Genomic DNA, 57,671 nt, shown 5'->3' on the forward strand with positions numbered 1-57,671 from the left:
GGTAGCGTCCCGCGGTTTGGTGTAGTTGTCCGAGCTTGAAGCGTTGCTCCGGTGACGTGAAGAGCCATCGTGCGAAGGTCAGTGAGTACGACCAAGTAACTCACGAGAGGACACTACGCACGATGGCCTTCAACCAGTCTGCCCTGCTTGACCTGCTGGGGGAACTCCAGCTAACCGACGTCTCGGACCGGATCCGCACCGCTACCGAGCGGCTCTACCAAGAACTCGTCGAGGCCGAGGCCACCGCGGTCATCGGCGCCGAACCGTTCCAGCGCAGCGATACCCGCTCTGCCCAGCGCAACGGCTCACGGCCCAAGACAATCACCACCACCGCCGGTGACCTGGCGCTGCGGATCCCGAAGCTACGACAGGGCTCGTTCTTCCCCTCCCTACTCGAGCGCCGCCGGCGGGTGGACCGAGCGCTGTTCGCCGTGGTCATGGAGGCCTACCTGCACGGGGTGTCGACGCGCAAGGTCGACGATCTGGTCAAGGCGCTCGGGGCTGAGACCGGCATCTCGAAGTCCGAGGTCTCACGCATCTGCAGCGAGCTCGACGCTGACATCGCGGTGTTCCGCGACCGGGCCCTGGACGCCACCGGCTACCCGTACGTGTTCCTGGACGCGACCTACTGCAAGGCCAGGGTCGGCGGGCGGGTTCTCTCCCAGGCGCTGGTGCTGGCCATCGGGGTGGCCGCCGACGGGCGGCGGGAGGTACTGGGCTTCGAGGTCGGTGACAGCGAGAACGAGGGGTTCTGGACGATGTTCCTCCGATCGCTGAAGACCCGAGGACTGGGCGGGGTGGCCCTGGTGATCTCCGATGCCCACGCCGGACTCAAGCGCGCCATCGGCACCGTCTTCCAGGGCGCGTGCTGGCAACGGTGCCGGGTGCACTTCATGCGCAACCTGCTGGCCGTGGTGCCCAAGGGCCAGCAGGAGATGGTGGCCTCCTTGGTGCGCACCGTTTTCGCCCAGCCCGACTCCGCCCACGTGGCCACCCAGTTCGCCGAGGTCACCCGGATGCTGGTCCGCTCCCATCCGCCGGCCGCAGCGCTGCTGGAAGACGCCCGCGAGGACGTACTGGCCTTCACTGCCTTCCCCGTCGCCCACTGGCGCAAGGTCTGGTCCACCAACCCGATCGAGCGGGTGAACAAGGAGATCAAGCGCCGTACCGACGTGGCCGGGATCTTCCCCAATTCCGCTGCCCTGTTGCGCCTGGCCGGGGCCGTGCTGATCGAGCAGCACGACGAATGGGAGGCCGGTGACCGGCGCTATCTCTCGCAGGCCTCCATGGCCGAGCTGACCATGATGACCGAGCAGATCCAGGAGGTGGGTGCCCCAGTCATCGACGCCGCTTAGACTACGACCAGCTGACCCGCACGGTGTCGAGAAACTCCACCAATCAGCGGGACGCTACCGTCGCCAAGGTATGAAGAGACCGAAGTCGTGAATCGCGGCGCGCATGGTTTCCGTGTCGGCCGTAGCCCGGTGGCAGGGCCCCCCGAGGCTGCCTCCGGCCCCTGAAGCATCAGCGCTGGGTGTCCAGCACCGAGTGCGCGATGAGCATGTCCAGGCGCCGGACGTCGACCTTCTTGCCGACCCGGATCTTGATCTGCCCCGCGCGGGTCCACAGCTCCAGCTCGCCGTCGAGGTCGAAGGTGCCGGCGTTCTCGGACGACCACATGTTGATCGCCGAGTACGGCAGGGAGTACACCTCGACCTTCCGGCCGGTCATGCCCTGGGCATCGCGGACGATCAGCCGCTTGGTCGTGAAGACCGCGCTGTCGCGGAAGGTCTTGTAGGCGGCCACGGGCCGTTCTCCCGGGACCATGAGTCCGGCGACGTCGTTCGGGAGAGGGCACTCGGCCACGAACATCCACTGGGTCACTGCTGCTGCTTCCACGGGAACTCCTGGGGTTGGGTGGGCGTTTGATCGGACGGGGCGAGGACGGGTCAGCGGTCGAAGCGAGCGCCGCCCGGCTTCGGGGACAGCACCAGGAGTACGAGCAGGATGAAGCCACCGACGAACGGGATGAGACCGAGCAGGTAGAACCAGCCGGAGAGGTCGACGTCGTGCAGGCGACGGACGGTCACGGCGAGGCCGGGAACGAGATTCACGAGACCGAAGGCGAACGCCACCAGGGCGAAGACGAGGCCCAGGGCGGCCGGCTCGCCACCGGGGGAGGTGCCGACGGCGGAGGTGAGGACGCTGAGGGTCAGGCCGACGCCGAGCTGGTAGAGCATGACCCACCAGTACTCGGAGCGGCTCGCCCGGCCCGAGAACTGGGCGTACTGGGCGTAGAAGCGCCGGACAGCCTCGGCGAATCCGACGGGCACTCCCGGCTGGGATCCGAAGCGCTGAGGGGCGCGATGGTAGGCGCCCGGGTAACCGTATCCGCCGCCGCGGCCGTGCGAACTCGGCCCGGGACCGAAGCCCTGCGAGTAGTCGTAGCCGACGGCGGACGTCGGGACCCTGCGCGGGTCACGTGTGCTCATGGTCTCTCCTCGCGAGAAGTGTTTGCTGAAGCACAGAGTAGGTGTCGGAGTGTTCGCCGCAGGCCGTTCGGCGGGTGTCCGCAGGAATCGGAGCGAAATTATCGCATTGTGGCGGAATGCGGTTGCGGCCGACCGTCGTCTCGCAGGTGCCTGGGGCTCGGAGGTCCCGGCTACGCCGGACCTCCGGAGCCGGGCGTCGGAGTATCGCGACCCTGGCAGATTCTCGAGGTGCGCGCGGCCGTTGGTGCGGGCGTTCTCCTCGGTCGTTCACAAATCCTGCGTGATGGCGACGAAGCATCCGTGGCTGGTTGGTGGCTGTGGTGTCCTGTCCGGACCGTGGAACGGACACCGGGATCCGGCCTCGCCCATGGCGCTGACGCCGGACACGAACCAGCCGCGTTCCGCGGGACCGGCCGTCTGCTCTCAGGAGGGGTGGGCGCTCACTGCAGGTCCCACGTGCCGCAGCGCTTGGTCTCGAAGTCCTGTCCCTCGGCCAGTGTCACGGTCGGCCGGCCGCCGCCGGGGATGTCGTTGGCGATGATGTCGTCCCCGTTGGTGCCGGAGGTCAGAATGGCCCAGTAGCAGCTCGAACCCACGTCGTCCGTTGAGCGGTACGTTCCGGGAGCGATGTCCACGCCGACGGTCCACGTGCCCTCGCGGATGGTGTTCTCCGCCTTTTTCTGCTCCGTTCCGGAGACTGCGTCCTCACGCTCCTTGACGGCGCCCTCCGCCTCCTCGACATCGCCCTCGCGCTCCTCGAGGGCCTTCTCGGCAGCAGCGACTTCGTCCTCGCGCTTCTGGAGCTCTGTGTGCCGGTCCTGGAGGCCGGACGACATCGTGTCGTAGTCCCCCTGGAGCGACTCGTAGTCCTCCTCGACGTCCGCCTTGGCGGAGGCCAGGGCGACGTACTCGTCGCTCGAGGTGGGGTCCGAAGCCACAGCGCTCCCGATGCCGAGGCCACCAGCGAAGAGTGCGACGCCGGCCACCGTCATGACGATCGGCTTGGCCTTGCTCTTCTGCTGCTCGTGGTCGTACGACTCGGCTCCGGATTGGGACCGGTCGCGCCGGAACGACGACGTGGCCTGCGTCCAGGCGCCGGCGAGCGCCGACCCGGAGCGACGAGAGGCGGAACGGTCCGTGCTGCCCACCTCCTGGTCGGCTCCCGGACCACCGGCAGGCAGGGGCTGGGTCCTGGGGTCGCTCTCGTCGGCACCACCATCGGCATCGTCTACCCAGAACTGCCATCCGTCCGGCGCAGGACCCCACGCGGGGTCGGGTGACCACCCCGGGTGGGGAGTCCAGCCTTCCGGGGGCTGCGGCCAGGTGGGGGGAGCATTGAAGCGCATGGTGACATCCAGGGGGTCGAGCGGAGGTTGCGAGCACAAACGTATCGTGCGGAGGAACGGCTTTCTTACTGGGCAGTCACAAATCAGAAATCTGCGGTCCCGGAGCGCTGGTAGCGGAGGAAAGAGGCAGTGGGCGTATCCAGTGGCTTGCCGCAGAAAGACTTCTTCGTCCCTCCGGCGGTGGACTCTTCATCGACGACCTCTCACCCACCGGGTGACGGTCACGATCAGCCAGGCGACGAACACGAGCGGGGTGATCAACCAGGAGATTCCGACGACGGGGCCCCACACGGACTCCGGCGCTCCCGCCAGGTCGAGGAACAGTCCGACGAAGAGCATGCCCACGACCAGGAACAGCATGATCGACCACATCACGACGTGGAACATCCAGCGCCGTCTCGGCTTCGCCGGAGGCGCCGCCGCAGGAAGTGGAGGATCCCACAGCTGCCGCGGTCGTACGGACAGCGGGGGGTCCCAGGGCTGTCGGGGAGGCGCGGCGTACGGCGCCGAGGCGGGCTCCGCGGAATTCGTCCGCGGCAGTGCCGAGGGCGCAGCCTCCGACGTCGGCACCGCGTGGGTTTCGACGGTTCGGGTCTCAGTAGGTGATGGATCCTCCGAGGCCGATACGGACATGCTGGACTGCTCCGGGGCGGCGTCCGTTTCGCGGGCATGCGTGGTCGGTTCCGGGCGGCTGAGGCCGACAGGCATCGCGTCGTCGAGCACGGCGGGCGGGTCGACGTCGTCCTCGACAGGTACGCCCGTCTCCGCCCGCTCGAGGAGCTCTCGGAGCTCCGGCTCCCCGATCACGGCGATGCGCTGGCCCTCCTGGATGCGCTCCGCGGCCTTCTTCTCCTTGCCGGTGGCGCCGGTCAGCGGTGGATTCCGGACGTCGGCCCCGGCGCCGATCACCAGGCATGTGACCTTCTTCGTGAGGCTCTGCGCGACGATGGCGCCGGCCCGGCGCAGTCGCTCCTGGATGCCCTCACGAGTTCCGAAGGACAGATCCCCGGTGATCAGCACGACCTCGTCCACCAGGGTGGTCGGCGCGGGGACAGCGGGATCGGCGAGCGACGGGCCGGTGGTCGGCCGCTCCACGTGCGTGCGGAACACCGAGTCCGGGATGCGCCGAGAACTCGCCGGTCGAGCAGGCGACGAACCAGTGGCGGAACGCTGCGGCGCTCGCCGCCAGAGCTCGTCCACGGTGGACGCCCCGGTGCGGCGGGCCAGCTCGACGGTCACCTGTGCTGCGGCCAGGGCGTCGGCCTCGGCCTGGTGGTGCTGGAAGTCGTCCAGGCCGAGGTGGCGCACCACAGTGGGGAGCTTGTGGTCCACCAGATCGAGGTGGCCGCGCGAGAGCTGGAGCGTGCAGTGGAACCGCGGCAGGGGCGCCTCCACGCCGGAGGCCCGGTTGGCGGCTCGCCACACGGACTCGTCGAAGGACGCGTTGTGCGCGACGACGGGCAGATCGGCGCAGAGCCGGTTCAGGCGCTGTGCTGTCTCCGGCCAGGGGAGGCCGTCGGCCATGCACTGATCGCGGGTGATGCCGTGGATCGCGGTGTTCCTGCGCTCGAAGTGGTCCGCCGACGGTGGCGGCTTGACGAGCCAGGAGTCCGAGGACTGCACCTGCCCGTTGCGCACGACGGTCACGCCGACGGCGCACGCCGATTCCCTCTTGCCGTTGGCCGTCTCGAAGTCCACGGCCACGAAGTCCAGATCCGGCACGCTACTTCACCTCCTCGATCACAAGGTTGATGCCGTCGTCGGGGTGGTACCCCCAGGATGCCTCGAAGTCGTCCCAAGTGCCCGTCTGTCGCCCGTCGAGGGCTCGGGTGCTGTCCATGCGGGCGATGACGCTGTCCGAGGCGTCCAGTCCCTGCAGGACGCACGCCATTTCGAAGACTTCGGCACCGTAGGTGTTGTCCTCGCCGATGGTCTGTATTGAAAGGCTGTGTCCCTCGTCGCCGATCGTGATGCCGACGGCGTCCGTCAGCCCGCAGTCCTCGACGGCGGTCTCGATGTCAGTGGACCCGAAGCCCACGTCAGCACTGCTGGCGTCCGGCGCAATGTCGGAACCCGATGCGGCAGGCGTGGCCGGGGTTGAGGCGCCGGCGCCCACCACCACTCCCAGGAGCAACCCGGCGATCACACCCGTTCCGCCGAAGATCCAGTGCCGGCTGTCGGAGGAGAGTGCGGAGACCCAAATCTTCTTCAGCCGCGTCGGGAAGGACGATGTCTTCTTCTTTTTCTTCCTCGTGGCGGTCGGGGAGGAAGCGGGCTGCGCCTCCTCGACCCAGAACTGCCAGCCGTCGGGTGCAGGACCCCACGCCGGGTCGGGGAACCAGTTCGGCGGAGGTGTCCAGCCGGAGGGCGGCTGGGGCCAGTTGGGGGGTGCGTTGAACTTCATGGCGCCATTCACGGACGGGGGATGATTACCTGCGCAAACGTATCCCGGGGTTCGGACGTGGAAGAAAGTTGTCGCGTCACAGGGCGCCTCGGGGATCGATCACGGACGGGATCAGACCAGTGCCGACGTTCGAGTGCGATGCGGAGGCGCATGCGAGCGGTCCGCGGGTCACTCGCGCGGGGGACCGGGTCCTGGTCCAGGGCTCGAGCGCACCGTATGCGTTGTCGTCACAAGTGGTGATTCACGGATGCAAATGCATGTGCATATGATCCAGTCGTCGCCCTGAGCGCTTTGGAAGGAGCTCCTCGGCGGCGGCCGGCACGGCTCTTGGGTATACCGCACCGGTCCTCCGCTGCTGACCCCCTTCTCAGCCTGTCGCATCTATGTCTCACCACGTGTCCTTCACCGCAGGCACAGACCGACCAGAAGCAGGTTCCATGATCCGCCGTTCTGCCACCGAGGCTGCCACCGAGGCTGCCACGTCCTCTCGCCGGGGGCGTGACCTGCGCGCTCTGGCGCTGGCCGTCCCGCTCTTCCTGGCCGGGTGCACGAGCGTCGAGGTCGCCGTCGAGTCCCCGCCACAGGGCGCTCCTGCGGCGACGGCCTCCGCGGTGGCACAGGAGCCGTCCTCGAACGAGGTGGCTCCCCGGCCGGTGGTCGCGCCCGAGCCGGCGGTGGCGAGGACGTTCACCACCCCGGACGGCGCCTACAGTTTCCAGCACCCCGCCGAGTGGACCGTGACCGAGGACCCGTCCCAGGCCGGCGTGTATGCGGTTCGGCGCAGTGACGGCGCGCTGATGGCGGGACTCGCCACGGGCGGACCGGCCGACCCGGTCGCCAGCCCGGTCTACCCGACCACCTCGTACACCTCCGTGGAGGTGCCCGGCCTTGCCGGTCCGCTGGGGCGGACCATGTCCGCTGCAGTCGGTCTGTACCCCGGTCACAGCATCGGCAGCGAGGCGATCGCGTACGGGCTGGCTGACGGCGGAGATCCCACTGCCAACTACGGTCGGGTGAGGTCGGCGGACGCCTCCTTCGTCTATTTCGGCGGGACCAAAGAGATCGGCAACGGCTCGACGATGCTGTCGGAGGACGCGGTTCGCCGGGAGATGGCCGCGTACACGGCGTCGACCGAGGGCCGCACCGTGCTCGCGATGCTCTCCAGTCTCACGGTGGACCCCTCCGTCACAGGAAGGGCTTGCCGGGACGGCCACTACGTCTACACCGATCTCCAGGGCCTGGGGTGCGACGATGCTCAGGACATCGTGGACGAGCTCCGCTCCGCGGGGAGTGCCGAAGGCGAGAACTTCGTGGCCTCGGACCACTACTTCTGCGCCGGTGAGGACGTCGAACCCACGGTGTACCACGACCCGATGTACGCCTGTGGCGTCTACGGCGCCCAGGACGTCAGCTTCCTTCTCGACCCGGCCACCATCACGGCGGACCACCCGCTGCGCCACATCGAGACCGACTCCCCAGACAACTCCGCTGGAGAGATGGCCGCGGAGGTGGTCGAGGCCGCGGTCGACTGCACAGGCGTCAACTACGAGTTCACCGAGGTCGACGGTCTGACCTGCCCGGAGGCCAAGGGCATGCTCCAGCCGTTCCTCGAGGGCAGAGGAGCGCCGGCTGACAGCAATGCGCAGGTCGTCGACGACACCGAGTGCACCCGGGCGCCGGCCGAGCGCGGCGGGGCAACGGTGCCTTCCTGGGCGTGCTCCCGCACGCAGGGCGGGTCCTTCGTGGCCTATGCCCGCCACTAGCCAGCGACCGAAGGGGCCGTCGATGTCCATCCACTCCCGCTTCTCGAGAGAGCCTGCCGTGACCTCCCTCGAGCAGTCTGGCGAACCTGCTCCGCCAGAGGCCTCTGCTCCCATGCGCTCCTTGGGGTTCGCCGCCTTCCGGCTCCTCGGCCCGCCGGTGGGAGCCAGCGCACCGCAGCATTCGTGGTCCCTGGCGCACCGGGGCGCAGGTCACGAGGTGATCGCCGAGACGTTGCGGATCCAGGAAGAGCATCCGTCCCGCTCGTGGTGGGCTCGCCTGGTCGGGACCAGTCCGCTCAGCGCCCGGAGCCACTCGTGGTTCCGGGGTGCAGTGGGGGAGATCGCCGTCGGGAAGATCCTGGCCCGTCTGGGCCCGGAATGGACGGTGCTGCACGCCGTTCCGGTGGGGGCCGGAGCCTCGGACATCGACCATGTGCTGATCGGTCCGGCAGGGGTGTTCACGCTCAACACGAAGAACCACTCGAACACGGACGTCTGGGTCGGAGACCGCGCGATCCTGGTGGGCGGGCACCAACAGCACTACCTGCCCCACGCCCGTCACGAGTCGTCCCGAGCGGCGAAGCGGTTGAGCGCCGCCGTGGGAGAGTCGGTGCCGGTCACGCCGGTGCTGGTGCTGATCGAGCCGAAGCAGCTGACGGTCAGACAGCGCCCCGCCGACGTCAAGGTCATCACCGACCGTGAACTGCTGCGCTGGCTGCAACGCCATCGCCCCGTTCTGACGGACGAGCAGGTCGTCCGGATCGCGGCCGCGGCCGTGGTCCCGAGCACCTGGCACCACAACCCGGCGCCACCCGAGGACCCGGTCGCGCTGCAGGAGCGCTTCGCCGAGCTGCGGGGGTCGGTGCGGAGCGCACGACTCCGGCGCGAACTGTGGCGGCTCGGAGGGATGGTCGCCGTGCTGGGCCTGCTCGTCGGGGCGGAGCCGGTCCGTTCGGTGGTGGACGTCTTCTGACCTGGGCCCGTTCTCCGTCGCCTCTCTATGGTGGAGGGGTGATGTGTTTCGCCGCTGCGCGCACCCGCTCCTGAGCCTCCCGAGGCCCTCGTGCCTCGGACACGGGCCCTCTCCGCGACCTGCTTCCACGTCGCGGGCTGCTGCACGTTCCAGGAGACGGACCATGTTCCTTCGCACCTTCCGCACCGACGACTTCGAAGCCCTGGTCGACCTGACCGTCCGCGCCTTCGCACCCATCCAGAACGGGATCCGGCACCAGCTGGGTGACGAGCTGTTCGCCCGGCAGAACGGGCAGTGGCAACAGGACTACCGTGACACCCTGACAGAGTTCACCCACCTCGAGAACCGGCACCGGTTCCTCGTCGCCGATCTCGACGGCGCGCCGGCCGGCTACGCCGCCTGGACCGTCCATCCCGGACCGCTCGGGCCTCAGGGGGAGATCACGCTGCTCGCGGTCGATCCCGGAGACCAGGGGGCCGGTCTCGGCCGCGTCCTGATCGACGGGGTCTGCGAGGCGATGCGCGCGGCGGGTTGCGTCGTGGCCTGGGCGGGCACCGGTGGCGACGAGGCGCACAGTTCCGCCCGTGCCGCCTACGCCGCCGCAGGGTTCACCCCGCTGCCCACCGTCTTCTGCAGCCGCGTGCTCTGACGGCCGACCGAGCGCTGCCCGCGTCCGGCAGGCGCTGGACCTTCCTGCCGGACGCGGGCAGCTCTCATCCGGACCTCACGACCAGGTTCTTGTGCCGGACAGTGGCCCCTCGTTCCTCGGGCTGCTGCGAGCCTCGCCGGCGTGCCGGTCTGATGGGGCGACGACGTTCGACGGTCTCACCGGGTGTGGACGCCCACACGTGAAGCCCAGTCACCCAGGAAGGCGAGACTGCGCCGCAGCGTGTGCACCCAGCCGTCCCACCCGAGGTCGCGCCACGGCACCCGGTCCTCCGGGGGAATGGCCAGGCGGCCGATGACTGTGTACACCGACAGCACAGTGGCTGTGGCCAGCGCCAGGAACACGTACGAGATCATGGTGAGCTCCTTGCCTGTGGTGTGCCGGCCGATCCGGCCCACTCTCACGCTGACAAGCCTCGTCGGCTGGAACCTCGCGCACGAGTGGCAGAAATGACTACTCTCGCTAATTTTCTGCCATTTCTGCCAAAGCCCCGCCGCGGGGTCGGCATGGGGCATCTCATCGACGCCGACTGCGACCATGGTGGAGCACCTCGGCCGTGTCGCCGCGGCCGAGGTGGTGCTCACGGGGCAGAACTCACGCGGTGGTCGCGAAGCGGCGGCGGTACTGCTGCGGGCTGAGCCGGCGGATCCGGGTGAAGTGGTGGCGCAGCGTGGCCGCGTTGCCGAAGCCCACGTCCGCGGCGATGCGCTCGACGGGCAGGTCGGTCTCCTCCAGGAGCTGCTCGGCCCGGCGCAGGCGCCGGGCGGTGATCCAGGCGTGCGGCGTGGTGCCCGTCTCGTCACGGAACCGGCGGGCGAAGGTGCGCGGGGACATGGCGGCGCGCCGGGCCAGGGCGTCGACGTCGAGCGGCTCGTCGAGGTGCCCCACGATCCAGGTGAGCAGCGGGTCCAGCGTCTCGGCCCGCTGTTCGGGGACCGGGTCCTTGATGAACTGGGCCTGTCCGCCCTGGCGCTGCGGCGGCACGACCATGCGCCGTGCGACGGTGTTGGCGGCCACCGAGCCGAATTCCTGGCGCCACAGGTGCAGGCAGGCATCCAGGCCCGCCGCGGTGCCGGCGCTGGTGAGGATGGTGCCGTCCTCGACGTAGAGGACCTCGGGCACCACCTGTGCAGCGGGGAACCGCTCGGCCAGTTCTCCGGTGTGCATCCAGTGGGTGGTGCAGCGGCGGCCGTCGAGCAGCCCGGCAGCCCCCAGCACGAACGCGCCCGAGCAGATGGACAGGATCCGGGCGCCACGGTCGTGGGCCGTGCGCAGCGCGTGGATCACCTCTGCCGGGACCTCCTGTTCCCGGGACATCGCCGGGAGGACCACGAGGTCCGCCTCGGCCACCCGGTCGAGCCCGTGGTGGACGGCCACGTCGAAGCCGGCGATCGTGCGGACCGGTCGCCCGTCCGGACTGCACACGGCGAAGTCCATGACCGGCAGCCCGTCGGCGGAGCGGTCGATCGCCCAGGCCTCGCAGGCCACTCCGAGCTCGAAGGGGGAGACCTCGTCGAACACGATGACGGCCACGTTGCTGATCATGGGTTCATGCTCCCAGCCTCGTGGCAGCAAGTCGACGACCGTCAAGGAAATGACGCTCGCGAAAGGATCGGCCGGTGGGAAGAATCGAGGCCATCAGCATCGAGGTGCCGGCGAAGAGGAGGAGGACGGTCGACGACGGGAAGCACGGGCGAGGGCGAGCGCCGGACGGTGGCCGTTCTGGGGGCGACCGAGCAACTGGGCGCACGGGTGGTGCCGCATCTGCGCGAGCGAGGAGTCGACGTCGTCGAGGTCTCGCGCGGGCAGGGCGTCGACGTCTACTCCGGTCAGGGTCTGGTCGCTGCGTTCGACGGGGTCTCCACCGTGGTGGACTGCCTCCACCTGGCGACGCTGTCCCGCAATCGCGCCGTCTACTTATTCACCACCACCGCAGCCAATGCGCTGGCGGCGGCCCGGCGGAGCGGAGTGTCGCGGATGCGCATCGGTCCGCTCTCCGCAGCACCTCGTGAGGACAGACCCGTCACGAGACAGTCAAGGGTGCAGGGAGTCCATCTGGGATGGGGAGTGCGGTTCCCGCCGGGACGNGACGGCCAGGAACCGCACTCCCCGCTCACGTGCGTGGGGTCAGCGCACGCGGATGTAGACGGGACCGGAGCCGACGTTGACGGTCTGGATGACCGTCTGGTTGCCGTTCCAGCCGCCGTGGACGGCCTTGCCGCCGCCGATGTACACGGCGATGTGGGCGAAGCCCATGCCGCCGTTGGCGTAGTAGACCAAGTCGCCGGGCTGGGCCTGGGCGGCGGAGACCCGGGTGCCGAGGCCCAGGTAGGAAGCCGGCCACCCGTGGTGGTTGATCCCGGCCGCGCGCAGGGCCTTGGTGACCAGGGCGGTGCAATCCTGGCCCACGCCGAGCTGCCTCTTGGCGGCGGTGGCGATGGTCGCGGCCTTGCCGGACTGGGACTGGATGCTGACGAGCTGCTGGGGGGCAGCGGCGGGGGCGGCCTGGGCCGGGGCCACGCTGCTGAGCGCCAAGGCGCCGCCGGCGACCGCCAGGATCGCGGTGCGTCCGAGGCGGAGCGAGCGCTGGGCGCGGTGGTGGGGCGTGCGGGACTGGAAAATGGGCATGAGTGAGGTCCTCCCTCTTGCCTGCGAGGTGAGCTGTCGGATGCGGGTGGGAGACACCCGGTCGCAGGGTGGGGGCCCTGACGACTTAACCCCTAGGTCCCGGGGGAGGGACCGTTCATGGTTCCCCCGCTTCTGCCGAGCGATGTTTTCTGGGGGCCCCGGGCACCGGCAGAATTCGGCGATGTGCACGGGGATGCCGATCGGTGAGGCGATCGGCACGGAGAGAACACTAATCGAAATATAACGGAAAAGTCACGTTTGGATCACGGGCGTGTCTCGGCCTTTGTGTCGGCTCAGCAGTGCACCTCCGCACCCAGACAGGGTTGCTGGTTGAGGGGCGCCGATGGGGATCCCCCGGGAGGCTCATCTCGAGACGAAAGTAGCCTTGACCTGGGGTTCCATCCTGGTCATGCCGACGGGTAAGCATGCGCCTGCCCAGGAGCGGGGTGTCCAGTGGCGACGCAGGTGTCATGGCGCGACAGTTCGCCGGGAAAGCTCCACAAAACCTTATCCTCGACGCGTGGTCCTTTCCCTCCGGGGCGGCACGGACGATTTCTTTTGTGCGTTCCAGGGTCCAGTCAAGAATTCACAAAAAGAAAGTCTCTTGGATGTGATGATTGCCCGGCGTGAGCCGGTTTTCTTCGCGGACGCTTACGGGGTGCGCGCTCTGCATCGCGCGCCACGTTTGCATCGGGGCGGCGCTCGAAGAGCCTTCCCGCACGTGTGCCCACTCCTCACCCTGTCTGCGACAGCGGGGATCGTCCCGGGCCTGGTCGGCCGGCGAAGGCCTGGACGATGTCGAGCCAGGCGTCGGCGTCGGGGCCCTCCGCGACGAAGCTGCCATCCTGGCGGTGCTGCCGCCGGGTGGCGAGCAGGGCGAAGTCCAGGGCCGGGCCGTGGTCGCGCCGACCCGCTTCGGCCGGTCCCAGGTCCAGGTCTCGTCCTCGTGGGCGAGCTCGACGCGGAACGGCCCGGTCGGCGACTCCGGCCGGCGCTGCCGGGGGGCGGGGTCCTGGCTACCTCTCCGGCACATAGAGGTAGGCGCCGACCTGACCAGGGTCGATGGCGACGGAGCGGCGGCTGTATTTGTGACCCGGGGGCGCGTAGTAGGAATTGTTGTACTCGGAGATGATCACTCGGCCGTCCTCCGTGATCTCATCGACCCAGCCGACGTGACCGGCCGCGCCGACGCCGGCACCGCCGTTGGGCCCCCACCACGCCACGGAATCGACCTTGGGAACGGTGGAGACCGTCCAGCCCGATGCTTCCCACGCCGATTTCCATTCCCCGCCGTTGCCCTTCGTGTGACCACCGAAGTTGTTGTCGAAGATGATGTCGGTGGGACTGCCGCCCATGAGCTCGTTCACCTTCCAGGCGGCGTAGCTGGTGCATTCACCGTAGAAGAACCGGACCGGGTCCACGTTGTAGACTCCGGGCGCTGGAGTGACAGCGTCCCACGGATAGGTGTTCTTGCCGTCTGCTGTCCTGCCGGGCACCCCGGCTCGAGCACCGCCGTCGGACGAACACCCGTCGAGGTCGGCGACAGATCCTCGGGTACGGCCGGCAACCGCGGAGTCCCCCGGGGAGCGGGCTTCCGTTCTGCGCCACTCCTCTTGGTCCTCCTCGTCGGCCGAGCGGTTGACGTCGATGCCGGCCTCTCGGATGATCTTCTCTGCCGGGCCGTAGCTGTCGGCGTAGTGATTCGCGTTGGAGTTCCTCTGTACCCGGTGGATGACCTGGGTGATCTCGCCGGTCTCCCACCCGGAGACGGTGACAAGACCGCGGGAAGCGCCGTCGTGCCGGGGGCCGAGCAGGAAGCTCTTGGTCGCGTGCTCAGGATCGGTGACCTGCTCAACGGTGCCCCACCCCTGGCTCGTCTGCTGCTGGAAGAGCCCCTTGCTCGTGGTGGCAGAGCCGTCGGGGTTCGTCACCCCCTGGCCTTCGTCACCGAAGTCGATGTTGATCAGGCTGGATTCGCCCATCGCAGCGATGATGGCGATTCTCGATGCCTGGCCGGACAGGCCGAGGGCGGCTGCTGTCCTGTCTATGATCCTGGCGTTCCGGAGCTGCTCGTCGTGGAGTTCCTCGGGCACTCCGAGCCCGTCGTCAACGGCACCGATGGCCTGGTTGTCCGGTGATCCTGATTCGCAGCTCTGCGAATTGTTGTTGTACCCGATCGAGCTGACCACGAAGGTCACCACGACGATCAGGCTTCCGACGAAGAAGAAGCCGATGACGAGGATGGTGACCAGGGGCTTCCACAGCGACGTCCCCCTGTCGTGTGCTCGGGATGCTTCGGTGGTCATGGAGCGCTATTTCCCGATTCGGTGCCAGCTGTCGAGGGGGACGGCGTTGATCAGCCAGCCCTGGTCGGTGAGCTGCGAACGCACGCGGAACGACAGGACATACGTCCCGTTGTCCTGGGTCTCCACGGTGACGTCGGCATGGTGGGCCCAGCGCAGGGGCGTGTCAGGACCCCAGTCCTCGACGTTGCCCTTGATGACAACGGCGCTGACTGCGGTGGGGGCCTTGCCCTCCAGGGCTCCGTTGCTGACGCTGGGAAGCTGCTCGGCGAGGTCCGGGGTCAACCACGGCGGAACGGTCTCCTGCCAGCTCTTGTCCGTCTCGGCGCTGCGGGTGTTGTAGACCGTCAAGAATGCCTCGGCCACTGCGGCCGGGTCGTTCTCGTCCGGTTCCGGGACGGACGGGGGCGCGATGGTCTGCCGCTCGTACTGCCGGGGTCCTGCCGTTTCCGGCGCCTGCGCGTGGTCCGGGAAGGGCTGGGCGAAACCGTTGGACCTGTCCACCTCGGACCCCGCGGTGGGGTCGCCGGAGCCCGCAACGCCACTCTCCGGTCTCTGTGCGGTTTCCGACTGCTGCTGTTCCGCCGCAGCGTCCGGAGCCGGGAGCGGAGTCCTGAGGAAGTGCACGGCCACGATCAGGGCCGCGGCCACCAGGAACGCCGCCCATGCCGTCCGCTTCGCCGTCATCGGACGGCACCCCGTTCTGCTGCACGGTTGGCCCGTGAGCGGGCCTGCGCCTGGTACGTGGCCGAGTGCGTCGCGGCCTGACGGCGGCGGCGGCGGTTCTGTGCCGGGGTGGATTCTTCGATGTCCCAGACGCGGACGACCTTGGTTCCCTCGGGAACAGAGTTGACGAGTTGCCCGCTCAGCACGTTGTTGGTCGTGCCGTTGCGGTTCACGCGCACCGAGCCGTACTGGCCGGCCGGCATCGTCGAGCGCTTCCGTGTGGGCTCCGTGGCCGGGTGCTGAGCGGCCTCGGAGGAGAACGTGTCCGCCGTGGCGCTGGACCCGTCAGCAGGACGTGCACGAGCTGTCACCGGCACCCGGTCTCCGGCAGCGGGCTCCACCAGCTCGGGGGTGCGCAACGAACGCGCTTGGGCGACGCTGTGCTCCTGCTCTGCGGTCTGCGAGCTCGAGACGGCGTCCTGAGGAGCTCGGTGCCCCAGCGGGATCGCCCCGTTCTCATCGCGCACGCTCTGCCCGTGGCCGGTGGGGTCGGCCTCGAGCTCCCTGGGGGAACGCACCGGAGCCGTGTGGGTGCGCGGTGACGCCCCGGAACCGGGCCGGAGGGCGCCATTGGCGTGGGCGTTGTAGAGGCTGCCGGCGACGAACCACCCGGCAGCCGCCGCGCGCGCGGCGACGACGCTGGCCCCCCCGGTGGCTGGAGCCGCCGCTGAGGCGGCTACCGTCTGGAGTCCCTTGCCCATGTACCGGCGGCGCATCTGCTGGACTGCAGTCTTCCTGCCGGAGCTGGCAAGTTGTGTGGCACTCCGGGAGAACCCGGAGGGCTGGAGAGGAGCGGCGTGGTTGAGCGGAGAACTGCCCAGAGCACGGGCGATCCTCTCGGCAACCGACTTGCCCTGCCGCTTGAGGTTCCAGAACGTGAGGGCCATGGCGATGAGGACGAAACCGAAGATCAGGTTGCCGATCATCATCGCGGTTCCACCGAAGGACTCCGTGAACTTGCCGACCAGCCACAGGTAGAGGCTGATCAGGAAGATGTAGGCCCCGACCATGAACACGTTGACGAGCAGCTGCAGCGCGGCATTGATGAATGCTTGGCGCCCGCCGCCGGGGAACACCGCCAGGTGGGCCCGGAACACCGTGTTGATGAGTCCGAGTCCGGCCAGCACGACATCCTTGAGCAGGAAGACCAGGAAGACGACGATCAGGGCCATGAGCCCACCGGTCGATATCCAGAAGATCAACAGGAAGGCGAACACCACGAAGTTGTCGGTCTCGTTGGCCGCTTTCAACTTCTCGTTGCAGCCCACCACGGCTTTGCGCAGCTTCTCCGTGTCAGCGCCGGACGTGGCCTGGTCGTCCCAGATCCGGGCGCACTGGTCGCCTTCGAGGGTGGAGCCGAACGAGAGCACCAGGGCAGGGTTGCGCACCGTGAGGTCGATGATCGGGCCGGAGACCGGGCTGGTGGAGACCGGAGCCCCGTCCTCGGAGCCCTCCACGGTGGCCGTCCCGGCCTCGGTGCCGTACTCGGCGGAGGTGCTGATCCACGACTTGATGTGCTCGCTGGGGTTGGCAATGGGGGTGGAGACGAGCCCGGCGAACAGGGCGACGAGAGCGATCTCGGCGATGGCCGCGCCCATCTTGCCCCGGATGAGACCCCAGGCGATCACCACGGCGGCGATGAAGATTCCCAGACCCACGATCCCGGTCTGGGTCAACAGTCCTTGCACGGTGTTGGACAGGAGGACGAACGGGGAGAGGATCCAGTCCACCCACTCCAGCGAGAGGATGAAGTCGCACAGCGCGAGAATGCTGTAGACCACCAGCGTGTAGATCATCCAAGCCAGACGCATGAGGATCCCGCGGATCTGACGGGTGACGTAGATGGTCTGGCCGTAGTCGAGAGGCAGTTCGGTGTACGTGCCCACGGGCACGCCGTGGGTGTCGGTGACGCCGGCCAGGGGCAGCCAGTAGGTGTCGATGGAGGTCTGCGGAGCCGAATCGTCCTCAGCGGCGAGGGCCGGAGGGGTGTTGATCATCTGGCAGACGAGGCAGGTGAAGACCACGGCCAGCGCCGCCCGGGTCCTGCGGTGGATGTTCAGCCACACCCACAGGTGCAGCAGAGCATCCTCGGCGGGGGTGCTCGAGATCGTCTTCACGGCTGTGCCTCGATCCGTGCTCTGGGGGGACTGGTCAGTACCGTCCTGGCGCGGTTCTCGGCCTGGGGTATCAGGACCTTGATCTTGCCGATGCGATTGAGGTGGTCGCGGAACAGGCCCTCACCGCGGCGGTGCAGGGGCACCGTGCCGGAGGAATCCATCGGTGACAGGTCCCTCGTCACCAGGTCCACGTACTCCTCGATGGCATAGCTGGGGTCCAGCCACATGAGGTTCTGCTTGGCCATCTCGGTGTCACGGGTGCGGAAGACACCTCGCTGCGGAATCAGACCGCGCAGCTGCGGCGGGCCCAGTTCGGAGGCGGAGTGCGTGCCCAGCACCACGGCTCCCTTGTGCTTGCGCCCGGTCTTCAGCGCCTCGCTGATGGTGGCGGTGCCTTCGGGGGAGCCGGTCATGTGGTGGCACTCGTCCACGGCGAACAGGGTCTCCTGGGCATCGTCGGCGTACATGATGTTCCGCCCGACGCTGGCGAGGTAGGCGTAGGAGGACCGCCCCATCGTCTTGTCGATGCTCATCTCCTTGCGCGCCTGGGCGTTGTTCAGCTCGTCCGTGTTCGGCAACGCCATCCCGTGCGTGCAGAAGACCGTGGCCTGGGCGGAGAAATCCATCGGCGGCAGCGCGGGGTCGAAGAAGGTCGCGCCGAAGTCGATGTCGGCGAACACGTCCATCAGGCGTGCGATCCGGCGGGCCACGTGGCGATCGGCCTGGTCGACGGCACTGGAGCCGAGGTGGTGCCTGAGCTGACTCAGCGACCCGATCTCGAGATCCTTGTTCAGCAGCTTCTTCAGCTCGGCGTTGAGCACCACGCCCTCGTCGTCCTTGACCGAGACACCGAGCATCATGGTCAGAAGGTTCAGGGTCTCGCGCACCCGCAGTGTGGGGTGGTGGTAGATCCGCAGGGGGTCCAGCGACCAGTCGGGCCGCATGAAGTCGATGACGTTGGCGCGGGTCAGCGACCGGGCCAGTGCCGCCCACTCCTGGTTGTCGGAGTGGTCGACCGCGACCATCTGGGCGTTGCGGTCGATGCTGTGGCTGGCCACCGTCTTCATCGCCACGGACTTGCCGGACCCCAGCTCACCGAGGAACCCCATGCTGCCGGAGATGTCGTTCTCCGCCAGGCCGGCCAGATTGAGCAGCAGCGGAGAGAACCGCCCGGTGGTCACGTTGGTGGCGAACCGGAAACCGTGCGGCATGCCCAGCAGGTCGTTGGTCAACGGCACGCCCATGGAGAAGTTGCGGCCCGTGGTGATCTGCGCGAACTCGTTGGAGACGGAGGAGATCGTCGAGCCGGGCCAGAAATCCCAGAACAGCTTCTCCTGACCTCCCAGGGGAACGTCGAGGGTCCATTCGTCGGAGGTGTAGAGGTCGCGCAGGTCCTTCATCTCGTCCATGGCGATCTCCGCACTGGGGGCGGCGGAGGAGAAGATGATCGACGCGGCGACCTCGACCTCACGATCGGTGGCGCTCAGATCAGTGACGTACTCCTGGAGCGCCCGGGCCGACTTGTCGATCTCCCCGCTCCCGCCGACGATGGAGTCGCTTCCCGACTGGCGTTGCCGGTACTGGTCCTTGAGATTGTTCTCCGCCCTGCGGTTCTTGGCCTGGACCCTGTCGGCCGGCGTGATGACCAGTCGCAGGGCGAAGTCGATGTCGTGGGAGATCGAGGCGGCGAAGTTGATGAACTCGGCACCGGGAAAGACGAATCCTGCCTGGGGCGTGAGGCCCATGATGGAGAACTGTTGGTAGGAGGGTTCGGTGTCACCGGTCTCGACCTTGAGGAAGCGCCGCTTGAACAGCTTGGTCTGGGGCAACGTCTCATCGGGCATGTCGCTCAGCCCGCCCTCGTCCAGAAGCGGGTCCGGAAGGCAGCTGGAGGGGTTGATCCACTCCCTGACCTCCGTCACGGCTCTGTGCTCGTAGGGCAGACTCACATCCGCACCACGGCTCACCAGGTGGTCGGTGATCCACCGGACCGCGGTGATGCCGACTCGCTGCGGGTGGAAGGTGGCCGGGATGTTCTTCTCGATCTGTGACATACGGGCCTTCCAGGTGTTGAAGGCCCGCTCCGCCGGCGGTCTGATCGGAAGCCGGGCGATCTCCGAGACGGTCAGGTCGAAGGAGCGGCGGAAGTTGCTCCATAGTTCGTTCGGGGTTTTGTAGGAGAGCGGGGTGATGAGGAAGTACAGCCGCTCACCCGACGGGTTCTCGGACAGGTCCTGGTAGGTCAGGCTGCACTCCTCCAACCACTGCTGGGAGGGACGCTCGACGTCCTGGAGCAACTTTCCCATCAGGGTGTCGGGAGAGCTGCTGGTGACGAGCCCGAGCAGCATCACCTCTCCGGTCAGCGCCTGGAAGAGGTCCTGGTGCTTGGCGCGCACGGATTCCTTCTGCGCGATGGTGCCCAGACCGTAGGCCTGCCCGTCCAGCTGCCAGATCCCATAGGCCACGCCGTCGCGGGTGACGAAGACGTTTTCGCGCATCCAACGGATGGGCTGGCGGACGGTGTCGGCCATGAGAAGACTCCTTGCGATTCTTCAGCGCGCGGTGGTCAGATCGGCCGTCAGCCGATCCAACCCGCAATTGATCGGCGTCTGCCGGACTGTCGGCGCATTCTGGTCGTCCCGTGCCGCATCTCTGACCGCGGTGTCGTCGGACGGGATCCTGTTCGCCGGTCTTGCCGTGGTTCTCGAGTAGGAGCTGGGAATTGCCCGGCCGCGGTACTTGCCGGTCCGCGGCCGCGACATCAGAGTGATGCAGCAGTTGATGAGATTGATGATCGACCGGCGCGAGCGAGGCAGCTTGCCGACCCCGTAGGTGATGCCGATGGCTGCGGCGGCGATGTACAGGACATCGGCGATCGTCCCCTGGCTCCAGATCGGACGGGTGATGAATCCGGTCACCAGGACCATGATCCCGACGACGAACTGCGTCACGGTATAGGGTCCCCCGGGGATCGCCTCCCCCGTGGGGGTCACACCGATGAGCTGCTGGAATTTGCGCGCCGCGGTGTAGAACTTTCCGGTCTGCACGTAGTCCTGGGTGCTCATGAGGTCGTTTCCTGTTCAGCTCTCATGCCCGTGCCAGGACAGCGGCCTGAGCATAGGCAGCCACCTGACCGGCGGCAGCGCCGGTCCCCGCGGCAGCGGTCTCCTGCTGGGCCGCCCCGGCGAAGAAGATGATCAGTGCGGGCAGCGCGGCGATGAGACCGCCGATCACGACACCCATGATGACCGACCCGACGTTCTTGCCCCGCCAGGAGATGATGATGGCCACGAGCAGCCCGAGCACGATCAGGATTCCCTGAATGGCTGTCTGGGTCTGAGCGGTCTTGTCGTTGATCCAGTCGAAAAGACCGGTGGCCTGCATCGAGGCGGTGGCCTGGGCCACGTGCACGGTGGCGGCGGGGATAAACACGGGGGTGCTCCTCGGTGGTCGTCTTCGGTAGGTCAGTTGCTCAGTTGCTCAGTGCCGGGGCGGAGTCGAGCGACTGGACTTCCCAGCGCCCGTCCCGGACGGTCATGCCCAGCACGTACTGGGCGGGCTTGGTGGTCTCATCACGGGTGAGATCGACGTCGACCAGCAGTTCGGCTGTTCGACCATCAGCCGGGTCGGAGTCCGAGATCTCCTCGGTCGATGCCAGGGTTCTCACCGTGGCCCGGGTCCAGTACGCGGGGGTGATGGCGGTGATGGTGGATTCCGGGGAGACAACTCGGGTCACATCTCCTTGGCCGGTGAGGTATGCCGTCATGAAATCGTCCACTGTGGCCTGCAGGTCCCTGCTCACCACGCGGCCGGGATATCCGAGGTCGGGGGAGGACCCCGTGGCGGGCATCGAGACCGGCGTCGGCAGTCCGACCGGAGCCAGTGTGTCCCCGTCGGCCTGCACGGCGACCTGATACCAGTATGGGGTCCAGGAGGTCACTTCCTCCCCGTCGTCGTCCTCGGTGGTCTCGAGGGAGGCGGAGACGATCACGGTCGTCATGTCCCCCGGCGCATCCTCCACGCTCGCCACGGTCAGGTCGCGGTAGCTGATGGGGTCCCGGCCCTGGAGTCCCGCCACGGCCTCCGGGCTGTACGCCTCGAGTGCCGCGTGGTCATCGCTGGTGGCCGTCAACCAGGCTGACAGGTAAGCCTGCGCCAGAGCGCCGGCCTCCTGCTGCTGGGTGCTCACGCCAGGATCGGCAACCGGTTGCGCTGCGGGGGCGGGCCGGATGAAGGCCAGGACACCGCACAGTGAGCCCAGGCCCAGGAGGACGATGAGGCCGTAGACCATCCACTTCCCCGCGGCCGAGGCACCGGACTGGATGACGGTTCCGTCGCCGGTCGTGCTCCGGGGCCGCCGCTCCTGCCTCGGTCCACGACGCGCACCCACGGTGGACGAACCCGCTGTGGGCAGTCTTCTCTTGAGGGGGTTGATCTTCTCTGTCATGGCGGGGGTTCCTTTGTCACTGCAGCCCGTACGATGCCTGCCGCGCTGCCTCGGCGATCTCGAACTGGTCGGATGCGAGCGCCTGGTTCTCGACGTCCCGCAAGATCTGGCGAAGCTCGTCCGCTATGCGGGACCGGTGCTCATCCGCCCATTGCGCACATGCCCGCAGGGGCTCGTCCACCAGCTCGCAGGCGTCGATCATGTGCTGAGGATCACTGCTCCCGGTCAGGGTGGCAACGATCCATTCGACATCGGTGTCAAGCCTGCCGATCCTCCACTCGCCCTCGCTGCGGAAGATCTCCGGCATCGTGTCCCTGATCTTCTTCGCGGTGCGTGTCCGTCTCGTGCGTGCGGCGGGACCCTCGCTCTCCTCATCCGGCCAGAGTGCTCTGCTCGTCGTGATGGCATCGGCGGCTGAACCATTGAGGTGCAGATAGGCCACCGCTTCAGCGGGCTTGCCGCTGGCTCTGGCACCGTCCGCACGGTAGATCTGCGGCCTGCCCAGCAGCGCGAGGGTGAACCTGGGGGCCTGCTCGTGAGCCGGTGGGGCCGGGATTGCGGGCTCCGGCGCCGGGATGGGCGCCCCCGACATCCCGTTCTCCATCAGGTTACTCTCGTGCTCGGGAATCACGCTGTCCCGATCCAGCATGGCTTCGAGGTCCTCCACGCTGATGCTCGGGGACCCGGCCGGCTTGTCGGCGTCGCCGGCGGGAAGGAAGTTCCGCACCGTGAGGTTCTCCACGGCCTCAGCCGCGGATTCGGCTTCCTGCCGGCGTTTCTGCCACGTGATGTCCATCGCTGAGTAGAGACCGTCTCCTTCCGCCACGAGATGGGGCCAGATCTTCAATCCGTTCGGGCCGGCGTTGACGATGGTGGCTCCGCCGTCCTCGTCCTCGGAGATGAACATCGCCTGCTCGGTGACGACGGTGTCGGTCATCAGCCCCACGTTCTGGGAGCGAAGACGGTTGTACGCCTCGATGGTGGCAGGGCCGGATCCCATGACGTAGATGGTGGCTGAAGTCCCGTGCAGGTCCTCCGGGGTGATCTGCTCAATGGATTCCACGAGGTGGAAACGGGATTCATCGTGGTACGGGGTGAGGAAGCCGACCAGCTTGGGGCCCAGCTCCCGGTAGCCGACCAGCCAGATGTGCTGGTTCCTGGCCCACGGCTCAGTGGCCTGCTCCATGACCTGACCGACCATGATGGCGGTGGTGAAACGGGCCAGGCCGACAAAGCCGAGCACTTCCCAACGGTTGGTGTTCACCAGCACTTTGGCCCCGGCCACCGAGTTCCCGATGGCGGTCAGTGCCGCGGTCTGCTGCCCGTAGACGGTGCCGGTCGACAGCACGAGCGCATCGGTGTGGGCGATGGCCCAATGGTCCTTGTATTCCTCGGAAACGGGATAGAAGGGTTCGTCCAGGTGCACGTCCTCGCCGAAGGAAAGGGTAACCTCGTGCTCCTTGATCTGTCCCATTTCGACAATGGGCAGTTCGGGTCGGTCTCCGAAATAGAACGCCACCTTCTCCATCGCGTCCAGACCGGTACCAACGGGCGTGTGGCTGATCTGATTGGTGGAAGACGGGATGATTCGACGGCGCCGATGAGTCCGGATGCCCTCCTGGGACATCCACTGGTCGATCTTCTCCTCGCGGCTGTTGTCCATCTCCCCTCCTCCTCGACATGTTGGTGCTTTGAGGTTCCCCCGATCGGCGGAACCTCCAGGACAAATTTGCAGCGAAGCTGAGAACACGAAGGCATCGAAGCCGAGGTCAACGGTACCGTGACGTGTGCCAATGCGCAGGAGGACCCCCGCGCTTTCGTCGACCAGAACCCGGACGGCTGGCTCATCATCGACGAGGTGCAGAGGACCCCAGTCTCCTTCTCGAGGGGTCTCCGAAGAAGCATCAGCTGACGGGGCGACTGCGCACCACGTGGCTGGCCAGCTATCTCTGTTCCTGTCCGATCTGCTTCCGCCGGGGACGCCGAATCTCACCACTGGCGAAGTGGAGCGCCCGAGGCGATGGTCGCGGACCTGGCGGTCACACTGCGCCTGAATCGGGAGACCGAGGCGCAGCTCGCCGCTCTCGCCGGCGCCGGGGCCAGGGGCCTGCACCTGGAGGCGTTCGTCGTGGCGGAGCTGCTCAAGCAGATGGGCTGGAGTGACCGGGACTACGAACGGTTCCACGTCCGCGCCCGTCCGGCCGGAAACTTGGCACCGGTGCCCGGCGCCGCCCGAGGTGGAGCCGGCGGTCCTCCGGGAACGCGTTTCCGGAGGACCGCACGTCTGCGAGCTCCGCACGACGACGACGTCGGCTCTGGGCGCTCGCACTGCCCGGGCTGCTCGGTGGGGGAGGGCAGCCGTTGTTAGCCAAGCGGCAAGATCACGGACGGGCTGGTCGACTCGGGCCTGTTCTGGGCGACGAACGTCGCTGGTGGAGTCGTAACACCCCATACCCGAGATCCTTTGCCCAGTGGGCGGAGCAATAGCCGAATGAGCAGCGGTACCGGGCCGAGGCGACGCGAAGGCCGGGCCCTGCACCCGCCATCTGGCCAAGATCACGCGCCGGTGACCCCGGCCAGCACGAGAGGAACGACCCCCACCATGACCGCCACAGGCGGCCGCCGGAATTCCACCTACCTCACCGGACAGGACGCCGGCGCTCCCTCCGTGGCCGGCACCACGGCCCCGCCCACAGCCGCAGCACCCGCGCCTGAGACCCCGTCTCCTGCTGTACCGCAGGAAACTGTGTCCGCTTCCGAAAATCAGAAGATCGAGAAGAGGAAGGCGTCCGCCACGGACACCCGCCGGCGCCTCCAGGTTGAGATGGACATGGATGACCTGGCCGAGCTGCGGTCGGCCTACAACCAGATCGCCCAGTGTGGGGAACCCCTCAGCGACTTCGTCGCAAGCATCATCACCGAGCGGATCAGGCAGTACCGCGACGAGGTCAACGGCGGCCGGTCCTTCGGCGGTGCAGGCACCGTGACCCGGGGGCGTCCCCTCAAGTACTGACCCGAGGGCTTGGGTCTTGTGTACTCCATTCACCTAACAGGGTTAATGGAATGAATGGAGTTTGCTCGGCCAGCAGTGCCCAAGAATTCCAAGGCTTCGCAAGTTGATCAGGTCGTGGAGCTGCGGTTGAAGATCTCCCTGACGGGTCTGCAGGCGGATGTGGTGGTCATTGACTGCCCGAACCGGCAGGATGGGCCGTTGACGCTGTCGGCGTTGAATGCGGCGGACACCGTGGTCTACGCCGCCACCGCCACCAGTGATGGCATCGACGGGGTGGACGGGGCGCGGCGCACGGTCCACAGTTCCGTCGGCACCGCCAGCAGCTCGGTGCCCCGGACACCCTGACCGAGGCCGGCATCGTCGTCGGTGGAGTGAAGGAGACGATCATGAGCCGGGCGGCGGTGGCCAGTCTCGAGGAGCTGCGTGCCACCGGGTTGTTCCTGGAGCCGTTGATTCCGGACCGGGCGATCGTCCAGGAGGTGCGGATTTCGGGGGAGTGGTACGGCCAGTACCGCAAGGGCTCCCGGGTGCTGGATGCCTACACGGCGATCGCGAAGAAGGTGTTGCGATGACCGAGCAGCCCGAGCGTCCCGCCTCGCTGGCCCGTCGCCGGCCCCGCCCGGCACCGGATGAGCACATCGATCCGGTCGACTACACACCCCCACGCGCTACCTCATCCCAGCCTGCGACACCGCAGGCGTCGTCCCCGCCGGTGCAGGCGGCACCGGTGGCGGAGCCTGCGGTGGCCGCACCCAAGCGTGGCCGCGGCCGGCCGCGGCGGGAACCCACGATCCAGCTCGGGGTGCGGGTGGCCCAGGACGTCTCCGATCTGATCGAGGAGCTCACCGAGCACGACGGCACCGCCCGTGCGGTGATCGAGAACGCCGTGCGCGCCTACGCCCAACAGCTCAACCGATAACACCCGGACCCCGATAGGGGAGGGGTGCGGCTGCGGGCGGCTTGCCCATGGTCCATGAGGAAGGAACCCGGCTCACCACTGCTGGTGGGCCGGGTTCCTCATTCTTTGGACAGGCGGCGGGATGGGGTAGGTGGTCCCGTTGGCCGTCGATCGACGCGGGTGCCCACTCCCCGTCCGCAAGGGGTCAGGGCCGACCCCCAGCGAGGCCTGTTCCCGGGCGCCAAAGGGACGACCAGCGCTGTCCAGGCTGGACGCGGGGCGTCCCGGGGGCACCGTGGCCGGGAACGGATCCTCAGCCCATCACCGGCTGCTGATCGTGCGGAGGGGCCATGGTGAGGGCCCTCGTGCTCGAGCCCTGCCCCGAGACGTTCCCCCGGTAATGCCGCGGCCGTGACCGCCGGCATCAGATCCCGATGTCTTGGAGCACCGGTCAGGCCCGAGGGGGTGTCCGGGTGGGGGAGTGGGGGGTCTACTGGGCGGCGTAGTAGGCGTCCTTGACGGACTGGTGAATACGGCCGCGGTCGGAAACCTCGTACCCGTTCTCCTTCGCCCAGGCCCGGATCTTCGCCGTCTCCGGGTTACCACCAGTGGAGGAACGAGAACCGGTGGTCCGGGCGGTCTTGGCCTGGGCCCGCCGGCCAGCGGCGGCGTAGGGGCGCAGGGCCTCCCGCAGCTTCTCCGCATTGGCGGTGGAGAGGTCGATCTCGTACTGCCGGCCGTCCAGACCGAACTGGACGGTCTCCTCAGCAGGACCGCCCTCCAGGTCGTCTTCCAGGATGATCTGCACACTCTGAGCCAAAACAGCGCCTTCCCTTAATTTTCGTCATGTCTTGAGCCGGAATACGCCCGCGGTCCTGAACGCCGGGACCACCCCATCATTCTCGCAGGGAGTGCGGAACGTCGAGGGGATAGAAAACGGAGATTGCCGTGAGCGTCTTCACCGACGGGTTCACCCTACCGGTAAGTCCCCGACTGTTTTAGTTTGAGTGTGGACAGGGTGCGGCTATCTGAATCTGGTTTTGGTGAATATGCTGGAAGTTCTCCTCCGCGGAAAATGGGAAGTATTGCTTCATCGAGGGAGTCTGTGGCTGACACTGGGAGCGGGCTGTGGCTGTTGCCACCGCTGACGTCGGCAATGGCGACCCACCAAGGAGTTCGACCAGGTAGTGAGGGTGCTTCATCTTCTCGCGCTACAACACGCGGCTCATACCGCGAGGGGCATTGCTTCCTCTACATCCGACGAGATGGGTACCGGCCATCGACGCACTGTTGGCTCACCGACTCCTTCGAAGTAAGTACGCCTCTTGTTGGTGCGCTCAACTTCAATTTCCACCCAGTAGTTCAGCAAGCGGGCGCACCCGTTGGCCACCCGCAGCGCCTCCACGTTAAGCGCCTCCGTACTGTTTCCCTCCGTGGTCCAGGAGCCAGCCGGAGGTGCAGCAGGCCAATCCATGTCCTTCAGCGGAGCCAATCGTTTGTACTGGGGATCTGGGTCGGGAAGCCCTGCGGCCTTCGCTTCCTTGCGGTCGCGGGCCTTCTCCGCGTTGAGGGCCACCCGCCGATCGTTCTCGGCCCAGAACTTCTCCTGCAACAGGTCTGTCCAGGCACGGCACTTTTCGATAAAGCTCTCCGGGTCAAACTGCGGAGCCTCAAGAACCATGGGCTCCGTGCACACCAGGGCCGCCCGCGCCGTCAGTAGAACGGGGCGCTGGTAAGCCAGAGACAAGAACGCCTTCTCGTCGAAGCCGTCGGTGATGACCGCGTTCGTCGAGGTCGCCCGCAACGGGCCTTCGATAGTGGTCACAGAGACCTGCCAGAGGGCCCACTGTCCTGCATGAATGTCGAGCACGGTGACGCCGCGTGGCGTGGTGTCTACGGGGGGCATAGTGACATCTCCTTATCGGGTTGCAATTGCAACCATAGGTGATGTGGTGGACGCCCTACCGATTTTGGGAGGTCAACCCAGGGATGGCAGATTCTGAGGCTCAGAAACGAACCGAACCCTCCCTTCGACGAGGGACGTGGAACCCATCAGGCCTCGACGTGGGGCCAAGGATCGGCGGAATTACGTGCCAGAGAAGTGCACGCTTCTTCATGGGACATCACACAAGAGGGTGGGCAACTACTTCGTGAAATGCTGAGGTTTGCATACGCGAAAGGAGTCCATGTGTCCATCCACCAGACGTCGACTTTGGTGCTGACAGATGAGTTCGAGGAGGCACTGTCTCACCTGGAGCGTGGGGAGAACCTGTTCCTGACCGGTAAGGCCGGTACCGGTAAGTCCACTCTCATCCGCCACTTCCTCGCGACCACGAGTCGTAATGTCGTCGTGGCAGCTCCCACCGGCATCGCTGCACTCAACGTCGAGGGCTACACGATCCACCGGCTGTTCTCGTTCCACTCCACGACCACCGTCGAGCACGTGCGTTCGCCCGAGTACTTCCCGAGGCGATTCATCAAGACCCTCCGAAACCTCGACACGCTGATCATCGACGAAGCGTCCATGGTCCGCGCCGATTTGTTCGACTGCCTGGCCCTCGCGCTGGAACGCTTCGGACCCAAGCGCGGCACACCCTTCGGCGGAGTGCAGCTGATCCTGGTGGGGGATCTGTACCAGTTGCCTCCGGTAGTGCTCGAGCCCGAGAACGAGTACTTCAGCACGCGGTACGCCACACCGTATTTCTTCTCCGCTGACCACTACGACCGGGATCACTTCCCCTTGGTGGAGCTCACCAAGGTGTTCCGCCAGGTCGGTGACTCACGGCTCGTCGACATCCTCAACGATGTGCGGGAAGGGGCGTTGCTCGACGAGGCTCGCACGGAGCTGAACACCCGGACCGACTCGTCGTTCCGACCGCCTATCGACGAGTTCTGGCTGACTTTGACCGCGACTAATCGGATCGCGGCCGCCCGGAACCGCGAAATGCTCGACCAGCTCCCCGACCCGGAACTGCACCACAGAGCCATCTGCAGCGGAGACCTGGACGGTTTCGATAAGCCGACCGAGGACAACCTCACGTACAAGGTCGGAACGCAAATCATGCTGCTGACCAATGACCAGGACGACCGTTGGGTCAACGGGACCATCGGGCGGATCACTAACCACCGCATTGAGAACGGCGACACGGTGGTCACCATAGAACTTCCCGACTCGGGAAAAGTAGAGGTGTATCCCCATACCTGGTCGATTACCCGCCCGGTGGTCGAAGGCGGAGTACTTCACCACGAAGTGATCGGAGAGTACACCCAGCTGCCGTTCCGCCTGGCGTGGGCCATCACCATCCACAAGAGCCAGGGACAAACCCTCGACCGCCTCGTCGTCGACCTCACCGGAGGCACCTTCGCCTACGGGCAGCTCTACGTTGCTCTCAGCCGATGCACGTCAATGGACGGGATCGTGCTGCGGCGCAGAGTCGAGCCGAAAGACCTCAAGGTCGACCAGCGCATCCGCCGATTCCTCCACTCCGGGGGAACCGAGACACAGACACTGGGCAACGTGTACCTCGGCATCTGCACCGTGGGCGACGTGGGTCGGACCTGGCGACCTCGCCCGGTGGAAATCGCCTTGGTTACCGACGACGGCACCGAGGTCACCACTCTGATCAATCCCACTCGCGACCTCGGGGACGCCCGTACCTCCTACGGCATCACGGCCAGCGATGTGCTCCTGGCCCCTCTATTGACCGAAGCCTGGGCCGCGCTGGCGCCTCACCTGGCTGGGCGGACGCCTGTCGGGATCCACATCGACCGCGACCTCGGATATCTCGACTACGAGCTCAAGCGCAATGGCTACGTCGCCCCCATGCCCATCGGTATCGAGATCAATGGATCGGACTTGTCTCAGCAAGAACGGGAAAACCTCAACGCCACCTGCGCTCTCGACCGCGCCCGTGCCCTACGGGACATTGCAAAGTGCCGGCCGCCATCGGACGCCTTCGCAGACGTCTTTCCCGATCCAGAGCCTCGAACCGGCTATCTCCTCACCCGGGAGCAAAAGCCAAGCAGCTTCAGCATGGGCGGTGTCCTTTCCGAGTCCTCGAGCTCCGAGGAGATCCTTGCAGCACACCTGCGGGCCACGGTTGGGCGGAGCCGTATGAACGACCGGAGCATAGACCTGCTCCGGGAACTTGAAGGCCACCTCGGACACCCCCTCCTCGATCCCCAGGGGGAGGAGAACGAAGAGCAGGATATTCACACCGTTCTTACGCCGGGTACTCGGGTGTGCTTTACCGGAACCTTCTACGACGGTGATGGCAGAAGGGTGGAAAAAGCCGACTATGAGGACCTCGCCACTCTTCACCACCTCGTCCCCGTCAAGACCGTGACCAAAAGCAAATGCGACGTCCTAGTCTGCGCCGAGGATGGGTCGCAGTCGAACAAAGCCCTGGACGCTGACAAGTACGGAAAACCGATCTTCACGGCAGAGGAGTTTCTTGCCTGGATCTCTCACTAGCTCGCGATGACCGGGCACTGCTGTTCGTGGCAGTGGACGACGAGCACGGTCAACCGCAGCAGGCGTGTGGTGGGTGCCCAGTGACGAGTTCGACAAGGGCGAGGGCACTCCCACCGCGGAAGGGAGGAACCGCTTCGTGGCATCCCTGAAGCCGGAGTCCCAGGATCAGTGGTCGCCTATCGGCTTGACCGGCTGGAGTTGCCCGGCGCGATCCTGCGGTGCCTGGACGGGTTGGAAGAATCCGACCGGTAGATTCGATCGTGCCCCCAGTGCAGTCGAGTAGTAGGAGTGACCCGGTGACGACTTCGGTCCATGAGGTGATGGAAGCGTTCCGGCAGGAGCGCACCAACTACGACCGGGGGGCGAAGTTCGAGGAGCTGATGGTCCGCTACTTCGAGCTGGACCCGATCTACTCCTCGACCTTCGACCGGGTGATGCGCTGGTCGGACTGGGAGGGCCGCAACGGCCAACCCGACACCGGCATCGACCTGGTGGCCCGGCACCGTGGGGACGGGTCGTGGACGGCGATCCAGTGCAAGTTCTACGAACCGCACCACTACGTGTCCAAGGCCGACATCGACTCGTTCCTGGCCGCCTCGGGCAAGGAGGGCTTCTCCAACCGGATCATCGTCTCCACCACCGAGCACTGGGGCGGCAACGCCGAAGAGACGATCAAGAAGCAGACCATCCCGGTGCAACGCATCGGGCTGTCGGAGATCGCCGCGGCCCCGATCGACTGGCACGTGGCCTGGCCAGCCGAGGACCAGCTCGAGGTCGACCTCAAGCCGGCAGCCAAGCACCAACCGCGCCCGCACCAGCAGGAAGCGATCGAGAAAGTCACCGCCGGCTTCACTACCCAGGACCGGGGCAAGCTGATCATGGCCTGCGGCACCGGCAAGACCTTCACCTCCCTGAAGCTGGTGGAAACCATGGCCGCCGCTACCCGGGAGCAGGGTCGGACCGGGGCGTTCCGGGTGCTGTTCCTGGTCCCGTCGATCTCCTTGATGTCCCAGACGCTGCGGGAATGGACCGGGCAGACCGCTCTGCCCATGGCCTCTTATGCGGTGTGTTCGGACACCAAGGCCTCCAGGGCAGCCGAGGACATCTCCACAGTGGACGTGGTGATCCCGGTGACCACCGACGCCACCAAGCTCGCCCACGCCATCACGGGAGAGGTGGGGGAGCCGGAAGTGTCGGTGGTGTTCTCCACCTACCAGTCCCTGCCCGTCATCCACGACGCCCAGGCCCAGGGCGCCCCGGGCTTCGATCTGATCGTCTGCGATGAGGCCCACCGCACCACCGGGGCCACCCTGGCCGGGGTGGACGAGTCGAACTTTGTGAAGATCCACGACGCCGACTACATCACCGGCGCCAAGCGGCTGTACATGACCGCGACCCCACGGATCTTCGCCGAGGAGACCAAAGCCAAGGCCACCGAGAACGCCGCGGTGCTCACCTCCATGGACGACGAGACCGTCTACGGCCCGGAGTTCCACCGCTTGGGCTTCGGCGACGCCGTCGGCAGGGGCTTGCTGACCGACTACAAGGTGCTGGTGCTCACCGTTGACGAGGAGTACATCGCCGGGCCGCTGCAGCAACAGCTGGCCGATGAGAACCACGAACTGACCCTGGACGACGCGACCCGGATCGTGGGGTGCTGGAACGGGTTGGCCAAGCGCACCGGCCACAACGGGGCCGGCGGCTTCGGAGCGGGGGAGAAGCCGATGCAGCGGGCGGTGGCGTTCCTGCGCGACATCAAGACCTCCAAGCGCCTGGCCGGCACCTTCGAAGAGGTCATCGACGCCTACGAGGCCGCCGGCGACAACATCCTGCGGTGTTCGGTGGAGCACGTGGACGGGACCTACAACGCCCTGGAACGCAACCACCGCCTGGACTGGCTCAAGGCACCCGTCCCGGACGGGGAGTGCCGGATCCTCTCCAACGCCCGGTGCCTGTCCGAGGGCGTGGACGTCCCGGCCCTGGATGCGGTGATGTTCCTGAACCCGCGCAACTCCGTGGTCGACGTCATCCAGTCCGTCGGCCGGGTCATGCGCAAAGCCCCCGAGAAGGACTACGGGTACATCATCCTGCCCGTAGCGGTGCCGGCGGGGATGGCCCCGGAGCAGGCGTTGGCGGACAACCAGCGGTTCAAGGTCGTCTGGCAGGTCCTCCAGGCCCTACGGGCCCACGACGACCGGTTCAACGCCATGGTCAACAAACTGGACCTGAACAAGTCCCAGGCCACTGACAAGCTGATGATCGGTCACGTCGGCGCCGGAGGCGGCGATGACGAGTACACCGACAAGACGAGTACGGAGCGGGAGCAGGAGGACGCGCTGCGCCGCGGCGTGCAGGGCATGCTCAACCTGGAGCTGGAGTGGCGCGACGCCGTCTACGCGAAAATTGTGGACAAGGTCGGCACCCGGACCTACTGGGAGGACTGGGCCAAGGATGTCGCCGACATCGCGGCCGCCCAGCAGACCCGCATCCGCGCCCTGGTCGACCAGGCAGACGATGCGGTGGCGGAGCAGTTCGCCGCGTTTGTGAAGGGATTGCGGGAGAACCTCAACGACAGCATTGACGCCGAGTCGGCGATCTCGATGCTCTCCCAGCACCTAATCACCAAGCCGGTCTTCGACGCCCTGTTCGAGGGCTATGACTTTGCCGCCCACAACCCGGTTTCCATCGTCATGGACACCATGGCCAACGCCTTGGAGGGCCGTGGTCTGGATGCGGAGATGGAGAAGCTGGCCGGCTTCTACGAGTCCGTGCGGATGCGCGCGGCTGGCATCGAAAACGCAGAGGGCAAGCAGCGCATCATCGCGGAGCTCTACGAGAAGTTCTTCAAGCTCGGCTTCCGCAAGCAGGCCGACGCCCTGGGCATCGTCTACACCCCCACCGAGGTCGTCGACTTCATCCTTCGGGCCGCCGACGACGTTTCTCGGGCCGAATTCGGCCGCGGACTTACCGATGAGGGCGTGCACATCCTCGACCCATTCACCGGCACCGGCACGTTCATCACCCGCCTGTTGCAGTCCGGGATCATCAATCAACACGATCTAGCCCGCAAATACGCCGGTGAGTTGCACGCCAACGAGATCATGCTGCTGGCCTACTACATCGCCGCCGTCAACATCGAAGCCACCTACCACGGGATGGCCGGCGGAAACTACCAACCCTTCGAAGGTATCGTGCTCACCGACACCTTCCAGATGTCGGAGAACAACGACACCCTCGACACTGAGATGTTCACCGCTAACAACGACCGTGCCGCAGCCCAGCTCGAGGCGCCGATCAAGGTCATTGTCGGGAATCCTCCCTACTCGGTTGGTCAGTCCAGCGCCAACGACAATAACGCGAACATGGGCTATCCCACCCTGGATGAAGCCATTGAACGCACTTATGCGGCACGATCCACGGCCACTCTTAAGAACAGCCTCTACGATTCCTACATCCGCGCTATCCGCTGGGCCACCGACCGCATCGGAAACTCTGGAGTTATCGCTTATGTCACCAACGGTGGATGGATCGATGGCAACACCGCCGACGGTCTACGACTTACTCTGGCGGAGGAGTTCTCCAGCCTTTACATATTCAACCTTCGAGGAAATCAACGCACCGCTGGAGAGCAATCTCGTAAAGAGGGTGGCAAGGTTTTCGGATCTGGCAGTCGCAACACAGTCGCCATCCTCGTGGCCGTCAAAAACCCTGCCCACATTGGGACTTGTGCCATCCACTACCGCGATATCGGGGACTACCTCACCCGTGAGGAAAAATTCGATATTGTAAACCACTCCACCCTAAACACCATCGAATGGCAAGTTATCGAGCCGAATGAGGCTGGAGACTGGACCAATCAACGCAACAGTATTTTTACATCGCACACGGCACTCGGAGACCGAAACCCTAAAAAAACGGGATACCCAATTTTCCGCTTTTACTCGGGCGGACTCAAGACGAACCGTGACACCTGGTGTTACAACTATTCGCACATCGCAGTCGAATCCAATATGCGCAGCATGATCGATGTCTATAATGAGCAAGCAAATCTAATTGCTAATGGATCGATTACGGCAAAAGAGGTCGACAACGATCCTTCACATATCAGCTGGAGTGCAGGACTCAGCGCCGATCTCATGCGTAATCGCCGCTTTCAGTTCGACGCAACCAATGTTATATCGGGTACCTATCGACCGTTTTCCAAGCAGTGGGTCTATTTCGGTGAAGGACTTAATGAACGACGGGGTTTGCTCCCCACAATGTTCCCAACTCCGTATCACCAGAACTGTGGGTTCTACGTAGTTGGTGCAGGCTCGGCGGTGCCCTTCTCGGTCCTCATGCTCGACGACGTTCCTAACCTGCACGTCACAGGGGCTGGCAGTGGTGGACAATTCTTCCCTCGGTGGACATACGAGAAAGCGAAGGGCCTCTATGGTCAGCTCGAGTTCGATAGTTCTCTCGGCGACATTGATAAGCATGGGTATCGTCGGATCGACAACATTACCGATGAAATTCTCGGTGAGTATCAGAATGGCTATGGCTCAGAGGTAACAAAGGACGACATCTTTTATTACATTTATGGCCTGCTGCATTCGCCGGATTATCGATCTGCCTACGCATCTGATCTGACCAAGATGCTTCCTCGTATTCCCAAAGTTACCACCGCCGCAGATTTCAATGCCTTCGCCTTAGCGGGCAAGCAACTTGCCGAACTGCACCTGGGTTACGAGGCCGTAGAACCATATCCACTAACGGAGGTTGTCAAAGGCGAAGCACCTACAGAAGCCATAGAGCTCTACCGGGTGAGAAAAATGAAGTACGGGCCTGGGAATGATAAAACGAAGCTCGTCTACAACCCTTGGATTACCCTCGAGCGCCTCCCCGCCGGCGCTCATGATTACATGCTCGGGGCACGGTCCGGGATTGACTGGCTGATCGACCGATATCAAATCAAGGTCGACAGCAAGTCCGGCATTACTAACGACCCCAACGACTGGGGTATCGAACATGGGGAACCTCGCTACATCCTCGAGCTCGTCAAACGGGTGACTACGGTCAGTGTCCGAACGGTCGAGGTAATCAGGAGGTTACCAAAGTTGGAAATTGCCGAGTCGTAAAAGGTGGGTCGTGCAGTGGGCAAGTGCGAAAATCCCGGCCCGCTCACAGCGACATTGGATCGTAGCGCTCACTCTGTGCCCATAGCGACGCTTACGTATCAAATGTTGCCCTGGAAGCGGCGGGGATAAAATAACGAAACTTCACCAAATTTTCCCTTGTGGGATTGCTTTCCCTTGTGTGTACTTCATCCACAAACACAGCTGCCCAGTAATCGTTTTGGTTTCGCAAGATCGCAGCGTCCCCGACGCGGATTATGCGGTATCGAGAAGAGGCGTCCCACGAAGATGCATCGCCAACTTCTTTGGGGGTCTTCACGCCCGGCGCTAAGGCGACGGTTTTGATATTGGGAGGGGTGTTGTAAATATAGATAGAACCATGGGCCGCGACAGAAAAGTCGAGAGTAAATTTTCGTTCTCCGGTCCCTACTATGAAATGTCCGTTGTTGTTCGTATAATCGAACGAGACCGCCCCTTCGAGTGCTGGCATTGAATAGCGTGTCTGGTCGTGCAACGAAGTGCCGGGAAAGTCGTCCCCGGCCTGAGGTATGAAGGGATTGTTGCCGAGTGGGGGTTTTGGTGTGGCTGGTAAGCCATGGAGTTCTTGAAGTAATTCGTAGTATCTATCCTCGTACATCTTGTCATCGCGGAAGTCGACGTACTTGGCGGTTCCGAGAAATCGGGGGAGCTTACCTTCGGGGTTGTCACGGATTACCGGGATCACTCGATTTCCGTGGAGGTTCTTCATGAGACTAGGGGCGATCATCTTGCGTTCGTAACCGACGCCGCCTTCCGCCGCATCGGCCTTTCTTGCATACGCCGACGTCACGATGGCAATGACTCGGTATGTGTCGTCCCCTGCGCGCTCCATGAAGAGACTAAGGTCGCTTCCCGGCCGGGTGTCCCAGCGGTCAAGGGCAACATTTACTCCATGGCTGCGTAGGCGAGTGGCCAGTTGGATTACCCAGTTGCTGTGAGTTTCGCTGTCCCACGAGTAGGAGACGAAGGCTAAAGGTTCCTGCGCCTCACCGGTGTTTTCCACGAATGTCCTTTATTTTGCGATTGTTGCTATGTGAAGGCATAGCGCATTCAATGCTGTGGATTCGCCCACACAAAGCGAAGTTTACATTTTAGTTAATCGCTCAAATATGCATCACCTGTAGCTAGGACTACCGGATCTCCTCTCCTTACAAGAAGGAGTTCATCTTTTATGTTCGATTTTAAAGTGTCTTGTGAATCGACATTAAGTGTTTCCACTCTGTCGGGAGTGGCGGAAAAGCTAGTCCCTAGGACGCTGGGTCGTCCACGTATAGTGCGAAACGTCCTCACGATCGATAAGTGAGGGCCAGTTACCCTTACAACCTTGACAATGGCCTTCGGATATTCTACTTCGCCAAGAGACATTTCTGTGTCTGGATCGGTAACGGGAATAAGCTCAGAGGCAAGGATTGCAAATCGATCACCCACCTCGACCCCATCTTCGTTCCCCAGGTTGATGGCCGCCTCCCTTTCGTTGAGGAGGGCGGCAACTTTGCCCCTTAGTATTGCTTCACCCATTGTTCTGGACCTCTGTTTCGCTAGATATTTTGAACCTGGCTTTTTCTACTGCGTCCGGATGAAATACTTCCCAGTCTTTGATGGCTTCGACGTAACCTTCCTCGAGGTAGCTCAGTGTGACGCTTAGTCGTCCCATGGCATTGCGTGACTCGACTGCCGTCAATTTGCTTTCATGGAGTTTTTCGACTTCGATGCGTGCATCGGCTGCCCGCTGCCCCACAGTCATAAGTCGTGAAATGGCGCGCTCAGCCATGCTGGGATCGGCACGACCCAACCCACTAAATACCCAAGAGGCGCCCAGCTGTGCCGACAGAGCTAAGGCAGCCAAAGTTCCTTGCGTTTGGGCACTAGGGGGTTGCTCAACGTTGCCAAGGACAGCAAGGAGAACAGTGAGTCCAGCTCCACTACTGAGGAGCGCTATGCCCCAGGCCTTCTTGCTGTTCACGTGCTCCTCGTGCTTCTTTCGAGGTAACTCATGATTTTCATCCTAGACATCCTCGCGGGCTGGTCGGGCTCCGTACTTCCGCGTCCGTCGATTCACGCGGTCGATGTCTCGCAGCCCAAAGGTTGTGCGACGCCTTGGTTGCGAGACTGGAGCCAGTAGGAGAAATGCGTGCCTTGGTGCCAGCTTGGAGCCCTTGACCTTGTAGCAACGTCAGGAGATCCTGACGATGTCAGGGTTTCATGACACTTCGGAGGTAGACGTGCTCGAGCACGACGGACAGCAAGGCGTGACGGCGCCGCACGCAGCATGGGAGCTGGGGGCGGCCCTGGCTGATCACTCCGTGCCGGTGGATGGCCGTGACGGGGTGGCTGTAGCCCAGTTCCTGCGCATGGCCGCGGATGCCTGGGCGGCCGCGAAGACCGAGGAGAGCGCCGACCGTGCTTTGGAACGAGTGAGGTTCCTGCGCCTGCTCGAGCGCGGGGCCGGCGTGGCGCTGCGCGACGCCGTGGGAGACGCCCGGGGGAGCGGGGCCTCGTGGGCCGGGGTGGGGTGGGCGTTGAACACCTCCCGGCAGAGTGCCTATGAACGCTTCGCCGGCTGACCCTGTCTCTGGTGAAGGTTCGCTGGCGGGTGAGACTGAGTCTTAGGGGCTTTCGGCGTGTTGACGCGTATCGCAGGCCAAGGGATAGGAGACGTCGAGGTTGCGAGACAAACGTGGGGTTGCCGCCAGAAGCTCTCAAGTGACACGAGTCAGGTCGGACAGTCTCCCGCGGCCCGTCGGGATACCTCTGTCGATGCCGCCTGAACACTGACCCTCGGGCGCCGGGCGGATTCAACGGCGATAAGGGTTCAATATTCGCTCGGCGTTGACAACCTCACTGGATGCCCTGGCTCTCGCCTGGCTCCGGTGGCCAGCCGGCAGTGCAGCGGACAGGCCGTGGGGTAGGTGTCGACGGCGCGAGAGACCGGGGGTAGAGCGGGTGGCCGTCCTGGGCCGGCCGTAGGATCCGTTGCATGCACTCCACCTACGGCCCCGTGGACGACCGCCGGGATGAGGGACGTCCTGGGCGTGCTGCCGGCCTGACGCTGGCCGGGTGGGCGGTCGGATTGGTGATGACCGGTCTGGTGGTGTGGAGTCCCCACGTGCTGTTCGGCTACCACAGCCCGTCATTGCACCTGGTGCTGGACTCGGCGGACGCGTGTGTGGCCCTGCTGGTGGCGTATCTGCTCTCGGGGCGGTTTGTGCGGCGCCGGAAGCTGCAGGACCTGCTGCTCGCCCAGGGGCTCGTGTTCCTGGCGGTCGCCGGGCTCGGCCTGTCCTGGGTGGGCGAGTTGTTCAGCGAGGACCGCAGTGGTGTCCTCGAGGTCTGGCTGCCGCTGACGCTGCGGCTTGTCGGTGCGGTCCTGGTGGCGGCCGCCGCGTTGGTGCCCCCGGCCCGAGAAGCGCCCCGGGTGTCGTGGCCGTTGCCGGTGGTCGTTCCCATGGTGGTGATCGGCGTGGCGACCTTGGCCCTGTGGGCCGGGCGGTCCGGCCTGCCCGTGGCTCTCGATCGGCCCGGTGACGTGGCTGCGCAACCGGCGCTGCTGGCGGGCCACCCCCTGCTCCTGAGCGTCCAGGGAGCCGCGGCGCTGTGCTTTTTCGTGGCGTCCATCGCCTTCACCCTGCGGGCGGCCAACCGGGCCGACCCGTTGCTGCGCTGGCTGGGTCCGGCGTGCGCCCTGGCGGCCTTCGCCCGGGTCAACTACGTCCTGTTCCCCTCGCTCTACACCGACTGGCTCTACACCGGTGATCTGCTGCGGACCGGCTTCTACCTGCTGCTGTTGATCGGGGCGGCTCAGGAGATCACACAGTACTGGGACGCCTCCTCCCGGGTGGCCGTGCTCGAGGACCGGCGCCGCCTGGCGCGTGAGCTGCACGACGGGGTCATCCAGGAACTCGTGCTGCTACGGATGGAGGGTTTCTCCCTTCCCCCCGACCTCCCCGTCCGGGACCGGATCCTTTCTACCAGTGACCGGGCGCTGGATGAGGCCCGCGCTGCGGTGCACGTCCTCGGCCGGGGTGGGGACGAGCCTTTGGGTGTCGTCCTGCAGCGGACGGCGCGGGAGCTGGCCCAGCGCTACCACGTCGAACTGGAGACCGATCTCGACCACTCCATCGACGCCAGCCCGGAGCAGCAGCACACCTTGTTGCGCATCACCCGTGAAGCCGTGGCCAACGCGGTGCGCCACGGTCGCGCCGGGCACCTGCATGTGCGTCTGAGCAGGGACGGTGGCCGTCGGCGGCTGGTCGTCCAGGACGATGGGACGGGCTTCGACGTCATCCGGACCACGGGCGCCGAGGCGGGCTATGGTCTGATCAGCATGCGGGACCGGGCCCGGACTCTGCCCGGGTCTCTGGAGGTGACGTCGCAACCCGGGGAAGGAAGCGTGGTGACGGTGACGTGGTAGCCCGTGATCGGCTTCGGGTCGTGATGGCCGATGACCACGCCCGGATCCGGGCGAAGGTCCGTCAGGCCCTGGAAGCGGGCGGGTGCGAGGTGTGCGGAGAGGGAGCCACCGCCGAAGAAGCAATCCAGCTCGCCACGCGGCACCGCCCCGACGTGGCGCTGCTCGACATCCACATGCCCGGCAACGGGATCCACGCCGCTCAGGAGATCCGTCGCACTCTGCAGCAGACCGCGGTTGTGATGCTCACCCAGTCCGGGGAGGACGAGGACCTCTTCGACTCCCTGCGGGCCGGCGCCGCCGGATACCTGCTCAAGAGCACCGACCTGACCACCCTGGCCGGCGACCTGCGAGGAGTGCTCACCGGGGAAGCCGCCATGTCCCCGGCACTGGTGACCCGCATCCTGCAGGAGTTCCGGGGACCCAGCCGACGGGTCTTCGGCCGGAAGTCGGAGGCCGCGGCCAAGCTCAGCTCACGGGAGGCGGAGGTCATGGAGCTCCTGGCTGAGGGCCTGTCCACCCAGGAGGTGGCGGACAAGCTGTTCCTCTCCCCGACCACGGTGCGCGTCCACGTCTCGACCGTCCTGCGCAAACTGCGCGTCAAGGACCGCCAGAGCGCCTTCCGCGTTCTCCGCGAGGAGTGAAAAATACTGGTCCGTATGGCGCAGAAGCATCGGACATATCTCCATGTATTCCTGCTAGCGTCTTGATCAGCTCAGGCGAAGCTCTTGGTCACAGCGATAAGGAAGGCCTTCCCGGTCAAACCGGGAAGGCCTTCCTTATCGCTAGGCGCGGCGGGAAATATTTGCCGGCTCAACGGAGTGAGAGGCGGAGGTCAACCGATCGCGACCCGGGTGTCGCCCACCTTTACGTACAACGTGGTAGGTCCAGTTTCGGTGGTCTGCTCGGGGTTGATCGCCGTCCAACCGGTGGGGCAAGTCAGGTAAGCAGGACCATCGCTACCGGTGACTACCTCCACCGGTGTGCCTGAATACCCCGAAAGGGTGAAACCCGTGATTTGGTTCCGTTCACGAGCGATCGCATCGACGACTCCGGACGTAGTCGTGGTGGTCGTCCTCGACCGCTCCTGCGTCTGAGGGCCAGCGTCCCTGTCACAAGTCCAAGTTCCTACTGTGGTCGACTCTGTCACCGCTTCGAAATCGACCTGCCCTGCGTTGTCCTGCAGCTGCTTGTTGTTCCAGCCGAAGGCCAGTTGCACGTCGCCCTTGCCGACGAACCCGTTGCCGGTGGCCGGGTCGAAGGTGACGGCCGCCAAGGCGGGCGCCGCGAAGGCCATCGTCGCGGCGAACGTGGTGGCCGCGATCCCGGACAGAATTCTCTTGTTCATGGTGTTCCCCTAAATTGCGCGCGCCCTGATGAGGGCGTCCTGTGTTGAAAAGAGCAGAGGTCAAAGGTTTCCGTAGCCGGACCGGTGTCTTTCAGCTGCGGATCCCGGAATCGTTGAGTCGATCAGTAGTGACGGAGACCGTCCTCCTGATCTGCTGAACCTGGTTCCAGGCCTTCTCCCCTGCATGGGCGGCAAGCCCCCGCCTGCCTTATTAACCAGATTAGGCGCGAAGAAGATCTTGTTGTTTATGTGAAGCGTTCAAACGCCTAAACGCACCCCGTTTGCTTATGTGCAGTTACTGAAGATTGGGTGATGTCGTTCGGAGTTGACGTTCGGGAGGTAGTGCAGGGGTAATTGTGGAGGCTTCAGAAGCCTCCAGCGATGCACCGGGGTTTTGGAGGACTGGGTTGATGACCTTGGGCGTTGCATGCGCGGTTCCGGGGTCTCGAAGGAGGCCGGGATGCGTGGGCTTTCACCGGTGCGGAGGCTTCTGGGGGTCGACGTCTGGGCTGGGCAGCCCGAGGAGCCCCGTTACCTTCTTCGTAGCTCCCCCGTCCAGCAGGATGGGGGGTGCTGACCGGTCGGTTGCCGGCATGATCGTTTGCCCCCAGTCTGTGAACCGCAGCGACAAGTGGCGGTGTTCTGACGGAGCTAAATGGCGGCATCGAAGTCTTGCGGCCCGATCGGAGTCGCCGGGCCGGCCGAGTTCGGGGTAATCAAGGGTTTGACCCGGCTTTGATGTCCGTCCCACTTCCTTGGTAGTGGGACGGCCAGCGGGGATGTCCCTCTTCGACGACTATGGATAGCGAATGAGGTACCAAAAGCTAGGCCCATAACAAAGTTCCGGTTAGACCGTACGGAGTCGACTTCCGGTACCCTGACGGCATGGAATTGGGCTACGCGCGGGTCTCGACGGCCAAGCAAGACCTCGATCGGCAGATCGATGCCCTCCGGCAGGTCGGGATCGCGCCCGAGCGGATCTATGTGGACAAGAAGTCCGGGGCCACCACGGATCGTCCCGGGCTGGCTGCGGCGCTGGCCTACGCCCGCCAGGGCGACGTGATCGTCGTGCACACCCTGGACCGACTCGGACGCACCGTGCGCGACACCCTGAACCTAATCCACGACCTCGCCGAGCGGGGAGTGGGAGTGCGCAACCTGGCCGATCCGATCAAGGTGGACTCCACCAATCCGAGTGATCCGATGGCGCAGCTGGCGGTGGTGCTGCTGGCACTGTTCGGGCAGATGGAACGCACCTACACCCTCGAGCGCGCCGCTCATGCCCGGTCGGTGGCCACCGCCAAGGGGAGGCGGATCGGGAGGCCCTCGGTGGTGGATGCGGACAAGCTGGCCTACGCCGCGCATCTGCGCGAGAGCGGGCACACGATTGCTGAGATCGTGGCCAAGACCGGGATCACCCGCACCACTCTCTACCGCCATCTCCCGCCCCGGCCTCCGGATGTTTTGACGGCTGGGCCGGTCACCGCTGTCGAGCTCGACTCCGGTGCCGGTTCGACGGACTGATCCGGGCTCAGGCCCGGTGATGGGGCAGTTGTTCCCCGTAGAGCAAGACGTCGCTGCTGCCAGGGCTTTTCGGTGACAGGGGCATCGACTCTCGATACCGCTCCTGGTTAACCGTGGTCCGGCTCGAGTGCTCCCTGGGGTCGCCGGTGACATCGTCGTTCACGGCGCCCCGAGTGCCGAACGGACTGTTCTGTTCATATCCGAGGTGGTGCCGCCCGAACCGGACCCGCTTTCACCGGTCCACGGGCTACCTGCGGTCTATGGGACATGACAGCAGCGGCGGTTCCGATTCTTATCCGGATGCTGATGGGTCGTGACGGTGCAGGAAGTCGCGCACTACTTCGAGGTAGCGCTGTGGTTCCTCGAGGTGAGGGACATGGCTGCTCTCCTCGAAGACGACCAGCTCGGCTCCGGGCACCAGGCTCTGGTAGTACGCGGTTTCCTCAGGCCGGGTTTCGCCGTATCGACCGCAGAGGAACAGTGTGGCCACTTCCAAGGAGCTGAGGCGGTCGGTGACGTCGTAGTCCTTGTGGATGCCGGTGAGGGTGAACTCGTTCGGGCCCTGCATCCGCTCGTAAATGGACTGGTTCAGCTGGTTGAAGGTGCGCATCAGGACCTCGGGCCAGGGATCCAGCCGGCACACGTACCGGCTGTAGAACTCCATCGCCGCTTCCTGATACTCCTCGGAGTCCGTGGTGCCGGCCTCTTCATGCCGGTCCAGCACCGCGCGCACCTGCCCGGGCAGGGCCGCACGAAGCGCCGCGGCGCCGGCGGCGAAGCGCGGCATGCTCAGACAAGGGTCCGACAGGATCAGGCTGGCCAGCCGTTGCGGTGAGCCCAGTGCGTACTCGGTGGCGACGATTGTTCCCCAGGACTGGCCGAGCAGGTGGATGCGGGGGTAGCCGAGGGTCTCCAGGACCTGGCCCAGTTCTTCGACCATCCGCTCGTTGGTCCACAGGTTGAGGTCCTCTGGGGCGTCCGATTTGCCGGCACCGAGTTGGTCGTAGAACACGACCGGGCGTTCGTCCGCCAGAGCTTCCAGCGGTTCCAGATAGTCGTGGGTGCCCCCGGGGCCGCCGTGCACGGTGACCAGCGGGACAGCGTCTCCTGCCCCGACGACACGAAACCACGTGCGGCCCCCGCGGGTCTCTACGTAGCCTTCTTCCACGTGCAGATCAGTAGCCATGGTGCTCTCCGTAGAACCAAGAAGAAGTTGGTACCAGCTCCTTCCATCGATTAGACGCCTGCCCTCAAACCGCGTCAACGGCCCCGTTCGAGAGCATGCGCGCCAGGAACGTCACTGCTCTCAGTGGATCCTTCTCCCGTCAACGACGGTCCGGAAGTGGGCAACGGCCCTGTCGCATCTGCCCCGTGTTGGCTTTTTCGTCGACACTTCGAGCTCGGGGCGTTCCGGTGAGACGAACGAGGGCGGTGTACACCGCCTGGGCCTTCGGGGTCCGCATGGCTTCGAGGTGCGCACAAATCTGCTGGAGCGTATGGGGGTCCAAGCGGTGGCCCTCGGCGCTGTCCCGGCACGCCGTCCAGTCCACAGCGGCCGCGTAGCGGTCACTGATCAACGACTCGTGGAGGTGACAGTAGAAATGCAGGGGAGCTGCCGTGAGCTCCGAAAAGGTGGCCGCCGTCCAGGCCACCACCGGCAGCACGGACACAGCCTCCTGGGCGCACCCACTCACCTCACAGATCATCCCTGGTGTCATGGCGCTACTGTGCCGGGGCCCGCGGCCCACGGATAGGGGTCCGTGCATCTTCATGCGTTTATGAACTGGGGTGCCCACGGCAAATGGGGGAGGGCATGTCGGTGGTACAGCGGGGTAACCACCGGCGGGGGACCCGAGGAGCGCAAAGGCAAGTCCCAGGCATTCACGACTGATCCCCTCCGGCACTATGCGCCTCTGGGAAACTCGCATCCCATGGGATACGAGACGTCTCATCCCAAACATTTGCGGCCGCATAATCCCGCGGATCCGGGTGTCTCGCATCCTTGTGCTTTATCCATGCCCCTAGAATCGGGTGCTCAACGTCAGTTGCGAGACAGATGAGGTAGACATGGGGAAGCTCATCGGGTATGCCCGGGTGTCGACGCGTCAGCAGGATGCTGACCGCCAAGTGTCCGACCTCCTGGGCGCTGGCGTGCGGCGCGATGACATCTATACGGACCATGGAGTGTCTGGAAGCCGCGCGTCTCGTCCAAACCTCGATAAGGCGGTGGCCGCGCTCGAGTCGGGGGACACCTTGGTCATCACCACGTTGGATCGGCTGGGGCGGTCGACGCAGAACATGCTGGCCTTCGCCGAATCGCTGCGGGGGAGAGGCATTGGGCTGCGGGTGCTCAACCTCGGTGGGGGAGACGTGGACACGGCCACCCCGATGGGCTCGATGGTCTTCACTGTCATGGCCGCTTTGGCGCAGATGGAACTGGAGATCAAGCGGGAACGGATCACCGATTCGGTGGCCAAGCGCAGGGCCGCTGGCAAGGATCTTGGTGGGCGCCGCCAAACCTTCACCGATTCTCAGATCCGCAATGCGCTGCGGCTCATCGAGTCCGGGGAGCCGGCCACTCAGGTGGCCCGCGACCTTGGCATGTCGCGGGCCACCCTGTACCGGCGTATCAGAGACCTCCCTATCCCTGTTGCTTGAACGGGATGCCGCCGACAACGTCGATGTTGCAGAAGTAGCTCACCAGCGGATGGACCATCGTGCCGGTCCCGTGTGCTTTCCCGGTTCGGCATCTGCGGTGCCCTTGAGGTGGCAGGATACGCACGGCTTGAACATCAGTTCCCAATCCCCGTTGGAGATCACCACCCAGCACAGAGCCTGGGTGTAGGCGGGAGGGAGTGGGGAGATGGTTGAAGTCCCCTGGATGCTCGGACGCCGGAGAGATGGCCCTGCTCATGGGGCTGTGTAGACGGTTGTGCCTTCGAAGACCGTGGCCAGCACTTGGGTGGCGCCGGTCTCCTCAATGGGGATGTCGAAAAGGTGCCGGTCCAGCACGATGAAGTCCGCGGACTTTCCGACCTCCAGGCTGCCTTGCACATCCTGCCGCCCGATGGCGCGGGCCCCGACGATGGTGACGGCCTCCAGGGCTGCGGTGAGATCCACTGCTTGGTTCCCGTGCTGGAGCATGCCTTGCAGGCCGGGGAACAGGTTGGGATTCTCGGTGATGATCCAGTCGGAGCCCACCGTCATCCATGCCCCGTGGTCCAGTACGGTGCGGAATCGGAAGCCGTCCTGCAACCCGTACTCGGGGATGTGCCACATCGCCGGCGACATCTCCGCGGTGACGTTGAGCTCCTGGAACCGGCCGTAGTCCTGCTCACTGATGAAACCGGCGTGGGCGACCTCGTGGGCCGGTCCCTCCGGGCCGTTGTGCCGACGGACGTGGGCGATGGCGTCCAGGGCAGTGCGCACCGCGCCTTCCCCGGCACAGTGGATCTTCACGGTCAGCCCGGCGGCGTCGAACCGGGTGAGAGCTTCGGTCAGCTCGGCCGGTGGCACGAGGATCTTGGACTTCTCCACGTCTCCTTCCTCTGTGAGCCCGGCTTGGGTGGTGTGCGGGGGCAGGGGAGCTCCGTCCAACCAGATCTTCACGAAGCCGGTGTCCACGTGCTCGCTGCGCCATTGATGCCGGTTCTCGATCAGCTGGTCCAGCTCGGCGGCACTGGCCCCGCCGAAGCCTTCCTCGCGCCAGACGAGGTGGGCGGCGATTCTCAGGTGCAAGGCCTTTTGCTGCTCGAGGGCCCGGAATGCCCGCAGTGCCTGAGGGTTGGCCGAGGCCTCCTGGACGGAGGTGATGCCGTAGCGGTGACACATCGATACGGCCCAGGCCACGGCCTCGGCGCTGACCTGCTCGGGGTGGTCAGGTATGGCCCGCATGACCGGCCACCGGGCTTGCTCCACCATCTCGCCGGTCAGTTCACCGCTGCTGCGGCGAAGGAAGCGGCCCCCCGGCGGATCGGCCACGGTCTCGTCGACGCCGGCCAGTTCCAGGGCGCGGGTGTTGGCCAGGCCGTGATGGATCGAGTAGTCGTAGAGAAATACCGGCTGGTCCGGGAAGGCCTCGTCCAGGAACCGCCGATCCACCTCACCCACGGCCGGAGGGAAGAACTCGCCGCCGACGACCCACTCGTTGCCGTGGGCATCTCGGGGATGGGCGCACGGGCAGGACGTGAGGTCCCGGATGATCTGCCGGCTGTCCGCACCCGGGCTCAGGCGGGGCTCAAAGCGGAACTTCAGCCCGCTGAAAAGCAGGTGCAGGTGGGCGTCATGGATGCCGGGCATGACCATGCGGCCTTGCAGATCCACGATCTCAGCCTCTGACGGGGCCACATCGCGGATGTGGTCCTCGGTGCCGATCGCCGTGATCGTGGGGCCGTCGACGAGCATGGCTTCCGCCCAGGGCTGCTCGGGGTTGACGGTGTAGATACGGGCATTGACGAACGCTGTGCTCACGAGCATGTCCTTTCCGGTGGTTGCCTCACAGACCCAGCTGGGCAGCCGCCGCAGCACGATCCCAGTAGCGGTGCGTTTCGGTGATCTTGCCGTCACCGACGCTGTGCACATCACAGAAGGCCAGCGAGGTCGATCGGTATGTAGGGGAGACCTCCCCGGCCGGAGTGATCAGTGGCCCCTCGTGCACGCCCACACCGTTGAACTCGGCCACCACCACCTCGCCACCGCCACGCACCACCAGGTCTTCACACCGTCCCCGTGGGAAAGGGGTGCTCCAGGCGAAGTAGTTGTCCTGTTGTCCCTGGGCTCCCGTGTACCGCTCTCCCGTGGGGACGTTGAGCCAGAGGGCGTCTTCCGTGAAATGCGCCAGCCACCGTTGAAGATCTCTGTCGTTGTAGGACCGATAGAGGCTTGCGATCAGCTCGACGGGTGAAGTGGTGACAGTGGGCATAGCAGATCCTTTTCAGAGATCACTCCCGCGCATACGCGGATTGAAAAACTGGCGAGAACGTTGGCGCTCATGCCACAGCACTCCATGTCGCGGCCGCCCGGAAGTTCAGCGGCCGCCGCGTGAGAGGCCAATCGATACGTGAGACCACGGCAATTTCGTACGAAGGTGGCGTCGGCCCCCTGGAGGTCCCGACGCCACCGTCGTCTGCGGGCAGAGTTGCTCAGCTGTTGATGACCTGGGGGGCGCCAAGGTGCTTGAGGCCTTCCACACCGAACTCCAGGCCGTAGCCGGACTGCTTGGCCCCGCCGAAGGGAATCCGCGGGTCGACGTTGCCGTGCTTGTTGATCCACACCGTGCCGGCCTCGATGCGGGCGGCGACTTCGCGGGCCTTGGCGGGGTCAGCCGACCACACGGAAGCGCCCAAGCCCACCTCCAGGGAGTTGGCCATCTTGATGGCCTCCTCGAGGTCGGTGTACTTCACGATGGGCAGGGCCGGGCCGAACTGCTCCTCGGCCACCAGCGGGTTGTCGTTGTCCAGATCGGCCACCAGGGTGGCCGGGTAGAAGAACCCGGGCTTGCCAGCCTCGGGGTTCCCGCCGATGAGCACCCGGCCGCCGCCGGCCTTGGCCTTCTCGACGAGGTCGGCCACGACGTCGTACTGGGCCTGGTTCTGCAGCGGGCCCAGCACATTGTTCTCGTCCAGACCCGGCCCCATCGGCATAGCCGCGGCGATTTCGGTGAGGGCCTCGCACACGGCGTCGTAGACGTCGGCGTGGACGTAGAGGCGCTTCAGTGCGGCACAGGTTTGGCCGGTGTTGATGAACGCCCCCCAGAACAGGGTCTCGGCAATGGACTGCGGGTCGACATCGGGGAGCACGATGCCGGCGTCGTTGCCGCCGAGCTCCATGGTCAGCCGCTTGACGTTGTCGGCGGAGTTGCGGATGATCGCCTTCCCGGCCGGGGTGGATCCGGTGAACATGATCTTGTCCACCCCCGGGTGGGCGACCAGGCGCTCACCGATCTCACGGTCGCCGGTGACGACCCGCAGCACGTCGGCCGGCAGCACCTGGTTAATCACTTCCACCAGGGCCAGCACGGACAGCGGGGTGTAGCCGGAGGGCTTGACCACCACGGTGTTGCCCATGCGCAGGGACGGGGCGATCTGCCAGGTGTGGATCATCATCGGCCAGTTCCATGGCCCGATCGCCCCGACCACGCCCAGGGGCCGGTAGCGCAGCTCCGCCTTGGTGCCCTCCTCGTCGACGAGGGTCTCCGTCTCCAGTTCCAGGGCGGCGGTGGCGCGCAGCCAGGCCGCGCACGCCCCGACCTCGAAGCGGGCGCCTGCGCCGTTGAGCGGTTTGCCCTGCTCCCGGGAGAGCAGCTCGGCCAGCGCCTCGGCGTTGGCCTCGACCGCGTCGGCGGCTGCGTTGAGGAGCGCCGAGCGTTCGGCGTGGCCGCGGGCGGCCCATTCCGGCTGCGCGGTGCGGGCGGCGGTCACGGCCGTCTCCAGGTCCGTGAGGGTGTGCTGGGGGGCCCGGCCCACGACCTCTCCGGTGGCCGGGTCGAGCAGGGTGCGCCCGCCCTCGGCGGGCTGGATCACCGCCAGCAGCTCGGCCGCACTCGCGAAGGTGGACAGGGCGGGGGACGCGGCAGTCATGGAAGTACTCCTTGGTCGTGATCGGGCGGATCGCGAAGATCGATGGATTCCAGGTCGGCGCCACGCAGAAGGCGGCGGCGACCTCGTGGAGGGGTGGAGCCGGGGCAGGCCTGACGGCGGCTGAGAACCTGCCCCGGCGGTCTGTGGGTGGAGGCTCAGGCGGTGAGCCGGGCCTCCACGGGGCGGGGCTGGGCCAGCAGCTTTTGGATGCGGCGGGCGGCGGTGAGTCCGCTTTCGATGGCGCCGTCGATGAATCCGCCCCAGCCGGTGGCGTAGTCGGCTCCGGCCAGGAAGACCCGTCCGTCGGGGCGCTGGAGGTCTTCGAAGCACTCGGTGAGGTGGCCTGCGTAGTGCATGGGCCAGGTCTCCCCGGCGTACTCGTCGTCGACCCAGTTGTGCCCGGTGACCTCCAGGACCTCCAGCCCGGGTACGAGCTCGTCGAGCATGGCCTGGGCGGCGGTCACGTCGTCGATGGGCACCGCGGTGGCGTCGGGGCCGAAGGCAACCAGGGTGGTGGTGTCGGTGTCGAAGTACTCGGCCTGGACGAAGTTCAGGGGCGATTCGGCGGGCGCGAAGGCCACGAACCGCTCCTGGCGCCCGGCCACCTTGATCCACAGCTTCGCCCCGCGCCCGGCCTGGCCCCGTTGGGCGGCCTTGACCTTGGGCGCGGACAGGGCGGGGGTGAACTCGATCCCGCCCAGGGCGCCCAGGGGCAGGGTGACGACCACGGCCGCGGCGGTGTGCTGCTGCCCGTCGGCGGTGGTGACGGTCGCGGTGCCCTCGGCCTGGTCCACGGCGGTGACCGGGGTGTTCAGGTGCAGGTCGATGTCGGCGTCGGCGCGGATGGCGTCGATCAGCGTTCTCGTGCCGCCGTCGATCTTGTAAGTGGCGCAGGCCTCGAACATCAGTTTCCAGTCCCCGTTGGAGATGGCCGCCCAGCGCAGGGCCTGGGTGTAGGCGGCCTCGTCCAGGCGGCCGTTGAAGTTCAGCGCCCAGAACGAGCGCACCAGGTCCCGGACGTCGGGCTCCAGGTCCAGGTCGTCGATGGCCTGGGCCAGGGTGGTGCTGTCGATCTCGGTGCAGACCGGGTTGTGCAGTGGCTCCCAGGGCAGCGGGAAGATTTCCCGGGAGCGGGCCAGCAGGGCGGTGTTGGCCTCGTCCATCAGCTCGAGGATGTCCTCGGCCCCGCCCTTGACGATCTGCCCGTCGATGCGGTGATAGCCGGTGGTGAACTCGGCCCCGGCGACGGGCCGGATACCGTAGCGGCCCATCTCGGCCCACACGAAGGGCTGGATCCAGTGCACCCAGGTGCCACCGATCTCCAGCGGCCGGCCCATCCGGTCCTCGAGCCAGGTGCGTCCGCCGATGCGGTCCTTGGCCTCGAGCACGGTGACGCTTCGGCCGCGCTGGGACAGTTCCCGGGCGGCGGTCAGTCCGGCGAAGCCGGCGCCGATGACGATGACGTCACTGGTGGTCTCATTCATGGCGAACTCTTTCCGAGGATTGGCAGATCAGCTGTAGACGAAGAACTCGACGGTGGGTTCCAGAACCTGCCACCGGGTCATCGCGCCCTCGTTGAAGGAGGCCATGGACCCGGCGGTCAGCTCGAGAGTGTCTCCGCCCTGGACCTCGATGCGCAGGTGGCCGGAGACGATGTAGATGCTCTCGTCCTGGTGGATGGGCAGGTCGAAGGCCTCGGGGGCCTGTCCGGGGGTGACCTCCCAGATCCCGGCCGAGAGGGCCTCGCGATCGCCCTGGCCGGGCTTGCGCAGCCAGCGCACGGTGCCGACCTCGAAGGGCTCCGGGGCGGTGTCGGCGGTGTCGGCGTGGAAGACAGCGGACGTGAGCTCAGACATGGTGATTGGTCCTTTCGGTGCAGGTGTCGATGGAGACGGACAGAGGGGTTCAGATCAGCGGTGGTCAGCAACCGCAGCGGCCGACGAGGTGGGTCGCGGGTCGCGCAGCAGAGGAAGGCGGTCCTGGACCCGGCGGCGGTAGAGGTAGAGCACCAGGGACAGGGCCAGGATCCCGACGCCGATGGCCAGTTCCTTCGGTCCGCCGTAGCCGGTCAGTTCACTGGACAGGGCACCGACCACCAGCACCACGGTGGTGTAGACGACCAGCACCGCCGCCAGGGGCACCGCGTAGCGTCCCACCCGGAAGGGGCGGTCGTACTCGGGGTGGTCGAGGCGCAGGACGAGGAAGCCGGCCAGGGCCAGCAGGATCGCCAGCAGGTAACCCAGGTTGGCCGCGACCAGGATGGAGATCGGGTTGGCGATGAAGACGATGAGCACGATGTTCATCACCACCGCGGCGTAAATCGCCCGGGCCGGGACGCCGTGGCGGTTGGTCCGCTCGAGCTGCTCGGGCGCCAGCCCGTCCAGGGCGGCCCCGTAGAGGGCGCGGGAACCGTCGGCCATCGACGCGTTCACCCCCATCAGCAGGGCGGCCAGGATGGCCAGCAGCATCACGTCGGCCAGCGGTCCGGCCGGCAGCACGCGGGTGAAGGCGGTGACGAACATCCCGGCCGGATCCGCCGCGGCCTCCTGCTGGGTGACGAGCCCGCCGACGCCGAAGGGCACGAGCAGGAAGATCCCGAAGGTGTAGGCCCCGGAGGTGAACAGCGCCTTCTTGCCGTCCTTCTTGGACCGGTACTCGGGCATGAAGGCCGCGCACATCTCGGTGCCGTAGGCGGTCCAGCCGATCAGGTACAGCCAGACCAGGGCCAGCTGGATCGTGGCCCAGGGGTCGGTCGCCAGATCGCCCAGGCCCCAGGTGAGGTTCGGGGCCTGCCACTGCCCGGAGACGAGCGGGGCGGCGATGAACACGGCGAAGGAGGCCAGCAGCAGCACCCCGATCACCTTGTTCACCCAGGCGGCCGGCTGGGCGCCGAAGAGGTTGGGCACCATGATGAGCAGGATCAGCCCGATGCCGATCAGCTGCGCCGGCCCCACCTGGGCGACCCCGAGGTTCAGCGCCCAGGTGGCCTCGGGCAGCCAGCGGGCGGTGATGATGGCCCCGGCGGTCACGCTCACGATGGAGATCACCGCTGACCAGCCGAACCAGTAGCCGAAGGTGGCCAGGGCCCCGGCCGGGGCGAAGCGTTCCCGCCAGGCTTCGTGGGCGTAGATCGGCACCCCGCCGGGCTTGTCCGGGAAGATCGAGGCCATCTCGGCGAACAGGCTGTTCTGCACCCAGCCGATCAGGGCCGCGAAGGCCCACAGCGCCATCGCCGACAGCCCCCCGACCACCGCCACGGTGGCGCCGAAGGAGACGTAGAGCCCGCCGGAGACGGCCATCGACATCGCGAAGGCGTCCTTCCAGGACAGCCGCGCGTGCAGCCCGGTGGACGTCTCGCCGGGGCCGGAGGTGCCCTGCGTCGTCGTCGACGGTGAGCCCGGCGTTGCCGGTGTTGATCCGGCCGTAGCGCCGGAGGTGGTGGGTGAAGACATCAGGTCCCCCTGGGATCGGGTGCTGCTGGAACCACGCGAGTCGCCCTTCGACGCGCAGCGCAGGTCTGAGACGAGCAGATGAACGCCACGCCCACAGCGGGCTGCCGTGACACGGGTCACTGTGCGTGACAGCACAACTCTGCACGTGCAGAGTTTGAATGGCAAGAGGCAGTGGCTAAATATCTTCGACTGACGGTGAGGGCGTCTGGGTGTTCGCCGATCAGGCGCTCATGGGGCCCTCGAAGCGAGGCCGCCAGGTAGCGTGGACGGCCAGGGGTTTCTGAAACCGGGGCGATGGCAGGAGTGCAGATGGCGGGACGCAATGGGGTCTACGGGGCAGGACGGGAGGCCCTGCTGGATGCCGTCATCGAGCTGGTAGGGCGCGACGGGTTGAAATCACTGAGCTACCGCAAGGTGGCCGAGATCGCCCGGGTGGACAACACCTTGATCTCCCATCACTTCGGCTCCAAGACCGCCCTGCTGGAAGCCGCCATGGACCACGCGGCCCAGCGCACCCTGGAGGGCACCGAGTTCGACCGGATCTTCCACGGCGCGATCGCCGACAACGTGCTGGACGCCGTGCGGGAGTCCCCTGAGAGGCAGGCCTTCCAGTACGAGATGGTCCTGGCCTCCAGGGCGATCCCTGCCCTGCGACCGGCAGCCGAGCGTCTGTACGGCGCCTACGTCCAGCGCATGCAGGCGGCCCTCGCCGCCGCGGGTTACGAGGCGGACGAGGCCGTGGCTCGACTGGTGTTCGCTGCCCTCGACGGACTGGTGTTCCAGCGCATCACCATTGCCACCGAGGACCAGACGCGATCGGCGCTGGACCAGGTCGAGCGGTTGCTGCCCGCAGGACGCAGGGTGTCTCCGGCAGCTGATCAGACGGCGTAGCGCAAGAACCCCACGAGAGCTGGCGTCGTGGCCGGCGGAGCGTGGGGTACGCCAGCCAGTAACCAACTTTCATGTCGCGGTGGAGTTGCTCGCCTGTACCACCACTGCACAGACCGGGACATTACGTAAGGCCGTTTAGCGGCCAACGAGCCACGGGTGCTCGGGACTGATGCACGATCAGGTGTCACCCATCCCTGCTTAGTACCCACGCCGTGGCTGTGGCTGACCGAGTTGCCGCTGAGCCGCCTGTAGCGCCGAATAGGATGGCTGGGCCACCCCGTCCCCTCTGGTGGCGTGAAGGAGCAGCCCCGTGACATCCCCCCGCATCGCCTTCCTGGACATCGACGGAACGATCCTCGACCACGGCAAGGCCATCGCTCCCTCGACCGTTGCAGCGATCCGGGGGGCGCGCGCGGCGGGGCACCTGGTGTATCTGTGCACCGGGCGTGCGGCCGGGGCAATTCCCGGTGAGGTGAGCGCGATCGGTTTCGACGGGGCGGTCACCAATGGCGGCGCGTATGCCACCAGCGGGGAGGAGACCGTGGTGGCCGCGACCATGCCGCGTGAGGCGGTGCAGCGGCTCATGACCTATTTCGAGGGCAGCGGCATCCTCTTTTTCCTGCAGACCGATGCCGCCGTCCACGCCTCCCCGCAGGTGCAGGACAAGTTCAACGCGATGATGCGCCGCTGGGAGAGTGACCACGGTGAGCCGGACGAGCCGCAGACCGCCCCGCAGGAGGCGCCACGAGCTCAAGGTCTCGCCGAGGTCGACCTCGACCGTGTCGCGAAAGCGGTGTTCCTGGGGGAGTCTGTGGACACGGTCACCCGCGCCCAGGAGGAGCTCGGCGACCGGTTCCACATCGTGCCCGGGAGCATGCCGCTGCCCGGTGGGTCCAACGGTGAGGTCGGGATGCGCGGCACCACCAAGGGCTCGGCCATCGAGTCGGTGCTCGAGCACCTCGGCCTCGACCGGGCGTCGGCGATCGGCATCGGTGACAGCTGGAACGACGTGGAGATGTTCCAGGTGTGCGGGACGGGCATCGCGATGGGCAATGCCGCCCCAGAGCTGAAGAGTTTGGCCGATGAGACGACGACGAGCGTGCGTGAGGACGGGGTGTGGAACGCGTTCGTGCGTCACGGTCTCGTCGCCGGCGAAGTACTCATCCCGGCGGCGTCCTGACAGCCGGTAGAGGTTCGCGGTTACCCCCGCGCTGATCGGTATGGAGTGAACCCCCTGGCACACCGCAGGCGGCCAGTCCCTGCAGCCTGGGAACCGGGCCTCTCGAATGCGGGCAGGGCAGCTCGGCCGGCTGTCCGGGCGGTGCGGGTTTCGTGGGTCGTCGGAGGAGCTATCGCACCCGGAGATCGTCGACCATCCGGGCGACGTGCAGGGTGAGGTAGGTGACCTCGTCCTCGGTGAGCGGTTCCCCCAGGCGCAGCTCCAGCACTGCCTGCAGTTTCAGCGCGGTGCCGAAGGCCTCCGGGTAAGCCTCCCGGATGGCGGTGCTGAGGCGGGTGGCGCCCTCGTCCAGCTGGCGGCCGGTGTGGGCGCGGACGAAGAAGTAGCGCAGGTGGGTGATGAAGCGGGCGGCGTTGATGGTGTTGCGGTCGAACGGGCGGCCGTAGGCCTGCTCGAGGACCTCGAACAGCTGGGTGAAGACCCCGGTCATCTGGTAGGTGAAGGACAGGTCGCCGGTGGCGAAGCCGGCGTTGACCAGGTGCAGGGCGATCGGGACGGCTTCAGCCTCCGGCAGGAGCTGCTCGAGGTGGGTGTTGACGTGGTCCAGGACCCGCTGGGCGATGCGCAGTTCGTCGGGGTAGAGGTGGGCAACCTCGGCCCGCAGGGGGTACTCGATGTCGATGCCCTGGCGCAGGCGTTTGATGGCGAAGCTGAGGTGATCGGCCAGGCCCACCACCGTGGTGGCGCTCAGGGGCGCGGCCATGTCGGCACGCGCGAGCTCCAGTGCCTGGTCGGCCAGCAGCAAGTGCTCCGGCGGAATCGCCGCGACCAGCGCCCCGAAGTTGTCCGCGTCGCGCCCGTCCTCGGGCACGAAGACGCGCACCACCTTGGTCTCGTCCACCGTCTGCCCGGGCTTGGCTTGGAAACCGAGACCGCGGCCGGTGAGGATGACCTCGCCGCCGGTGGTGTTGCGGGCGAGGACAACGTTGTTGTTGAACACGCGCAAGACCTCCACGTCGTCCTCCTTTCTGTCGGTTCCTCCGGAGTCAGTTCCCCGAAGGGGGGTGGGGACATTCTCGTGCCCCCACCACCGGGTGTCACTGCACCGTTACTGCTGCAGTGCGGCGCCGTTGGTGGCGATGACCTGGCGGTACCAGTCGAAGGACTTCTTCCGGTGCCTCTGAAGGGTTCCGGTGCTGTCGTCGTTGCGGTCGACGTAGATGAAGCCGTAGCGCTTGCTCAGCTGCGCGGTGGAGGCGCTGACCAGGTCGATGCACCCCCAGGTGGTGTAGCCCAGCAGCTCCACCCCGTCGGCCACGGCCTCGCGGGCCTGCACGAGATGGTCGTTGAGGTAAGCGATGCGGTAGTCATCCACGACGGTTTTGGTGCCGTCGACCTCCACGAGCTCATCGACGGCCCCGAGCCCGTTCTCGACGATGAACAGCGGCTTCTGCCACCGCTCCCAGTAGTCGTTCATCACCACTCGCAGGCCCTGGGGGTCGATCTGCCAACCCCACTCGGAGGCCTCCAGAGTCGGATTCGGAACACCACCCAACAGGTTCCCAGCACCTGTGACCTTCTTCGCCGGATCCGCGGTCTCGCAGCTGCTCATGTAGTAGCTGAAGGACACGAAGTCCACCGTGTGGGTCAGGTCCTGGCGGTCCTGGTCGGTGATCTCCAGCTCGATGCCGTTCTCGCGGAAGTGGCGCAGCAGGTACCCGGGGTATTCCCCGCGGCAGTGGACGTCGCCGAAGGCGTAGCTGTCGTGTGCGGTGTGCATCGTGGCCACCACGTCCGCGGGGTCCGGGGTGAGCGGGTAGACAGGCATTGCCAGGATCATGCACCCCACCTGGGCGTCGGGCATGATCTCCCGGGCCAACCGGGTGGCCCGGGCCGAGGCCACCAGTTCGTGGTGGACGGCCTGGTAGAGGTCCTGCTGGGACAGCTGGTCCTTGCGCGTGAGGATCCCGCCGGACATCAGCGGGAAGTGCAGCACCGAGTTGATCTCGTTGAACGTCAGCCAGTACTTCACCCGGGCCCCGTAGCGCTCGAACAGGGCCCGGCAGTAGTTCTCGTAGAAGCCGATCATTTCTCTGGAGGTCCAGCCCCCGTAGGTGCGGGCCAGGTGCAGCGGGGTCTCGTAGTGGCTGATCGTCACCAGCGGCTCGATGCCGTGGCGCTCGAGCTCGTCGAGGACCCGGTCGTAGAAGGCCAGGCCTTCCTCGTTGGGGGTCTCCTCGTCACCGTTGGGGAAGATCCGGGACCAGGCGATGGAGAAGCGGAAGACCGTGAAGCCCATTTCGGCGAACAGGGCGATGTCCTCGGCGTAATGGTGGTAGAAGTCGATCGCCTCGAGCTTGAGGTTGTCCTCGGTCGGTCCCTCGGTGGGCGGCGCCGTGATGCCCTTGGGCATCACGTCCTGAATGGACAGGCCCTTCCCACCTTCGTTGTAGGCGCCTTCGATCTGGTTGGCGGCGGTGGCCCCGCCCCACAGGAATCCCTCGGGAAAAGTCGTCGTCATGAGCTGCTCCTTCATCTGTCGTCCGTCATTCATCGGTCATGTCTGCTGCGGGTCCCGTGCAGGCCTGCTCTCAGATCTGCACGGTCACGGCCGGCTGGCCATGGGTCATGGTGCCCTGGGCGACGGGGACCACGTCCGCGAGCTGGGCGGTGTTGGTGATGACGACCAGGGTGGTCGGGTCGTAGCCGGCCTCGGCGACGGTCTCGAGGTCGACGACGGCCAGGAGGTCTCCGGCCTGCACGTGGTCGCCGCGGTTGACGGCAGGGCTGAAGCCGCGGCCGTCGAGCTGGACGGTGTCGATGCCGATGTGCACCAGCACCTCGACCCCGCCGGGGGACTTGATCCCGTAGGCGTGCCCGGACTTC

The 57,671-nt window shown here is 65.9% G+C and carries 49 protein-coding genes and 1 riboswitch (1 of these 50 running past the window's edge); of the genes, 17 read left to right on the plus strand and 32 right to left on the minus strand.

Annotated elements, in window-relative coordinates; all coding sequences use genetic code 11:
- Window positions 1-122: 122 nt before the first annotated feature.
- Complete coding sequence (locus ACH9D2_RS06975; protein ID WP_396362105.1) at window positions 123-1,355, plus strand: IS256 family transposase; 1,233 nt, start codon at window positions 123-125, stop codon at window positions 1,353-1,355.
- A gap of 169 nt (window positions 1,356-1,524) precedes the next feature.
- Here the strand turns inward: ACH9D2_RS06975 and ACH9D2_RS06980 are convergent, their stop codons facing one another.
- The 5 genes from ACH9D2_RS06980 to ACH9D2_RS07000 all read right to left on the minus strand — a co-directional run bounded on the left by ACH9D2_RS06980 (window position 1,525) and on the right by ACH9D2_RS07000 (window position 6,242).
- Window positions 1,525-1,899 (minus strand): PH domain-containing protein, encoded by a 375-nt coding sequence (locus tag ACH9D2_RS06980; protein WP_396362116.1) that lies wholly within the window; start codon window positions 1,897-1,899, stop codon window positions 1,525-1,527.
- A 50-nt stretch (window positions 1,900-1,949) separates the two neighbouring features.
- Window positions 1,950-2,492, minus strand: coding sequence for a DUF805 domain-containing protein (locus ACH9D2_RS06985; protein ID WP_396362117.1), 543 nt, complete (start codon window positions 2,490-2,492; stop codon window positions 1,950-1,952).
- 440 nt (window positions 2,493-2,932) lie between these two features.
- Window positions 2,933-3,640, minus strand: a complete 708-nt coding sequence (locus tag ACH9D2_RS06990) for a hypothetical protein (RefSeq protein WP_396362118.1) — start codon at window positions 3,638-3,640, stop codon at window positions 2,933-2,935.
- A gap of 387 nt (window positions 3,641-4,027) precedes the next feature.
- Window positions 4,028-5,560, minus strand: coding sequence for an exonuclease domain-containing protein (locus ACH9D2_RS06995; RefSeq protein WP_396362119.1), 1,533 nt, complete (start codon window positions 5,558-5,560; stop codon window positions 4,028-4,030).
- Between the two features lies 1 nt (window position 5,561).
- Complete coding sequence (locus ACH9D2_RS07000) at window positions 5,562-6,242, minus strand: hypothetical protein (RefSeq protein ID WP_396362120.1); 681 nt, start codon at window positions 6,240-6,242, stop codon at window positions 5,562-5,564.
- Window positions 6,243-6,679: 437 nt separating this feature from the next.
- On the opposite strand from ACH9D2_RS07000, the gene ACH9D2_RS07005 reads away from it, so the two are divergent.
- The 3 genes from ACH9D2_RS07005 to ACH9D2_RS07015 all read left to right on the plus strand — a co-directional run bounded on the left by ACH9D2_RS07005 (window position 6,680) and on the right by ACH9D2_RS07015 (window position 9,627).
- A complete protein-coding gene (locus tag ACH9D2_RS07005; protein ID WP_396362121.1) occupies window positions 6,680-8,005 on the plus strand; it encodes a hypothetical protein in 1,326 nt (441 codons plus the stop codon).
- Between the two features lie 112 nt (window positions 8,006-8,117).
- A complete protein-coding gene (locus tag ACH9D2_RS07010) occupies window positions 8,118-8,978 on the plus strand; it encodes an NERD domain-containing protein (protein WP_396362122.1) in 861 nt (286 codons plus the stop codon).
- A 163-nt stretch (window positions 8,979-9,141) separates the two neighbouring features.
- Window positions 9,142-9,627, plus strand: coding sequence for a GNAT family N-acetyltransferase (locus ACH9D2_RS07015; RefSeq protein WP_396362123.1), 486 nt, complete (start codon window positions 9,142-9,144; stop codon window positions 9,625-9,627).
- Between the two features lie 176 nt (window positions 9,628-9,803).
- Here ACH9D2_RS07015 and ACH9D2_RS07020 read toward each other — a convergent pair whose 3' ends face one another.
- The 11 genes from ACH9D2_RS07020 to ACH9D2_RS07070 form a co-directional block, all read right to left on the minus strand.
- Window positions 9,804-10,001 (minus strand): hypothetical protein, encoded by a 198-nt coding sequence (locus ACH9D2_RS07020; RefSeq protein ID WP_396362124.1) that lies wholly within the window; start codon window positions 9,999-10,001, stop codon window positions 9,804-9,806.
- 238 nt (window positions 10,002-10,239) lie between these two features.
- On the minus strand, window positions 10,240-11,190 hold the full coding sequence (locus ACH9D2_RS07025) for a helix-turn-helix domain-containing protein (protein WP_396362125.1): 951 nt from the start codon (window positions 11,188-11,190) through the stop codon (window positions 10,240-10,242).
- Window positions 11,191-11,772: 582 nt separating this feature from the next.
- The gene (locus tag ACH9D2_RS07030; RefSeq protein ID WP_396362126.1) at window positions 11,773-12,273 is read right to left on the minus strand and encodes an NlpC/P60 family protein; all 501 of its coding nucleotides are present in this window, start codon (window positions 12,271-12,273) and stop codon (window positions 11,773-11,775) included.
- 5 nt (window positions 12,274-12,278) lie between these two features.
- Window positions 12,279-12,464, minus strand: a riboswitch (cyclic di-AMP (ydaO/yuaA leader).
- Window positions 12,465-13,289: 825 nt separating this feature from the next.
- Complete coding sequence (locus ACH9D2_RS07035) at window positions 13,290-14,579, minus strand: CHAP domain-containing protein (protein WP_396362127.1); 1,290 nt, start codon at window positions 14,577-14,579, stop codon at window positions 13,290-13,292.
- A 6-nt stretch (window positions 14,580-14,585) separates the two neighbouring features.
- On the minus strand, window positions 14,586-15,080 hold the full coding sequence (locus ACH9D2_RS07040; RefSeq protein WP_396362128.1) for a hypothetical protein: 495 nt from the start codon (window positions 15,078-15,080) through the stop codon (window positions 14,586-14,588).
- 179 nt (window positions 15,081-15,259) lie between these two features.
- A complete protein-coding gene (locus ACH9D2_RS07045; RefSeq protein ID WP_396362129.1) occupies window positions 15,260-17,419 on the minus strand; it encodes a hypothetical protein in 2,160 nt (719 codons plus the stop codon).
- Window positions 17,416-19,950, minus strand: coding sequence for an ATP-binding protein (locus ACH9D2_RS07050; protein ID WP_396362130.1), 2,535 nt, complete (start codon window positions 19,948-19,950; stop codon window positions 17,416-17,418). The genes ACH9D2_RS07045 and ACH9D2_RS07050 overlap by 4 nt, the downstream gene beginning before the upstream one ends.
- 21 nt (window positions 19,951-19,971) lie before the next feature.
- A complete protein-coding gene (locus ACH9D2_RS07055) occupies window positions 19,972-20,484 on the minus strand; it encodes a hypothetical protein (RefSeq protein WP_396362131.1) in 513 nt (170 codons plus the stop codon).
- Window positions 20,485-20,506: 22 nt separating this feature from the next.
- Entirely contained in the window at window positions 20,507-20,851 is a 345-nt protein-coding gene (locus ACH9D2_RS07060) for a hypothetical protein (protein ID WP_396362132.1), read from the minus strand.
- A gap of 40 nt (window positions 20,852-20,891) precedes the next feature.
- Window positions 20,892-21,866, minus strand: a complete 975-nt coding sequence (locus tag ACH9D2_RS07065; RefSeq protein WP_396362133.1) for a conjugal transfer protein — start codon at window positions 21,864-21,866, stop codon at window positions 20,892-20,894.
- Window positions 21,867-21,882: 16 nt separating this feature from the next.
- The gene (locus ACH9D2_RS07070; protein ID WP_396362134.1) at window positions 21,883-23,529 is read right to left on the minus strand and encodes a hypothetical protein; all 1,647 of its coding nucleotides are present in this window, start codon (window positions 23,527-23,529) and stop codon (window positions 21,883-21,885) included.
- A 1,083-nt stretch (window positions 23,530-24,612) separates the two neighbouring features.
- Between ACH9D2_RS07070 and ACH9D2_RS07075 the strand changes: the two genes are divergently transcribed.
- The 4 genes from ACH9D2_RS07075 to ACH9D2_RS07090 all read left to right on the plus strand — a co-directional run bounded on the left by ACH9D2_RS07075 (window position 24,613) and on the right by ACH9D2_RS07090 (window position 25,798).
- Window positions 24,613-24,879 (plus strand): hypothetical protein, encoded by a 267-nt coding sequence (locus tag ACH9D2_RS07075; RefSeq protein ID WP_396362135.1) that lies wholly within the window; start codon window positions 24,613-24,615, stop codon window positions 24,877-24,879.
- A 126-nt stretch (window positions 24,880-25,005) separates the two neighbouring features.
- Window positions 25,006-25,224, plus strand: coding sequence for a ParA family protein (locus ACH9D2_RS07080; RefSeq protein ID WP_396362136.1), 219 nt, complete (start codon window positions 25,006-25,008; stop codon window positions 25,222-25,224).
- A gap of 41 nt (window positions 25,225-25,265) precedes the next feature.
- Window positions 25,266-25,451, plus strand: a complete 186-nt coding sequence (locus ACH9D2_RS07085; protein ID WP_223286391.1) for a hypothetical protein — start codon at window positions 25,266-25,268, stop codon at window positions 25,449-25,451.
- 170 nt (window positions 25,452-25,621) lie between these two features.
- Window positions 25,622-25,798 (plus strand): hypothetical protein, encoded by a 177-nt coding sequence (locus ACH9D2_RS07090; protein WP_154676738.1) that lies wholly within the window; start codon window positions 25,622-25,624, stop codon window positions 25,796-25,798.
- 469 nt (window positions 25,799-26,267) lie between these two features.
- Here ACH9D2_RS07090 and ACH9D2_RS07095 read toward each other — a convergent pair whose 3' ends face one another.
- Window positions 26,268-26,597, minus strand: a complete 330-nt coding sequence (locus ACH9D2_RS07095; protein WP_396362137.1) for an Lsr2 dimerization domain-containing protein — start codon at window positions 26,595-26,597, stop codon at window positions 26,268-26,270.
- 405 nt (window positions 26,598-27,002) lie between these two features.
- Window positions 27,003-27,683: a hypothetical protein gene (locus tag ACH9D2_RS07100; protein WP_396362138.1), complete on the minus strand. Its 681-nt coding sequence runs from the start codon at window positions 27,681-27,683 to the stop codon at window positions 27,003-27,005.
- Window positions 27,684-27,965: 282 nt separating this feature from the next.
- Between ACH9D2_RS07100 and ACH9D2_RS07105 the strand changes: the two genes are divergently transcribed.
- Window positions 27,966-30,251, plus strand: coding sequence for an AAA family ATPase (locus ACH9D2_RS07105; RefSeq protein WP_396362139.1), 2,286 nt, complete (start codon window positions 27,966-27,968; stop codon window positions 30,249-30,251).
- A 296-nt stretch (window positions 30,252-30,547) separates the two neighbouring features.
- Window positions 30,548-35,368, plus strand: a complete 4,821-nt coding sequence (locus ACH9D2_RS07110) for a DEAD/DEAH box helicase (protein WP_396362140.1) — start codon at window positions 30,548-30,550, stop codon at window positions 35,366-35,368.
- Between the two features lie 91 nt (window positions 35,369-35,459).
- Here ACH9D2_RS07110 and ACH9D2_RS07115 read toward each other — a convergent pair whose 3' ends face one another.
- The 3 genes from ACH9D2_RS07115 to ACH9D2_RS07125 all read right to left on the minus strand — a co-directional run bounded on the left by ACH9D2_RS07115 (window position 35,460) and on the right by ACH9D2_RS07125 (window position 37,367).
- A complete protein-coding gene (locus ACH9D2_RS07115; RefSeq protein ID WP_396362141.1) occupies window positions 35,460-36,407 on the minus strand; it encodes a TIR domain-containing protein in 948 nt (315 codons plus the stop codon).
- A 92-nt stretch (window positions 36,408-36,499) separates the two neighbouring features.
- Window positions 36,500-36,922, minus strand: coding sequence for a hypothetical protein (locus ACH9D2_RS07120; protein ID WP_396362142.1), 423 nt, complete (start codon window positions 36,920-36,922; stop codon window positions 36,500-36,502).
- The gene (locus tag ACH9D2_RS07125; protein ID WP_396362143.1) at window positions 36,915-37,367 is read right to left on the minus strand and encodes a hypothetical protein; all 453 of its coding nucleotides are present in this window, start codon (window positions 37,365-37,367) and stop codon (window positions 36,915-36,917) included. The genes ACH9D2_RS07120 and ACH9D2_RS07125 overlap by 8 nt, the downstream gene beginning before the upstream one ends.
- Window positions 37,368-37,626: 259 nt before the next feature.
- On the opposite strand from ACH9D2_RS07125, the gene ACH9D2_RS07130 reads away from it, so the two are divergent.
- The 3 genes from ACH9D2_RS07130 (at window position 37,627) to ACH9D2_RS07140 (ending at window position 40,456) form a co-directional block, all read left to right on the plus strand.
- Complete coding sequence (locus tag ACH9D2_RS07130; RefSeq protein WP_396362144.1) at window positions 37,627-37,968, plus strand: hypothetical protein; 342 nt, start codon at window positions 37,627-37,629, stop codon at window positions 37,966-37,968.
- A gap of 413 nt (window positions 37,969-38,381) precedes the next feature.
- Window positions 38,382-39,815 (plus strand): ATP-binding protein, encoded by a 1,434-nt coding sequence (locus tag ACH9D2_RS07135; RefSeq protein ID WP_396362145.1) that lies wholly within the window; start codon window positions 38,382-38,384, stop codon window positions 39,813-39,815.
- A gap of 23 nt (window positions 39,816-39,838) precedes the next feature.
- Window positions 39,839-40,456: a response regulator gene (locus ACH9D2_RS07140; protein ID WP_396362146.1), complete on the plus strand. Its 618-nt coding sequence runs from the start codon at window positions 39,839-39,841 to the stop codon at window positions 40,454-40,456.
- 191 nt (window positions 40,457-40,647) lie between these two features.
- Here ACH9D2_RS07140 and ACH9D2_RS07145 read toward each other — a convergent pair whose 3' ends face one another.
- Window positions 40,648-41,160 carry a hypothetical protein gene (locus ACH9D2_RS07145; RefSeq protein ID WP_396362147.1) on the minus strand — a complete coding sequence of 171 codons (513 nt, stop codon included), beginning with the start codon at window positions 41,158-41,160 and terminating at the stop codon, window positions 40,648-40,650.
- 885 nt (window positions 41,161-42,045) lie between these two features.
- Here ACH9D2_RS07145 and ACH9D2_RS07150 point away from each other — a divergent pair.
- Entirely contained in the window at window positions 42,046-42,684 is a 639-nt protein-coding gene (locus ACH9D2_RS07150; protein WP_396362148.1) for a recombinase family protein, read from the plus strand.
- A gap of 292 nt (window positions 42,685-42,976) precedes the next feature.
- Here ACH9D2_RS07150 and ACH9D2_RS07155 read toward each other — a convergent pair whose 3' ends face one another.
- The gene (locus ACH9D2_RS07155) at window positions 42,977-43,870 is read right to left on the minus strand and encodes a proline iminopeptidase-family hydrolase (protein ID WP_396362149.1); all 894 of its coding nucleotides are present in this window, start codon (window positions 43,868-43,870) and stop codon (window positions 42,977-42,979) included.
- A gap of 881 nt (window positions 43,871-44,751) precedes the next feature.
- Here ACH9D2_RS07155 and ACH9D2_RS07160 point away from each other — a divergent pair.
- Window positions 44,752-45,342: a recombinase family protein gene (locus ACH9D2_RS07160; RefSeq protein WP_396362150.1), complete on the plus strand. Its 591-nt coding sequence runs from the start codon at window positions 44,752-44,754 to the stop codon at window positions 45,340-45,342.
- 252 nt (window positions 45,343-45,594) lie between these two features.
- Here ACH9D2_RS07160 and ACH9D2_RS07165 read toward each other — a convergent pair whose 3' ends face one another.
- The 6 genes from ACH9D2_RS07165 to ACH9D2_RS07190 form a co-directional block, all read right to left on the minus strand.
- A complete protein-coding gene (locus ACH9D2_RS07165; RefSeq protein ID WP_396362151.1) occupies window positions 45,595-47,211 on the minus strand; it encodes an amidohydrolase family protein in 1,617 nt (538 codons plus the stop codon).
- Window positions 47,180-47,605, minus strand: coding sequence for a nuclear transport factor 2 family protein (locus tag ACH9D2_RS07170; RefSeq protein ID WP_396362152.1), 426 nt, complete (start codon window positions 47,603-47,605; stop codon window positions 47,180-47,182). The genes ACH9D2_RS07165 and ACH9D2_RS07170 overlap by 32 nt, the downstream gene beginning before the upstream one ends.
- Window positions 47,606-47,825: 220 nt before the next feature.
- On the minus strand, window positions 47,826-49,262 hold the full coding sequence (locus ACH9D2_RS07175) for an aldehyde dehydrogenase family protein (protein ID WP_396362153.1): 1,437 nt from the start codon (window positions 49,260-49,262) through the stop codon (window positions 47,826-47,828).
- Between the two features lie 155 nt (window positions 49,263-49,417).
- Complete coding sequence (locus tag ACH9D2_RS07180) at window positions 49,418-50,746, minus strand: FAD-dependent oxidoreductase (protein ID WP_396362154.1); 1,329 nt, start codon at window positions 50,744-50,746, stop codon at window positions 49,418-49,420.
- Between the two features lie 27 nt (window positions 50,747-50,773).
- The gene (locus ACH9D2_RS07185) at window positions 50,774-51,118 is read right to left on the minus strand and encodes a cupin domain-containing protein (RefSeq protein WP_396362155.1); all 345 of its coding nucleotides are present in this window, start codon (window positions 51,116-51,118) and stop codon (window positions 50,774-50,776) included.
- A gap of 54 nt (window positions 51,119-51,172) precedes the next feature.
- Window positions 51,173-52,714: an amino acid permease gene (locus tag ACH9D2_RS07190; protein WP_396362156.1), complete on the minus strand. Its 1,542-nt coding sequence runs from the start codon at window positions 52,712-52,714 to the stop codon at window positions 51,173-51,175.
- 309 nt (window positions 52,715-53,023) lie between these two features.
- Here ACH9D2_RS07190 and ACH9D2_RS07195 point away from each other — a divergent pair, with 309 nt between their 5' ends.
- Both ACH9D2_RS07195 and ACH9D2_RS07200 read left to right on the plus strand, forming a co-directional pair.
- Window positions 53,024-53,605 (plus strand): TetR family transcriptional regulator, encoded by a 582-nt coding sequence (locus ACH9D2_RS07195; RefSeq protein ID WP_396362157.1) that lies wholly within the window; start codon window positions 53,024-53,026, stop codon window positions 53,603-53,605.
- Between the two features lie 310 nt (window positions 53,606-53,915).
- Window positions 53,916-54,785: a Cof-type HAD-IIB family hydrolase gene (locus ACH9D2_RS07200; RefSeq protein WP_396362158.1), complete on the plus strand. Its 870-nt coding sequence runs from the start codon at window positions 53,916-53,918 to the stop codon at window positions 54,783-54,785.
- A 169-nt stretch (window positions 54,786-54,954) separates the two neighbouring features.
- Here ACH9D2_RS07200 and ACH9D2_RS07205 read toward each other — a convergent pair whose 3' ends face one another.
- From ACH9D2_RS07205 to ACH9D2_RS07215, 3 genes are all read right to left on the minus strand, one after another.
- The gene (locus ACH9D2_RS07205; RefSeq protein ID WP_396362159.1) at window positions 54,955-55,800 is read right to left on the minus strand and encodes a PRD domain-containing protein; all 846 of its coding nucleotides are present in this window, start codon (window positions 55,798-55,800) and stop codon (window positions 54,955-54,957) included.
- 93 nt (window positions 55,801-55,893) lie between these two features.
- Window positions 55,894-57,306: a family 1 glycosylhydrolase gene (locus ACH9D2_RS07210; protein ID WP_396362160.1), complete on the minus strand. Its 1,413-nt coding sequence runs from the start codon at window positions 57,304-57,306 to the stop codon at window positions 55,894-55,896.
- A gap of 70 nt (window positions 57,307-57,376) precedes the next feature.
- Window positions 57,377-57,671: the 3' portion of a beta-glucoside-specific PTS transporter subunit IIABC gene (locus ACH9D2_RS07215; protein WP_396362161.1), read on the minus strand. It continues 1,670 nt past the right edge of the window; 295 of the gene's 1,965 nt are visible here — the last part of the coding sequence; the start codon falls outside the window, past its right edge — the gene reads right to left on this strand; its stop codon occupies window positions 57,377-57,379.

It is taken from the genome of Kocuria rhizosphaericola (assembly GCF_044462205.1).
Classification (GTDB): domain Bacteria; phylum Actinomycetota; class Actinomycetes; order Actinomycetales; family Micrococcaceae; genus Kocuria; species Kocuria rhizosphaericola.

What these genes read in the sequence shown, in the direction of transcription:
- ACH9D2_RS06975 (WP_396362105.1), top strand. Translation starts at nt 123, where the DNA reads ATGGCCTTCAACCAGTCTGCCCTGCTTGACCTGCTGGGGGAACTCCAG.
- ACH9D2_RS06985 (WP_396362117.1), bottom strand. Translation starts at nt 2,492, where the DNA reads ATGAGCACACGTGACCCGCGCAGGGTCCCGACGTCCGCCGTCGGCTAC.
- ACH9D2_RS07000 (WP_396362120.1), bottom strand. Translation starts at nt 6,242, where the DNA reads ATGAAGTTCAACGCACCCCCCAACTGGCCCCAGCCGCCCTCCGGCTGG.
- ACH9D2_RS07005 (WP_396362121.1), top strand. Translation starts at nt 6,680, where the DNA reads ATGATCCGCCGTTCTGCCACCGAGGCTGCCACCGAGGCTGCCACGTCC.
- ACH9D2_RS07010 (WP_396362122.1), top strand. Translation starts at nt 8,118, where the DNA reads ATGCGCTCCTTGGGGTTCGCCGCCTTCCGGCTCCTCGGCCCGCCGGTG.
- ACH9D2_RS07015 (WP_396362123.1), top strand. Translation starts at nt 9,142, where the DNA reads ATGTTCCTTCGCACCTTCCGCACCGACGACTTCGAAGCCCTGGTCGAC.
- ACH9D2_RS07020 (WP_396362124.1), bottom strand. Translation starts at nt 10,001, where the DNA reads ATGATCTCGTACGTGTTCCTGGCGCTGGCCACAGCCACTGTGCTGTCG.
- ACH9D2_RS07025 (WP_396362125.1), bottom strand. Translation starts at nt 11,190, where the DNA reads ATGATCAGCAACGTGGCCGTCATCGTGTTCGACGAGGTCTCCCCCTTC.
- ACH9D2_RS07030 (WP_396362126.1), bottom strand. Translation starts at nt 12,273, where the DNA reads ATGCCCATTTTCCAGTCCCGCACGCCCCACCACCGCGCCCAGCGCTCG.
- ACH9D2_RS07035 (WP_396362127.1), bottom strand. Translation starts at nt 14,579, where the DNA reads ATGACCACCGAAGCATCCCGAGCACACGACAGGGGGACGTCGCTGTGG.
- ACH9D2_RS07050 (WP_396362130.1), bottom strand. Translation starts at nt 19,950, where the DNA reads ATGGCCGACACCGTCCGCCAGCCCATCCGTTGGATGCGCGAAAACGTC.
- ACH9D2_RS07055 (WP_396362131.1), bottom strand. Translation starts at nt 20,484, where the DNA reads ATGAGCACCCAGGACTACGTGCAGACCGGAAAGTTCTACACCGCGGCG.
- ACH9D2_RS07065 (WP_396362133.1), bottom strand. Translation starts at nt 21,866, where the DNA reads ATGACAGAGAAGATCAACCCCCTCAAGAGAAGACTGCCCACAGCGGGT.
- ACH9D2_RS07070 (WP_396362134.1), bottom strand. Translation starts at nt 23,529, where the DNA reads ATGGACAACAGCCGCGAGGAGAAGATCGACCAGTGGATGTCCCAGGAG.
- ACH9D2_RS07085 (WP_223286391.1), top strand. Translation starts at nt 25,266, where the DNA reads ATGAGCCGGGCGGCGGTGGCCAGTCTCGAGGAGCTGCGTGCCACCGGG.
- ACH9D2_RS07100 (WP_396362138.1), bottom strand. Translation starts at nt 27,683, where the DNA reads ATGCCCCCCGTAGACACCACGCCACGCGGCGTCACCGTGCTCGACATT.
- ACH9D2_RS07120 (WP_396362142.1), bottom strand. Translation starts at nt 36,922, where the DNA reads ATGGGTGAAGCAATACTAAGGGGCAAAGTTGCCGCCCTCCTCAACGAA.
- ACH9D2_RS07135 (WP_396362145.1), top strand. Translation starts at nt 38,382, where the DNA reads ATGCACTCCACCTACGGCCCCGTGGACGACCGCCGGGATGAGGGACGT.
- ACH9D2_RS07140 (WP_396362146.1), top strand. Translation starts at nt 39,839, where the DNA reads ATGGCCGATGACCACGCCCGGATCCGGGCGAAGGTCCGTCAGGCCCTG.
- ACH9D2_RS07145 (WP_396362147.1), bottom strand. Translation starts at nt 41,160, where the DNA reads ATGAACAAGAGAATTCTGTCCGGGATCGCGGCCACCACGTTCGCCGCG.
- ACH9D2_RS07150 (WP_396362148.1), top strand. Translation starts at nt 42,046, where the DNA reads ATGGAATTGGGCTACGCGCGGGTCTCGACGGCCAAGCAAGACCTCGAT.
- ACH9D2_RS07155 (WP_396362149.1), bottom strand. Translation starts at nt 43,870, where the DNA reads ATGGCTACTGATCTGCACGTGGAAGAAGGCTACGTAGAGACCCGCGGG.
- ACH9D2_RS07160 (WP_396362150.1), top strand. Translation starts at nt 44,752, where the DNA reads ATGGGGAAGCTCATCGGGTATGCCCGGGTGTCGACGCGTCAGCAGGAT.
- ACH9D2_RS07170 (WP_396362152.1), bottom strand. Translation starts at nt 47,605, where the DNA reads ATGCCCACTGTCACCACTTCACCCGTCGAGCTGATCGCAAGCCTCTAT.
- ACH9D2_RS07175 (WP_396362153.1), bottom strand. Translation starts at nt 49,262, where the DNA reads ATGACTGCCGCGTCCCCCGCCCTGTCCACCTTCGCGAGTGCGGCCGAG.
- ACH9D2_RS07180 (WP_396362154.1), bottom strand. Translation starts at nt 50,746, where the DNA reads ATGAATGAGACCACCAGTGACGTCATCGTCATCGGCGCCGGCTTCGCC.
- ACH9D2_RS07185 (WP_396362155.1), bottom strand. Translation starts at nt 51,118, where the DNA reads ATGTCTGAGCTCACGTCCGCTGTCTTCCACGCCGACACCGCCGACACC.
- ACH9D2_RS07190 (WP_396362156.1), bottom strand. Translation starts at nt 52,714, where the DNA reads ATGTCTTCACCCACCACCTCCGGCGCTACGGCCGGATCAACACCGGCA.
- ACH9D2_RS07195 (WP_396362157.1), top strand. Translation starts at nt 53,024, where the DNA reads ATGGCGGGACGCAATGGGGTCTACGGGGCAGGACGGGAGGCCCTGCTG.
- ACH9D2_RS07210 (WP_396362160.1), bottom strand. Translation starts at nt 57,306, where the DNA reads ATGACGACGACTTTTCCCGAGGGATTCCTGTGGGGCGGGGCCACCGCC.